At 62.9% G+C, this 55,916-nt stretch carries 49 protein-coding genes and 1 pseudogene (1 of these 50 running past the window's edge); 24 read left to right on the forward strand and 26 right to left on the reverse strand.

The window, feature by feature from the left end:
• Positions 1–167: 167 nt before the first annotated feature.
• From accC to ACM6IP_RS10400, 5 genes are all read right to left on the reverse strand, one after another.
• Positions 168–1,526: an acetyl-CoA carboxylase biotin carboxylase subunit gene (gene accC, locus ACM6IP_RS10380; RefSeq protein ID WP_095170173.1), complete on the reverse strand. Its 1,359-nt coding sequence runs from the start codon at positions 1,524–1,526 to the stop codon at positions 168–170.
• Between the two features lie 17 nt (positions 1,527–1,543).
• On the reverse strand, positions 1,544–2,005 hold the full coding sequence (gene accB, locus ACM6IP_RS10385) for an acetyl-CoA carboxylase biotin carboxyl carrier protein (protein WP_095170174.1): 462 nt from the start codon (positions 2,003–2,005) through the stop codon (positions 1,544–1,546).
• A 48-nt stretch (positions 2,006–2,053) separates the two neighbouring features.
• Positions 2,054–2,506, reverse strand: a complete 453-nt coding sequence (gene aroQ, locus ACM6IP_RS10390; protein ID WP_095170175.1) for a type II 3-dehydroquinate dehydratase — start codon at positions 2,504–2,506, stop codon at positions 2,054–2,056.
• A 206-nt stretch (positions 2,507–2,712) separates the two neighbouring features.
• The gene (locus tag ACM6IP_RS10395; RefSeq protein ID WP_414861442.1) at positions 2,713–4,674 is read right to left on the reverse strand and encodes a methyl-accepting chemotaxis protein; all 1,962 of its coding nucleotides are present in this window, start codon (positions 4,672–4,674) and stop codon (positions 2,713–2,715) included.
• A gap of 52 nt (positions 4,675–4,726) precedes the next feature.
• Positions 4,727–6,397, reverse strand: a complete 1,671-nt coding sequence (locus tag ACM6IP_RS10400) for a response regulator (protein ID WP_095170177.1) — start codon at positions 6,395–6,397, stop codon at positions 4,727–4,729.
• A 285-nt stretch (positions 6,398–6,682) separates the two neighbouring features.
• On the opposite strand from ACM6IP_RS10400, the gene ACM6IP_RS10405 reads away from it, so the two are divergent.
• From ACM6IP_RS10405 to ACM6IP_RS10430, 6 genes are all read left to right on the forward strand, one after another.
• Positions 6,683–7,750, forward strand: a complete 1,068-nt coding sequence (locus ACM6IP_RS10405) for a DUF2333 family protein (protein ID WP_095170178.1) — start codon at positions 6,683–6,685, stop codon at positions 7,748–7,750.
• A 3-nt stretch (positions 7,751–7,753) separates the two neighbouring features.
• Positions 7,754–8,311 carry an NUDIX hydrolase gene (locus ACM6IP_RS10410; protein ID WP_401130320.1) on the forward strand — a complete coding sequence of 186 codons (558 nt, stop codon included), beginning with the start codon at positions 7,754–7,756 and terminating at the stop codon, positions 8,309–8,311.
• A 293-nt stretch (positions 8,312–8,604) separates the two neighbouring features.
• Positions 8,605–8,976, forward strand: a complete 372-nt coding sequence (locus tag ACM6IP_RS10415; RefSeq protein WP_414861443.1) for a translation initiation factor Sui1 — start codon at positions 8,605–8,607, stop codon at positions 8,974–8,976.
• Positions 8,977–9,197: 221 nt separating this feature from the next.
• The gene (speA, locus tag ACM6IP_RS10420; protein WP_095170181.1) at positions 9,198–11,111 is read left to right on the forward strand and encodes an arginine decarboxylase; all 1,914 of its coding nucleotides are present in this window, start codon (positions 9,198–9,200) and stop codon (positions 11,109–11,111) included.
• Positions 11,112–11,344: 233 nt separating this feature from the next.
• Positions 11,345–12,892 carry a type VI secretion system Vgr family protein gene (locus ACM6IP_RS10425; RefSeq protein ID WP_414861444.1) on the forward strand — a complete coding sequence of 516 codons (1,548 nt, stop codon included), beginning with the start codon at positions 11,345–11,347 and terminating at the stop codon, positions 12,890–12,892.
• Complete coding sequence (locus tag ACM6IP_RS10430; RefSeq protein WP_095170183.1) at positions 12,889–13,674, forward strand: DUF4123 domain-containing protein; 786 nt, start codon at positions 12,889–12,891, stop codon at positions 13,672–13,674. The genes ACM6IP_RS10425 and ACM6IP_RS10430 overlap by 4 nt, the downstream gene beginning before the upstream one ends.
• Positions 13,675–13,701: 27 nt before the next feature.
• Here the strand turns inward: ACM6IP_RS10430 and ACM6IP_RS10435 are convergent, their stop codons facing one another.
• Positions 13,702–15,051 (reverse strand): MATE family efflux transporter, encoded by a 1,350-nt coding sequence (locus ACM6IP_RS10435; protein WP_414861445.1) that lies wholly within the window; start codon positions 15,049–15,051, stop codon positions 13,702–13,704.
• Positions 15,052–15,229: 178 nt separating this feature from the next.
• Between ACM6IP_RS10435 and ACM6IP_RS10440 the strand changes: the two genes are divergently transcribed.
• Complete coding sequence (locus tag ACM6IP_RS10440; protein ID WP_414861446.1) at positions 15,230–20,131, forward strand: alpha-2-macroglobulin family protein; 4,902 nt, start codon at positions 15,230–15,232, stop codon at positions 20,129–20,131.
• Positions 20,132–20,165: 34 nt separating this feature from the next.
• Here ACM6IP_RS10440 and ACM6IP_RS10445 read toward each other — a convergent pair whose 3' ends face one another.
• Positions 20,166–20,459, reverse strand: coding sequence for a hypothetical protein (locus tag ACM6IP_RS10445; RefSeq protein WP_095170186.1), 294 nt, complete (start codon positions 20,457–20,459; stop codon positions 20,166–20,168).
• Positions 20,460–20,585: 126 nt separating this feature from the next.
• On the opposite strand from ACM6IP_RS10445, the gene pbpC reads away from it, so the two are divergent.
• From pbpC to ACM6IP_RS10475, 6 genes are all read left to right on the forward strand, one after another.
• Positions 20,586–22,922, forward strand: a complete 2,337-nt coding sequence (gene pbpC / locus ACM6IP_RS10450) for a peptidoglycan glycosyltransferase PbpC (RefSeq protein WP_414861465.1) — start codon at positions 20,586–20,588, stop codon at positions 22,920–22,922.
• A 249-nt stretch (positions 22,923–23,171) separates the two neighbouring features.
• Positions 23,172–23,474: a MazG-like family protein gene (locus tag ACM6IP_RS10455; RefSeq protein WP_095170187.1), complete on the forward strand. Its 303-nt coding sequence runs from the start codon at positions 23,172–23,174 to the stop codon at positions 23,472–23,474.
• Positions 23,474–24,223: a methyltransferase gene (locus ACM6IP_RS10460; protein ID WP_095170188.1), complete on the forward strand. Its 750-nt coding sequence runs from the start codon at positions 23,474–23,476 to the stop codon at positions 24,221–24,223. Before ACM6IP_RS10455 ends, ACM6IP_RS10460 begins: the two co-directional genes overlap by 1 nt.
• A 23-nt stretch (positions 24,224–24,246) precedes the next feature.
• Positions 24,247–24,867, forward strand: coding sequence for a DUF4136 domain-containing protein (locus ACM6IP_RS10465; RefSeq protein WP_095170189.1), 621 nt, complete (start codon positions 24,247–24,249; stop codon positions 24,865–24,867).
• Between the two features lie 40 nt (positions 24,868–24,907).
• Positions 24,908–25,465 carry a DUF4136 domain-containing protein gene (locus ACM6IP_RS10470; RefSeq protein ID WP_095170190.1) on the forward strand — a complete coding sequence of 186 codons (558 nt, stop codon included), beginning with the start codon at positions 24,908–24,910 and terminating at the stop codon, positions 25,463–25,465.
• 104 nt (positions 25,466–25,569) lie between these two features.
• Entirely contained in the window at positions 25,570–27,522 is a 1,953-nt protein-coding gene (locus tag ACM6IP_RS10475) for a pilus assembly protein TadG-related protein (protein WP_414861447.1), read from the forward strand.
• Here the strand turns inward: ACM6IP_RS10475 and ACM6IP_RS10480 are convergent.
• Positions 27,519–30,263 carry an ATP-binding protein gene (locus ACM6IP_RS10480; RefSeq protein WP_414861448.1) on the reverse strand — a complete coding sequence of 915 codons (2,745 nt, stop codon included), beginning with the start codon at positions 30,261–30,263 and terminating at the stop codon, positions 27,519–27,521. The genes ACM6IP_RS10475 and ACM6IP_RS10480 overlap by 4 nt on opposite strands.
• Positions 30,260–30,706: a TadE/TadG family type IV pilus assembly protein gene (locus ACM6IP_RS10485; protein WP_320333558.1), complete on the reverse strand. Its 447-nt coding sequence runs from the start codon at positions 30,704–30,706 to the stop codon at positions 30,260–30,262. Before ACM6IP_RS10485 ends, ACM6IP_RS10480 begins: the two co-directional genes overlap by 4 nt.
• Before the next feature lie 75 nt (positions 30,707–30,781).
• Here ACM6IP_RS10485 and ACM6IP_RS10490 point away from each other — a divergent pair, with 75 nt between their 5' ends.
• Together ACM6IP_RS10490 and ACM6IP_RS10495 are read left to right on the forward strand one after the other, a co-directional pair.
• Positions 30,782–31,252, forward strand: a complete 471-nt coding sequence (locus ACM6IP_RS10490) for a prepilin peptidase (RefSeq protein WP_159993561.1) — start codon at positions 30,782–30,784, stop codon at positions 31,250–31,252.
• A 125-nt stretch (positions 31,253–31,377) separates the two neighbouring features.
• Positions 31,378–32,169, forward strand: a complete 792-nt coding sequence (locus ACM6IP_RS10495; protein ID WP_414861449.1) for a response regulator — start codon at positions 31,378–31,380, stop codon at positions 32,167–32,169.
• Between the two features lie 18 nt (positions 32,170–32,187).
• On the opposite strand, the gene ACM6IP_RS10500 is transcribed toward ACM6IP_RS10495, so the two are convergent.
• From ACM6IP_RS10500 to cpaB, 8 genes are read right to left on the reverse strand one after another with little or no spacing between them, the layout of a single operon-like run.
• Positions 32,188–32,457 (reverse strand): DUF3613 domain-containing protein, encoded by a 270-nt coding sequence (locus tag ACM6IP_RS10500; RefSeq protein WP_095170194.1) that lies wholly within the window; start codon positions 32,455–32,457, stop codon positions 32,188–32,190.
• Between the two features lie 18 nt (positions 32,458–32,475).
• Positions 32,476–33,195: a tetratricopeptide repeat protein gene (locus tag ACM6IP_RS10505; RefSeq protein WP_095170195.1), complete on the reverse strand. Its 720-nt coding sequence runs from the start codon at positions 33,193–33,195 to the stop codon at positions 32,476–32,478.
• 10 nt (positions 33,196–33,205) lie between these two features.
• On the reverse strand, positions 33,206–34,090 hold the full coding sequence (locus ACM6IP_RS10510) for a type II secretion system F family protein (protein ID WP_401130300.1): 885 nt from the start codon (positions 34,088–34,090) through the stop codon (positions 33,206–33,208).
• Between the two features lies 1 nt (position 34,091).
• Positions 34,092–34,976: a type II secretion system F family protein gene (locus ACM6IP_RS10515; protein ID WP_095170197.1), complete on the reverse strand. Its 885-nt coding sequence runs from the start codon at positions 34,974–34,976 to the stop codon at positions 34,092–34,094.
• 18 nt (positions 34,977–34,994) lie between these two features.
• Positions 34,995–36,269: a CpaF family protein gene (locus ACM6IP_RS10520; protein WP_414861450.1), complete on the reverse strand. Its 1,275-nt coding sequence runs from the start codon at positions 36,267–36,269 to the stop codon at positions 34,995–34,997.
• Entirely contained in the window at positions 36,266–37,462 is a 1,197-nt protein-coding gene (locus tag ACM6IP_RS10525) for an AAA family ATPase (protein ID WP_414861451.1), read from the reverse strand. Before ACM6IP_RS10525 ends, ACM6IP_RS10520 begins: the two co-directional genes overlap by 4 nt.
• Positions 37,459–38,682, reverse strand: coding sequence for a type II and III secretion system protein family protein (locus ACM6IP_RS10530; protein WP_414861452.1), 1,224 nt, complete (start codon positions 38,680–38,682; stop codon positions 37,459–37,461). Before ACM6IP_RS10530 ends, ACM6IP_RS10525 begins: the two co-directional genes overlap by 4 nt.
• 20 nt (positions 38,683–38,702) lie before the next feature.
• Complete coding sequence (gene cpaB, locus ACM6IP_RS10535) at positions 38,703–39,662, reverse strand: Flp pilus assembly protein CpaB (protein WP_414861453.1); 960 nt, start codon at positions 39,660–39,662, stop codon at positions 38,703–38,705.
• A gap of 329 nt (positions 39,663–39,991) precedes the next feature.
• Between cpaB and ACM6IP_RS10540 the strand changes: the two genes are divergently transcribed.
• The 3 genes from ACM6IP_RS10540 (at position 39,992) to ACM6IP_RS10550 (ending at position 41,239) form a co-directional block, all read left to right on the forward strand.
• Positions 39,992–40,204, forward strand: coding sequence for a Flp family type IVb pilin (locus tag ACM6IP_RS10540; protein ID WP_414861454.1), 213 nt, complete (start codon positions 39,992–39,994; stop codon positions 40,202–40,204).
• 64 nt (positions 40,205–40,268) lie between these two features.
• Positions 40,269–40,688 (forward strand): response regulator, encoded by a 420-nt coding sequence (locus ACM6IP_RS10545; RefSeq protein WP_414861455.1) that lies wholly within the window; start codon positions 40,269–40,271, stop codon positions 40,686–40,688.
• A gap of 101 nt (positions 40,689–40,789) precedes the next feature.
• A complete protein-coding gene (locus ACM6IP_RS10550; protein WP_095170204.1) occupies positions 40,790–41,239 on the forward strand; it encodes a DMT family transporter in 450 nt (149 codons plus the stop codon).
• Positions 41,240–41,243: 4 nt separating this feature from the next.
• On the opposite strand, the gene ACM6IP_RS10555 is transcribed toward ACM6IP_RS10550, so the two are convergent.
• Both ACM6IP_RS10555 and ACM6IP_RS10560 read right to left on the reverse strand, forming a co-directional pair.
• Entirely contained in the window at positions 41,244–42,098 is an 855-nt protein-coding gene (locus tag ACM6IP_RS10555; RefSeq protein ID WP_414861456.1) for a MaoC family dehydratase, read from the reverse strand.
• A 2-nt stretch (positions 42,099–42,100) separates the two neighbouring features.
• Positions 42,101–43,453, reverse strand: coding sequence for a 3-oxoacyl-ACP reductase (locus ACM6IP_RS10560; protein WP_414861457.1), 1,353 nt, complete (start codon positions 43,451–43,453; stop codon positions 42,101–42,103).
• 118 nt (positions 43,454–43,571) lie between these two features.
• Here ACM6IP_RS10560 and ACM6IP_RS10565 point away from each other — a divergent pair, with 118 nt between their 5' ends.
• The gene (locus tag ACM6IP_RS10565) at positions 43,572–44,849 is read left to right on the forward strand and encodes an acetyl-CoA C-acetyltransferase (RefSeq protein WP_414861458.1); all 1,278 of its coding nucleotides are present in this window, start codon (positions 43,572–43,574) and stop codon (positions 44,847–44,849) included.
• Between the two features lie 18 nt (positions 44,850–44,867).
• On the opposite strand, the gene ACM6IP_RS10570 is transcribed toward ACM6IP_RS10565, so the two are convergent.
• Both ACM6IP_RS10570 and ACM6IP_RS10575 read right to left on the reverse strand, forming a co-directional pair.
• On the reverse strand, positions 44,868–45,635 hold the full coding sequence (locus ACM6IP_RS10570; RefSeq protein WP_371917605.1) for a methyl-accepting chemotaxis protein: 768 nt from the start codon (positions 45,633–45,635) through the stop codon (positions 44,868–44,870).
• A gap of 90 nt (positions 45,636–45,725) precedes the next feature.
• A pseudogene (locus ACM6IP_RS10575) lies at positions 45,726–46,814 on the reverse strand (cache domain-containing protein); the annotation flags it as partial.
• 346 nt (positions 46,815–47,160) lie between these two features.
• Between ACM6IP_RS10575 and ACM6IP_RS10580 the strand changes: the two are divergent.
• Positions 47,161–48,054 carry a PA4780 family RIO1-like protein kinase gene (locus ACM6IP_RS10580; protein ID WP_095170209.1) on the forward strand — a complete coding sequence of 298 codons (894 nt, stop codon included), beginning with the start codon at positions 47,161–47,163 and terminating at the stop codon, positions 48,052–48,054.
• 54 nt (positions 48,055–48,108) lie between these two features.
• Here the strand turns inward: ACM6IP_RS10580 and cueR are convergent, their stop codons facing one another.
• The 3 genes from cueR to ACM6IP_RS10595 all read right to left on the reverse strand — a co-directional run bounded on the left by cueR (position 48,109) and on the right by ACM6IP_RS10595 (position 51,401).
• Positions 48,109–48,522 (reverse strand): Cu(I)-responsive transcriptional regulator, encoded by a 414-nt coding sequence (gene cueR, locus ACM6IP_RS10585; RefSeq protein WP_095170210.1) that lies wholly within the window; start codon positions 48,520–48,522, stop codon positions 48,109–48,111.
• On the reverse strand, positions 48,519–50,915 hold the full coding sequence (locus ACM6IP_RS10590) for a heavy metal translocating P-type ATPase (RefSeq protein ID WP_320333572.1): 2,397 nt from the start codon (positions 50,913–50,915) through the stop codon (positions 48,519–48,521). Before ACM6IP_RS10590 ends, cueR begins: the two co-directional genes overlap by 4 nt.
• A 108-nt stretch (positions 50,916–51,023) precedes the next feature.
• Positions 51,024–51,401, reverse strand: coding sequence for a hypothetical protein (locus tag ACM6IP_RS10595; RefSeq protein ID WP_159993597.1), 378 nt, complete (start codon positions 51,399–51,401; stop codon positions 51,024–51,026).
• 146 nt (positions 51,402–51,547) lie between these two features.
• Here ACM6IP_RS10595 and ACM6IP_RS10600 point away from each other — a divergent pair, with 146 nt between their 5' ends.
• Together ACM6IP_RS10600 and ACM6IP_RS10605 are read left to right on the forward strand one after the other, a co-directional pair.
• Positions 51,548–51,748 (forward strand): heavy-metal-associated domain-containing protein, encoded by a 201-nt coding sequence (locus tag ACM6IP_RS10600; RefSeq protein ID WP_095170213.1) that lies wholly within the window; start codon positions 51,548–51,550, stop codon positions 51,746–51,748.
• A 90-nt stretch (positions 51,749–51,838) separates the two neighbouring features.
• Positions 51,839–53,032 (forward strand): Bcr/CflA family multidrug efflux MFS transporter, encoded by a 1,194-nt coding sequence (locus ACM6IP_RS10605; RefSeq protein WP_095170214.1) that lies wholly within the window; start codon positions 51,839–51,841, stop codon positions 53,030–53,032.
• Between the two features lies 1 nt (position 53,033).
• On the opposite strand, the gene ACM6IP_RS10610 is transcribed toward ACM6IP_RS10605, so the two are convergent.
• Positions 53,034–53,204 carry a hypothetical protein gene (locus tag ACM6IP_RS10610; RefSeq protein WP_174244562.1) on the reverse strand — a complete coding sequence of 57 codons (171 nt, stop codon included), beginning with the start codon at positions 53,202–53,204 and terminating at the stop codon, positions 53,034–53,036.
• Between the two features lie 146 nt (positions 53,205–53,350).
• Positions 53,351–54,364, reverse strand: a complete 1,014-nt coding sequence (locus ACM6IP_RS10615; protein WP_414861459.1) for a zinc-binding alcohol dehydrogenase family protein — start codon at positions 54,362–54,364, stop codon at positions 53,351–53,353.
• A 117-nt stretch (positions 54,365–54,481) separates the two neighbouring features.
• Between ACM6IP_RS10615 and ACM6IP_RS10620 the strand changes: the two genes are divergently transcribed.
• Both ACM6IP_RS10620 and ACM6IP_RS10625 read left to right on the forward strand, forming a co-directional pair.
• Positions 54,482–55,411 carry a LysR family transcriptional regulator gene (locus ACM6IP_RS10620; protein WP_159993603.1) on the forward strand — a complete coding sequence of 310 codons (930 nt, stop codon included), beginning with the start codon at positions 54,482–54,484 and terminating at the stop codon, positions 55,409–55,411.
• 306 nt (positions 55,412–55,717) lie between these two features.
• Positions 55,718–55,916 carry the 5' end (the start) of an ArsR/SmtB family transcription factor gene (locus ACM6IP_RS10625; protein ID WP_095170217.1) on the forward strand. 536 nt of this gene lie beyond the right edge of the window, so 199 of the gene's 735 nt are visible here — the first part of the coding sequence; its start codon is at positions 55,718–55,720; its stop codon lies off the right edge, out of view.

A 55,916-nucleotide genomic window follows, 5' to 3' on the forward strand; every position in this document is an offset into this window, starting at 1 on the left:
AATCCAACACCCCAGAGGCCCACAGGTGCAACGTCGCACCACAGTTGTGTAGATACCTATGCCCTGCGCGGGCAAGCGGAGCGCCGCCCGGCCCGCTCCCACAAGGTGGATGGTGCAGAAACAACAAAGCCGCCCGAAGGCGGCTTTGTCAGGTGCAGCTTCGAAGCTTAGTGCTTCTCGCCCGCCAGCTTGTGCTCGAGGTAGTGAATGTTCACGCCCCCTTTGCAGAAGCCTTCATCGCGGACCAGGTCGCGGTGCAGCGGGATGTTGGTCTTGATCCCGTCAACCACGATTTCGTCCAGCGCATTGCGCATGCGCGCCATGGCTTCGTCACGGGTTGCCCCGTAAGTGATCAGCTTGCCAATCAGCGAGTCGTAGTTCGGCGGAACGGCATAACCACTGTACAGGTGCGAATCGACGCGAACGCCGTTGCCGCCTGGCGCGTGGAAATGCTTGACCGTGCCCGGGCTCGGCATGAAGGTTTTCGGGTCTTCAGCGTTGATCCGGCACTCCAGCGCGTGACCGCGGATGACCACGTCATCCTGGGTGAACGACAGCTTGTTGCCAGCGGCGATGCTCAGCATCTCCTTGACGATGTCGATACCGGTGACCATTTCCGAAACCGGGTGCTCAACCTGAACGCGGGTGTTCATTTCGATGAAATAGAACGCGCCATTCTCGTACAGGAACTCGAAGGTGCCGGCGCCACGGTAGCCGATGTCGATGCACGCCTTGACGCAGCGGGCGAAGACTTCCTGGCGAGCCTTCTCGTCGATGCCCGGTGCCGGCGCTTCTTCGAGAACTTTCTGGTGGCGACGTTGCAGCGAGCAATCGCGGTCACCCAGGTGGATGGCGTGGCCCTGGCCATCGGAAAGCACCTGGACTTCCACGTGACGTGGGTTGGTCAGGAATTTTTCCAGATAGACCATCGGGTTGCCGAACGCCGCGCCTGCTTCGGAGCGGGTCAGTTGTGCCGAGGAGATCAGGTCTTCTTCTTTATGCACCACGCGCATGCCGCGACCACCGCCGCCGCCAGCGGCCTTGATGATCACCGGGTAGCCCACTTCGCGACCGATGCGCAGAGCGGTTTCTTCGTCTTCGGGCAGCGGGCCGTCGGAGCCTGGAACGGTGGGTACGCCGGCAGCGATCATGGCGTGCTTGGCCGAAACCTTGTCGCCCATCAGGCGGATGGTTTCAGCTTTCGGGCCGATGAAGGCAAAACCGGAGTTCTCCACCTGTTCGGCGAAGTCAGCGTTTTCCGCGAGGAACCCGTAGCCTGGGTGAATGGCGGTAGCGCCGGTCACTTCGGCTGCGGCGATGATTGCCGGGATGTGCAGGTAAGAGTGCGCGGCCGATGCCGGACCGATGCAAACGGATTCGTCTGCCAGGCCCAGGTGCATCAGCTCCTTGTCGGCCTTGGAGTAAACGGCGACGGTCTTGATACCCATCTCTTTGCAGGCGCGCAGGATCCGCAGGGCAATTTCACCGCGGTTGGCGATCAGGACTTTTTCCAACTTCGCAGTCATCAAAGGCACTCCGCGGTTCAAACGATGGTGAACAGCGGTTGGTCGTACTCAACCGGCTGGCCGTCTTCAACGAGGATGGATTCGATCACACCGCTGGTTTCAGCTTCGATGTGGTTCATCATCTTCATGGCTTCGACGATGCACAGGGTGTCGCCTTTCTTCACGCTTTGGCCTACTTCAACGAAGGACGGCGAAGTCGGCGAAGACTTGCGATAGAAGGTACCTACCATTGGCGAGCGGGCCACGGTGCCGTTGAGCACGGGTGCGGCCGGAGCGGCAGGTGCAGCGGCAGCAGCAGGCGCTGCAGCAACCGGGGCGGCAACAGGTGCAGCCATTGGCGCCGGAGCGTAGTACTGCTGGGCTGGAGTTTTGCTGTGGCGGCTGATACGTACGGACTCTTCGCCTTCCTTGATCTCGAGCTCGTCGATGCCGGACTCTTCCAGCAGTTCGATCAGTTTCTTAACTTTACGGATATCCATGAATCATCAACTCCCAAGGGTCGGTCAGGGGCGTTTAACGCTTGTTGTTCAAGCCGTTGCCGGTCTTTCAAGCTGTTCCAGGGCGGCCTCCAGGGCCAGTCGATAACCGCTGGCGCCAAGGCCGCAGATCACTCCCACCGCTACGTCGGAGAAGTAAGAGTGATGGCGGAAAGGTTCGCGTTTGTGCACGTTAGACAAATGCACTTCGATGAATGGGATGCTCACCGCCAGCAGCGCGTCACGTAATGCGACACTTGTATGCGTAAAAGCTGCTGGATTGATCAGGATGAAGTCCACGCCCTCGACACGAGCTGCGTGAATACGATCGATCAATTCATACTCGGCGTTGCTTTGCAGGTAGAGCAAATGATGGCCGGCGTTACGTGCCCGCTGTTCCAGGTCCTGATTGATCTGGGCCAGGGTGATAGCCCCGTAGACGCCCGGTTCGCGGGTGCCGAGCAGGTTCAGGTTGGGGCCGTGCAGCACCAGTAGGGTCGCCATCTGCTGTTCCTTGTGATCTATGCGTAGTTATCAGAACCCGGCGACTATGCCGCAAAGCAAATGTGACTGTCCAGTTCTCTGCAATAGCCAGCACGATTACCGATGATTGCGCGAAGTATATGACCAACTGATTAAATCTGGTCAATCAAGTTGGCTGCACGTTCGGCGAAGTCCCGGCGACAGGCGAAGCGCCTGCAACAGGTCGCTCAAACACGAAAGGCCTGCACTGCCGTATGCAGTTGCCCGCCCAGCACCAACAGGTTCTCGCCCTGGCTGCGCCCTTGGCCAATGCGCAGCAGATTGTCCCCGCCCAGTTGATGAATGCGTTCGCTGTGATCACGGATTTCGCTGACCGCGCCACTTTGCTGGGCCGTGACATCGGCGATGCGCACGGCGGTGTCGGCGATGGTCTGGATCGCATCGACGATTTTATCCAGGGCGCCGTCAGCCGCCTGCGCCTGGCTGGCGGTGGCCTCGGCGTGCTCGACCTGGGCGCGCATGCCGTCCACCGACAAGCGCGCCGCCTGTTGCAAGCCGGCAATCAGGGTCTGGATTTCGGCGGTGGCGCCGGCGGTGCGTTGGGCCAGGGAGCGAACTTCCTCGGCGACCACTGCAAAACCACGGCCCATTTCCCCGGCGCGGGCGGCTTCGATGGCGGCGTTCAGGGCCAGCAGGTTGGTCTGGTCGGCAATCGAGCGAATTACTGTCAGCACGCCGCCGATGGTCGCTGACTCCTCGGCCAGGTGCTCGATCATCTGGGCATTGCCCTGGACCTCGTCGACCAGCGCGTGTAGCCCGGTCAGGCTCATGCCGATCACCTGCTGCCCGTGGGCGACTGCCAGGCCCGCATGGCGACTGGCGTCGGCCGCCTGGCTGGCATCGCCGGCCACTTGCACGATAGTGGCTTCCAGCTCGCCCAGGGAGTCGCGGATCAGCGCGGTGTCGCCAGCCTGATGCTCGGCACCGCTGTGCAGTTCGTTGCTCAGTTCGGCCAGCACACGGCTGCTGCCGGCGACTTGTTCGGCGTTGCGCCGGATGGTGCCCACCAGATCCACCAGGTAGGCGCGCAGGCGATTGAGCGATTCTTCGATGTCGTGCAGTTCACGGTTGGTCGCCCCCAAGTGGATGTCGGCGCTGAAATCCCCTTCGGCCCAGGTCGACAAGGCCGGTGCCAGGTTGCTCAGGACCCGTGCCAGGCGTCTTTGCAGAGTGTCGATCAGCAGGGCGATCAACAGAATCAGGCCGATCATCGCGCCCTGGATCAAGCGCACTTCGCCTTGAATCTGCCCATGCTGAGCGCGCACCACGGGCTCCAGCCCGGCGATGGCCTGCTGCACGGCGTCGATTTTCAGGTGGGTGGCGGCGCTCAGTTCGCTGCGTTGGCGGATCTGTTCGCGGGTTCGGGCCAGTTCAGCCGGGTAGCGGGCGAGCAGGCTGGCCAATTCGCGCTTGTAGCCGGTGCCGGCATCTTCGGCGACCGTTTGTTCGTTGCCTTGCAGGCCCATCATCGAGGCGAAGTCGTCGCTGTTCGACGCCTGGCTGCTCGCCACGCCGAGCAATGGCAAGGCGTCGATCAGCTCGGCCTGGCTGCGGATGTTGGTCACTTCACGCTCGACATCGACCGCCAACTCACTGCGGCCACTGCTCACCAATTTGTCCCGGGCCAGGGACAGCTTGCTCAGGTGTTGGGCCGCCGCCAGCAACGCCGGCAAGTAAGCGGCGGATTCCGGGCCGGGGCTGGCGGTGGCGTACTGGCCGAGTTGCTCCAGGCTGGCCCCCAGTTCGCGTTCCGCTTGCAGCAGCAGCGCTTGTGGATCGCCAGCCAGCTTGCCCGCCGCCAGCAGTTCGGTGCTGCTGAACACCTCGAGGCTGGCCAGGCTTGGGCGCAGGCTTTGCGCCAGCTCGGGGGGCATTTCATCCAGGCCTTGTTGCAGCGTGGTAATCGCCTGGGTGGCGCTGCTCAGGCGCAAGGCGTCGCCGCTTTGCAGGTAGTCTTCGATCTTGCGTGCCACTTGGTTCTGGAACTGCTGGGAGAGTCCCAGGTAACGCTCCATCAGCAGATAAGGACGTTCCAGGGCTTTTTGCGACCACCACAAAGTGGTGCCGAGTGCGAGGCACACCGCCACTAACAGCAGGGTATTGAGATTGGTCAGCCACTTCAGGCGCATCAGGTTTCTACCGACGACAGAATGGTAAGCGCCCGAAGTTATTGCGTTCGTATTACAGCGTTATGACCAAATCGGTGGTTTCCGTGGAAAAAGTGGCACTTTGCCTTGATTGCTGCGCAGCCTGCACCCGATTGCGACCTGCCGCCTTGGCGCGATACAGGGCTTCGTCTGCCTGGCTGGCCATCATCAGGCTGTCGCTGTCTTCACTCAGGTCGACCACGCCGGCGCTAAAGGTGCACCACAGGTCTTGCGGTTGGGCTGGGTAGTGAATCTCGGCAAAGCGTCGACGGATCTGCTCGAGTACTTTGTAGGCCGATTCGATATCGGTGTCGGGCATGACGATGGCGAACTCTTCGCCGCCATAACGACCAATGAAGTCGGTCTTGCGCAGGCGTTGCTTGAGAAACAGCGCCAGGCTCTTGATCACCCGGTCGCCCATGGGGTGGCCGTGGCTGTCGTTGACCCGCTTGAAGTGGTCGATGTCGAGCATGGCAAAACTCAAGGGCTTGTTCTCGCGGCGGGCGCGGAAGCTGCAGTCTTCGAGCAGTTGCAGGATATGGGTGTGGTTATACAGGCCAGTCAGGCTGTCGCGGACCATGCGCGCCTTGAGGTTGCGGGCCCGGGCCGCGCGATTGCGCACGGTGGTGATCAGGTGGCGCGGCTTGATCGGCTTGGTCAGGAAGTCGTCGCCCCCTTCGCTCATGGCGTCCAGTTGCTTGTCCAGGTCATCCTCGGCCGACAGGTAGATGATCGGCACGCTGACATAACGGTCGTTGTGTCGGATCACCTTGGCCAGTTCGGTACCGGTGCAGGCCGGCATGTACATGTCGAGAATGATCAGGTCGGGCTGGAAGTCCGCCAACTCGGCCATGGCCTGGATCGGCTCGATCAAGGTGCGGGTAATGATCCCGGCACTGTTGAGCAGGCGCTCGGTGTACATGGCCTGGGCGCGGGAGTCGTCGATGATCAGCACTTTGTAGGGTTCGTACTGGGCGATGCAGGTCAGCACTTCGATCTTTTCCAGCAGGCTCGAGGCCTCGAGGGTGCCGGTGAGGAACTCCTGGCCGCCGGCCCGGACCGCGGCCAGGCGCGTCGGCGTGTCGGTTTCCAGCAGGCTGAAAAACAACAGCGGCAGCTTGTGCTCCAGGCCTTCCTGGGCTTGGGCCGCCAGTTGCAGGCCCAAGCCCGGGCCCTCGAAATCGACGTCCATGACAATCGCACTCGGCAGGCGCTCGACCATCGCCGCGCGAAACGCCGCCACGCTGTCCAGGGACTGGGCACTCAGGCCAAAAAACTCCAGCTGCTTGGCCAGGCGTTCGGCACGGTCGTGATCCTGCAGCAACACGTACACCGGCTTGCGCAAGGGTGGCAGATAGGTTTGCTCGAGCTGGTCGCCCTGGCGCAGGCCGGTGCGCGACAAGCGTTGCATCAAGCGGTTGAGGTCGCTGATCAGGCCACTGCTCAAGCGTCCACGATTGGCGTCGACGGCCTGCAGGGACTGGTTGATGCCGTGGGCCAACTGGGTATGTTCGGGCTGTTCGAAGCGCTCGGCGAAACGTAGCAGGCGCAGGTTGGCTTCGCTGAGCTCCGCCAGGTCGGTTGTCGACCACTCACTGCCTTGCAGGCGCTGCCAAATCTCAAGAATCTGACGTGCCTGATGAATTACCCGCTGGGCAAAGTGCTGCTTGAGGCGCTCACGGCTGGGGTCTTCTGGCTCGGTCATATCCTGACTACTAGTGAGGGTGCATGCTGAGGTCGAGTGGTGGCTCTATGCTAGCACCACTTTCCAGTTGCATGAGTGTCGCTAGTCAATATTGTGCAAAGCGACTCCATTCAGTTTATGACCGACTGGTCTCGTAGGCTCGTGGCTCTGCTTCATCTATAGTGCTCGCTCGACCGCCACACATGCGGCGCCGTGCCAGGGCAGGATTAATCCGCTGCTGGCGAGGCACGATGGAGTAGGGTTGTGGTCGAACCGATGAACTCAAGTGATTGAAAGGATATCGCCATGCTGGACTGGAAGAACCGTGCAGGCAGCGCGCCCGAGCGCGCCGCCGAACCCAAGTCGGACACCCGCAGCTATTTGGGTGGCCTGCTGTTCAGCCGTGCGCTGGCTACGCTGATCGGTCTGTATCTGCTGGTGACCATCGGCCTGGGCTGGTACTGGAGCGAGGAGCCTGCGCTGTTCCCGGTCCAGCAGAACGCCCAGATCGCTGCCGAGAAAGACGGCAAGCAGATGGTCGTCGGCTACACCACGGTGGAAACCCTGAAGTCGGTGGCCGGTACCTTGCTGAACAAGCCAGGCGGCTACATTTCCAACGACCGGTTCCCGCCGGGCCTGTGGATGGACAACATGCCGAGCTGGGAATACGGAGTGCTGGTACAGGTCCGCGACCTGACCCGGGCCCTGCGCAAAGACTTTGCCCGCTCGCAATCGCAGTCGGCTGAAGACGCCGACCTGGCCAAGGCCGAGCCGCGCTTCAACTTCGACAACAAGAGCTGGGTGCTGCCTTCCAGTGAGTCGGAATACCAGGAAGGCATCAACTCCCTGACCCGCTATCAGGCGCGCCTGTCGGACCCTTCGCAAAAGAACGCGCTGTTCTATGCCCGCGCCGACAACCTGAACAACTGGCTGGGCGATGTCGGCACCCGCCTGGGTTCGCTGTCGCAACGCCTGTCGGCCAGTGTCGGCCGGGTCAAGCTGAACACCTCGCTGAAAACCGAAGTCGTGGCCCCAGGCCAGGTGCCGCAGGTCGACGAGGAAGTGGTGGAAACCCCGTGGATGCAGATCGACAACGTGTTCTATGAGGCGCGCGGCCAGGCGTGGGCCCTGTCGCACTTGCTGCGGGCGATCGAAGTCGACTTTGCCGATGTCCTGGCCAAGAAGAACGCCACCGTCAGCGTGCGCCAGATCATTCGTGAGCTGGAAGCCTCGCAGGAGCCAGTCTGGAGCCCGATGATCCTCAACGGCAGCGGTTTTGGTCCATTGGCCAACCACTCGCTGGTCATGGCCAACTACATTTCGCGGGCCAACGCAGCGGTGATCGACCTGCGTCAGCTGCTCAACCAGGGCTGAGTCATGGTTGATCAAGCCCGGGAGGCCGCGCACCGTGCGGCCTCGGATGCCGAGCAGATCGCCTGGGTCGACGAGCAGGACCACCTGCTCGGCTCACTGGTGCGCTCAGAGTTGCGCGAGCGCGGGCTGATCGGGCGCGGCACCTACATCATGCTGTTCAACTCCAGCGGTGAGTTGTGCGTGCATCAGCGCACCTTCAGCAAGGCGCTCTATCCCGGATTCTGGGATGTGGCGGCCGGCGGCATGGTCGGTGTCGATGAAAGCTACGCCGAGTCGGCGGCCCGGGAGCTTGCGGAGGAATTGGGGGTGAGCGGGGTGGAACTGACCGCCCACGACCATTTTTTCTTTGAGGACACCGACAGCCGCCTGTGGTGTGCGGCGTTTTCGGCGGTCTGGGACGGGCCCTTGATACTGCAGCCGGAAGAGGTGCTGCAGGCGCGTTTTATCCCCCTTGCCCAGGTCATGCAGGAAATCAGCGAAAAGCCTTACTGCCCGGACTCTTTGGCGGCTTTGAAACGCTATCTGCGGGCGCGCGGCATCGACGTCGCAAAAGATGCATAAATTGGCGCCGATTGGCTCTTAGCAAGTGAGCTTTTTGTCGTTACACTGCGCGACCTTTTGTAGGAGCGAGTGCCCGCTTGCGAGTGCCCGCTTGCGGCCTGCTCGCGAAAAATGCATGGACGACACGTGCTGCCTGATGCCGCGCGTTATCGTTGACGTCCATCGCGAGCAAGCTCGCTCCTACAGGGTTGTACCGTTCCAGTAGCGCTGCCCCTGCCTGAGTGGGGCTTCGCGGTCGATAGCCCGTGCCAACGTGGCTGCGACCAGTCTTTGTCCTCCCAAGAGGATTGCCGGTGGCCAAAAAAGCCGCATCCTTCGCCGCCCTTGGTGGCCTGGTATTTTCCACCGACGCAGGTCGACATTGCCCGGACTGTAGCCAGCCCGTGGCAGCCTGCATCTGCCAACAAACCGTTATCCCGGCCGGTGATGGCGTCGCGCGCGTGCGCCGCGAAAGCAAGGGCCGTGGCGGCAAGACGGTGACCACCATCAGCGGCGTACCGCTGGCCGAAGACGCGCTCAAGGACCTGGCCACGACGTTGAAGAAACGCTGTGGCACCGGCGGTGCGTTGAAGGACGGGGTCATCGAAATCCAGGGTGATCATGTCGAGCTACTCTTGGCAGAGCTGATCAAACACGGTTTCAAAGCGAAGAAATCCGGCGGCTAGCAGCCTCTGTGAAGACCACCCGACTTGACGCAGGCCTGATCCCGATCAGCGTCGGCGGCGTCTCCAAGGTTTTCACAGAGCCTGTTCTGACCGGTTTCTAAACTCAGGGCTGCATTCGAGGTCTATCCCCTCGTTGCAGGCTAATCGTCATTTTCATTCTTTAAGCTGCGCCAGCCCTCAACCCGGGTGGCGCTCTTTGACTTCATTTATAGGGGACTTCGATGTCCGTACGACGCACACGCAAAGACGATGGCAGCCAATGGACAGTTGCGGACAGCCGCAGTGTTTACGGGATTCGCCATTGGGGGGCCGGGTATTTCGCGATCAATGACGCCGGTCGCGTCGAAGTTCGTCCGAACGGTCCGAACAGCTCGCCTATCGACCTGTTCGAGCAAGTCGACCAGTTGCGCAAAAGTGGCCTGTCCTTGCCGTTGCTGGTCCGTTTCCCGGACATTCTGCAAGACCGCGTGCGTCAGTTGACCGGCGCCTTCGATGCGAACATCGAGCGCCTGGAATACCAGAGCAAATACACCGCCCTGTACCCGATCAAGGTTAACCAGCAAGAAGCGGTGATCGAGAACATCATCGCCACCCAGGATGTGTCCATCGGCCTTGAAGCCGGTTCCAAGCCTGAACTGCTGGCCGTGCTGGCCCTGGCGCCGAAGGGCGGCACCATCGTCTGCAACGGTTACAAGGACCGTGAGTTCATCCGCCTGGCGCTGATGGGCCAGAAGCTTGGCCACAATGTATTCATCGTGATCGAGAAAGAATCCGAAGTCGGCCTGGTGATCGAAGAAGCCGCCTCGCTCAAGGTCAAGCCACAGGTCGGCCTGCGGGTACGCCTGTCGTCCCTGGCTTCGTCCAAGTGGGCGGACACCGGTGGTGAGAAATCCAAGTTCGGCCTGTCGGCGGCGCAACTGCTGTCGGTGGTCGAGCGCTTCCGCGCCGCTGGCCTGGACCAGGGCATCCGCCTGCTGCACTTCCACATGGGTTCGCAGATCGCCAACCTGGCGGACTACCAGCACGGTTTCAAGGAAGCAATCCGTTACTACGGCGAGTTGCGCAACCTCGGCCTGCCGGTCGACCACATCGACGTCGGCGGCGGCCTGGGTGTGGACTACGACGGTACGCACTCGCGTAATGCCAGTTCGATCAACTACGACATGGACGATTACGCCGGTGTCGTGGTCGGGATGCTCAAGGAATTCTGCGACGCGCAGAGCCTGCCACACCCGAACATCTTCTCCGAAAGCGGCCGTTCCCTGACCGCCCACCACGCCATGCTGGTGGTGCAGGTGACCGACGTCGAGAAACACAACGACGACGTACCGCAGATCGAGAACAAGGAAGCACTGCCGGAAACCGTGCAATGGCTGGTGGACCTGCTGGGTCCGACCGACATCGAGATGGTCACCGAAACCTACTGGCGCGCCACTCACTACATGAGCGACGTGGCGGCCCAGTACGCCGATGGCAAGCTGACCCTGGCCGAGAAAGCCCTGGCCGAGCAATGCTACTTCGCCGTCTGCCGTCGCCTGCACAACTCGTTGAAGGCCCGTCAGCGCTCGCACCGCCAGGTGCTCGACGAACTCAACGACAAGCTGGCCGACAAGTACATCTGCAACTTCTCGGTATTCCAGAGCCTGCCAGATACCTGGGCCATTGGCCAGGTCCTGCCGATCCTGCCGCTGCACCGTCTCGACGAAGAGCCGCTGCGCCGCGCCGTGCTGCAAGACCTGACCTGCGACTCCGACGGCAAGATCAAGCAGTACGTCGACGAGCAGAGCATCGAGACCAGCCTGCCGGTGCATGCCCTCAAGGACGGTGAAGACTACCTGCTGGGGATCTTCCTGGTGGGCGCCTACCAGGAAATCCTCGGCGATATGCACAACCTGTTTGGTGACACCGACTCGGTGAACATCTACCAGAATGCCGACGGTAGTGTTTATCACGCTGGGATCGAGACCCACGACACCATCGAGGACATGCTGCGCTACGTGCACTTGTCGCCGGAAGAGCTGATGACTCACTACCGCGACAAAGTCGCCAGCGCGCGGATCACCGCTGCCGAGCGTACCCAGTTCCTCGACGCACTGCGCCTGGGCCTGACTCGTTCTTCGTACCTGTCTTCCTGAGGTAACGAACCGCTGAAACCAGGCTGTCTGAAAATGTTCCGCGTCTTACGGAAAATTCGGATGGTCTGGTAAGGCGATTCCTAGTTTTTTCAGCGATTTTTAATGGTGTAGCACTATCAACGATGGTGCTTCCTCATTTCATGTAGTCCATTTCCCAAGTTGTATTTCGGCACTCTACTCGGCCATGTCTCTCAGCGAGAATCCCCGGCCGCCCCTCCTGTAGAGAAAAGCCGATGTTCGATCCCCTTTACGAGCCGTCATTTCGTCTGGAGATAGCGGGTCAACCCCAGCCCCTGGTCGTGGTCGCGTTAAGCGGCAGCGAAGCCATCAGCCAACCCTTTGAGTTCCTGCTGGACTTGCACCTGGACGAGCGCCAGTTGGACCTGTCCAGCCTGATGTTTCGCGCGGCCTATCTGTGTTTCGGCACGGCGGTCAGCGGCATTCATGGACAGATCCAGGGCCTGGTGCCGCTTCACGATGAAGCACAACCTGGCCTCTGGCGTGTGACCCTGGGCCCGCGACTGGCCTGTCTGGCACGTCGCTTCACCCAGCGTGTATTCAGCGGATTGTCGGTGCCGCAGATCCTCGCCCAGGTGTTGAGTGAGCACGGCATTGACGGGCAGGCTTGCCGATTCGAATTGCGCGGTGAGTATCCGGCACTGGAGTTCTGCACTCAGTACCGTGAATCCGACCTGGCGTTTGTCCAGCGCCTGTGTGGCCAGCAGTCGATTGACTACCACTTCCGGCACCGCCGAGCAGGCCATTGCCTGGTGTTTAGCGATTGCGGGCAGCACCACTGCGTGGCCGAGACGCTTAGCTTCGGGGTTGAAGGTGCCTCCGGTGTCAGGCGATTTGCAGTGCATGCGCAAGCGGACGGCATCCATGTGCAGGCAGCAACCGAGCGGCCCACAGTGCGCGCGGGGCGGCTTTTATCCTGCTCCGGACACCCCAGCACCGAGGGCACTGGCCAGTGGTTGATCACCCGGGTCGAACATTGCGCGAGCCAGCACGACGTGCCGCACTATCACAATCGACTGCGGGCCATTCCGTGGGGCGTGCCGTACGTGCCAGCCGAATCGCCGGCGAAACCGCGCATGAGCAGCCTGCAACTCGGCTGGGTGGTGAACGTGGACGGCCAACACCGTGATGCGCAGCAGCGGATCGCGGTGCAACTGGAGTGGTTGTACCAGGGCGAGGGCGGTCGCCCTAGTCATTGCTGGTTGCCGGTGGCTGCGCATTTATCTGTCCAGGCGATAAATGGACTCAGGGCAGGTGCGGAGGTGTACGTCAGCTATACCGAGGGTGATCCGGATCAGCCCTTGATCTGCGGCGTGCTCGTCACGCCACTGCAGACCGGGGATAACCTGGCTGCTACCGGCTCGCCTGCGACACGCTTGCAACTGCAGATCAGTGCGGCAGCATTCATGGGGAGCGAGCAACAGCTGCAAGTGTCGCCCGGGCCGGCACAGGCCGTTGGCCCCAGCGTTGAACGGCAGTTCAAGGTCGGTTGCAGCGAAGTGAGTTTCGACGGTGAAACCTTGCGCCTGTCCAGCCCGAACATTCACCTCAAGGCCATGGAACCGCCCACGGTCGAGACCCCGAGTGCAACCATGGAGGAAGTGCCCGCGATCGCGGCCCAGGACTTGCTGACCCTGCTGCGCACCAGTCAGCCGCTGGTGTTGCTGTGCCTGCTGCCCGGTGGTGGCAGCTACAGCCATTGCCGCCAGTTCATCTGCGTGTGTCGCACGGCGACAGGTGATGGCCTGAGTGGTGCAGCATGAGCCTGACCCGCACAGCGCAATGGCTGTTGCTCGACATACCCGCCGCACCGCAGGCCTGCAGCCGGTTGCAGCACGGCTTTGCCGGCGCGGTGCGGCACGCGTTGTTTGCCAACACCGACCTGCATGGGTTGCGCGAGCAGGGGCCGCAGGTGATCGAATTGGCGAGCCACGCGAGGCTGGCCGATTGCGTCCATGATCAGCCGGAAGACTGGCCTGGGCTACTGTTGCAGACCTCGGTGTCGGCAGGTCCGTTGCTCGAGCACTTGCGGCGCATGCTCACGGTGACCTTCGGCCTGCATCACAAGGGCCTGTTGAGCTACTACAACCCTTGGACCGCCAGCTACTTCTTCGATGCCCGCGACGCCAGTGAGTTAAGCCGCTGGTTGGGGCCGATCGACCGGTTGTACTGGTACGGCGGCACCTGGGCGGATCGGGCCATGGGCAGCCTGGGGTGGCAGCAGATGGTCAATCCGCGCCGGGCTGTAAGTGAGCTGGCGATCGAAGACAACCTCAGCCAGCACCAGCAGGATAAGTTGCAGACGTGTTTGCTGGAGCGCCATGCCTGGTCGTGGTGCCGGGCCACTGGGCATGATTATGGGGTGATCTGGTGCTGCCTCGAGGAAGGCTTGGAACAGGGCTTCACCGAGCACGCGGTGCTGGACGGCTGGTTGCGCCTGCGCCTGCAATACCCATCCGCCACGCTGCAGGTGGTTCTGCCGGGAGGCACTCAGCAGGAGCGTCTGGACAGCCTGCGTCAGCACTGGCGCAACGATCCGACTTGAAGCCGGCGTCTGCGCCAGTACGGTGGTTCACTGCGTGTGGCCGGTGAACCATTGGTCCTTGTTGCGCAGGTGCCAGGCGAATACGCCCAGGGTCAGGCTGCGCAGCAACATGAACAGCAGGAATGTCAGCCACAGGCCATGGTTGCCCAGGCCTTGCAGGGCCCAGGCGAACGGCAGGACGATGACCACGGTCAACAGCATGCCGTTGCGCATTTCCCGCGCACGGGTGGCGCCGATGAACAGGCCGTCGAGCAGGTAGCTCCAGACCGCAATCAGGGGCAGGGCGGCCAGGTAAGGCAAGTAGCTGAAAGCGGTGTCGCGCACGCTCTGGATATCCGTCTGCATTTCAATGAACAGGTGCCCGGCACACAGAAACAACAGGGCGAAGCCGGTGCTGGCGATCAACGACCAACCGCAAGCCACCACCAGCGAGCGGCGCAGGGCCTGGCGATCACGGGCGCCGATGGCGTGGCCGCACAGCGCCTCCACGGCATGCGCCAGGCCATCGAGGGCGTGGGCCGTCAACAGCAGGCCGTTGAGCAACAGGGCATTGGCTGCCACCGTCGCATCACCGAGTCGGGCGCCCTGCACCGTGATCATGAAAAATACCGACTGCAGCGCCAGGCTGCGGATGAAGATATCCCGGTTGACCGCCAGCAGCGGCCGCCAGCTCTGCCAGATGGCCAGTGCCGCCCAGGCCATATGCCCGGGAAAAGCGCGCAGGGCGCTGCGGGTCATGGCCAGGCCGAGCAGGGCGCCAGTCCATTCGGCGATCACCGACGCCCGGGCCGAGCCGACCACGCCCCACTCCAGGCCAATGACGAACCACAGGTTGAGGGCAATGTTCACCAGGTTGGTGGTCAGCAGGATCGCCAGTGGCGCGCGGGCGTTCTGGGTGCCGAGGAACCAGCCGACCAGCGCATAGCTGGCCAGGGCCGCAGGCAAGCCAAACAGCCGGGTGTGGAAAAACTCCCGAGTCAGGTGTTCGAGCTCCGCCGACGGCTGCATGAAGTGCAGCGCCACGCCACTCAGTGGCACGCCCAGGCTGCCCAGCAGCACGGCCAGCCCCAGCGCCAGCAGCAGGCCCTGCAGCAAGATCTGGCGCAAGGCCGCGCCGTCCCCGCGTCCGGCGGCCTGGGCCGCGAACCCGGTGGAGCCCATGCGCAGGAAACCCATGGCCCAGGCCAGGAAGGTGTACAGGCTGGCACCGACCGCCACGGCGCCCAGTTGGTGGGCGTGGGGCAGGTGGCCGATCACGGTACTGTCGACCAGCGCCACCAACGGCACCGAGAGGTTGGAGAGAATCATCGGCGCGGCGAGCGCCCAGACACGGCGGTGGGTCGGGCGGTCGCGCCAGTCGTTGATCAGGGTGGACATGCAGGCTCCTTGGGCGAGCGGCATTGTAGCGGCAGATCCGCAGGGGCGGTGGTTCGGGATCAGCGGCGATCTGCTCCCGGGCGGAGAACCAAACACCCAACCGTCGGTCAATCACTCCAGCCCGGCAAGCGCTTGGGCTATAGTTCAACCCTTCGATACTCCTGCCCACGAGTGCCCCATGCTTAACAAAGGATTGTTTCTGGCCGCTGCGCTGACCTTGCTCAGTGCCTGCGATTCATCGACGCCCGGCCAACCCCCGGCCAGCTCCGCACCGGCGGCCACGGTCAGCGCCGCCAAGACGCACACCGGGCAAGACCTGGCGGCGCTGAAGCAGCGCTACGCCGGCCGTGAGTTGAGCGTGGTGGATGTCTCGGAAATCCAGCTCGACGGTGCCAGCACCCTGTCGGTGAGCTTTTCGGTGCCGCTGGACCCCCAGCAGAAATTCGCCGACAAGCTGCACCTGGTCGACAGCAAAAGCGGCAAGGTCGATGGTGCCTGGGAGCTTTCCGACAACCTGATGGAGCTGCGCCTGCGTCACCTTGAGCCGCAGCGCAAGCTGGTGCTGACGGTGGATGCCGGATTGCTGGCGGTCAACGACGCCAAGCTGACCGGCGAATATGTCAGCCGCCTGGAAACCCGCGACCTGCAACCGACCGTAGGGTTTGCCAGCCGTGGCAGTCTGCTGCCGACGCGCCTGGCCGAAGGCCTGCCGGTGATTGCCCTGAATGTCGACAAGGTCGACGTCGAATTTTTCCGGATCAAATCCGAATCGCTGCCAGCGTTCCTCGCCCAATGGGGTCGCAACAACAGCCTGCAAAGCTATGAATCCCGTGAACTGCTGCCCATGGCCGAGTTGGTGTATGGCGGCCGCTTTGACCTGAACCCGGCGCGCAACACCCGTGAAACCCTGCTGTTGCCGATCGCCGGCCTCAAGCCGCTGCAGCAACCGGGCGTCTACCTGGCGGTCATGCGCGCCTCGGGCACGTACAACTATTCGCAACCGGCGACCCTGTTTACCCTCAGTGACATCGGGCTTTCGGTGCACCGCTACCAGAACCGCCTGGACGTGTTCACCCAAGCCCTGGAGGGCGGCAAGGCGCTGGACGATGTCAGCCTGGAGTTGCTCGACAGCGACGGCCGCGTGGTCGGCCAGGGCAAGACCGGGCAGGGCGGCCACGCGCAGTTGCCGCTGCCGAAAAAAGCCGAAGTGCTCATCGCCCACCAGGGCCAGCAGACCAGCCTGCTGCGACTCAACAGTGCAGCGTTGGACCTGGCCGAGTTCAACATCGGCGGCCCCCAGTCCCATCCATTGCAGTTCTTCGTGTTCGGCCCGCGGGATCTCTACCGCCCCGGCGAAACCGTGCTGCTCAACGCCCTGCTGCGCGATACCGACGGCAACGCGGTCAAGTCGCAGCCGGTGAGTGTCGAAGTGCGGCGCCCGGATGAGCAGGTCAGCCGCAAGTTCGTCTGGGACGCCGATGCCTCCGGTCTGTATCAGTATCAGTTGCAGCTGGCCGGCGAAGCGCCGACCGGGCGTTGGCAGTTGGTGTTCGACCTGGGCGACGGCAAGCCACAACTCTACGAGTTTCTCGTCGAAGACTTCCTGCCCGAACGCCTGGCCCTCGAACTCAAGGGCAGCGAGCAACCGATCAAACCGGGCGACACCGCGCAAATCAGCGTCAATGGTCGTTATCTCTACGGCGCGCCGGCCGCCGGCAATCGCTTGAGTGGCCAAGTTTACGTGCGACCGCTGCGTGAGGCGGTCAAGAGCCTGCCGGGTTATCAATTCGGCTCGGTGACCGAAGAGGAGCTGAGCCAGGACCTGGAGCTGGAGGAAACCGCGCTGGACGAAGACGGCGAAGTGCTGATCTCCCTCGACAGCAAATGGGCCGAAGCCAAGTCACCGCTGCAACTGATCGTCCAGGCCAGCCTGCAGGAGTCCGGTGGCCGGCCGATTACCCGGCGCGTGGTGCAACCGGTGTGGCCGGCCGAGCGCATGCCGGGGCTGCGCGCCTTGTTCGATGGCGAGGAAACCGACGGCGATGGTCCGGTCGAGTTCGAACTGTTGATGGCCAACAACCAGGGCCAGAAGCTGGCCGCCGACAACCTCAAGGTGCGCTTGATTCGCGAGCGCCGTGACTATTACTGGAACTACTCGGACAACGATGGCTGGAGCTATCACTTCAACGAGAAGTTCCTCAACCTTGCCGAAGAGACCCTGAGCATCAAGGCCGGTGACACGGCCAAGGTCAGCTTCCCGGTGGAGTGGGGCCCTTATCGGGTGGAAGTCGAAGACCCACAGACCGGGGTGACCAGCAGCCTGCGCTTCTGGGCCGGCTACCGTGCCCAGGACAACGCCGAAGGCGGGGCAGTGCGTCCGGACCAAGTGAAACTGGCGCTGGATAAACCGGCCTATGCCGATGGCGACACGGCCACGGTCACGGTAACGCCACCGGCGGCCGGCAAAGGCTATCTGCTGGTGGAATCGGCCGATGGCCCGCTGTGGTGGCAGGAAATCGAAGTGCCGGCCGAGGGCAAGAGTTTTGCCGTGAAGCTCGATCCGAAATGGTCGCGGCACGATCTGTATGTCAGCGCGCTGGTGATTCGTCCCGGTGAGCGCAAGGCCAACGTCACCCCCAAACGTGCGGTCGGCGTGCTGCACTTGCCGCTGGATCGGACCCAGCGCAAGCTTGGCCTGAGCCTGAGTGCACCGGAAAAAATGCGCCCCAAACAGCCGCTGAGCGTGAAGATCCAGGCCAGGAATGCCGACGGCAGCGTGCCAAAACAGGTGCACGTGCTGTTGGCTGCAGTCGATGTCGGCATCCTCAATATCACCGAGTACCCGACCCCGGATCCCTACTCCAGCCTGTTTGGACGCAAGGCCTACGGCGCTGACCAATTGGACGTCTACGGGCAATTGATCGAAGCCGGCCAAGGCCGTCTGGCCAGCCTGGCCTTTGGTGGTGATGCGGCGCTGGCCAAGGGCGGCAAACGCCCGGACACCAGCGTGACCATCGTCGCCCTGCAGAGTGCGCCGGTTACCCTCAACGAGCAGGGTGAAGGTCAGGTCAGTGTCGATATTCCGGACTTCAACGGTGAACTGCGCTTGATGGCCCAGGCCTGGACCGACGATCGCTACGGCATGGCCGAAGCCAAGACGGTGATCGCCGCGCCTTTGATCGCCGAACTATCGGCGCCACGCTTCCTCGCTGGCGGCGACCAGACCAGCCTGGCGCTGGACCTGTCGAACCTCTCGGGCAAGGCGCAGACGCTGCAGGTGCAACTGAGCACCGAGGGCCAACTGGCCCTGGTGGACACGGCGGCCCACAGTGTGGCGTTGACCCCGGGCCAGCGCACCACCTTGCGCATTCCCCTGCGCGCCCTCGGTGGTTTTGGCCAGGGCAAGGTCAAGGTGCTGGTCAACGGCCTCGACTTACCGGGCGAGAGCCTGCCGCCGTTTACCCGGGAGTGGACCCTGGGCGTGCGGCCGGCCTATCCGGCGCTGCTCAAGCACTATCGCGCGGTACTCAAGGAGCAACCCTGGAGCCTGCCTGACAGTGAACTGGCACTGTTCGAACCGGCCGGGCGCGAAGCCTTGCTCAGCCTGTCGAGCCGGCCACCGCTGAACCTGGGCGAGCAGATCCGTGCACTCAAAGCCTACCCCTATGGTTGTTCCGAACAAACCACCAGCGGCCTGTACCCGTCGCTGTATGCCGACGCGGCGAGCCTGAAACGCCTGGGCCTGGAAGGCGAGCCGGAAGCTGCGCGCAAGCGCAAGATCGAACTGGGCATCGAACGTTTGCTGGGCATGCAGCGTTACAACGGTAGCTTCGGCCTGTGGGGTGCCGACGGGGAAGAGGAGTACTGGCTGACAGCCTACGTCACCGACTTCCTGCTGCGCGCCCGCGACCAGGGTTTCGGCGTGCCGGCCGATGCCCTGAAAAAAGCCAACGAGCGCCTGCTGCGTTACCTGCAGGAGCGCAACCTGATCGAAGTCGACTATAGCGAAAACGCCGAGCACACGCGGTTTGCGGTGCAGGCCTATGCCGGCCTGGTATTGGCCCGCAGCCAACAGGCACCTTTGGGCGCGCTGCGCAGTCTGTTCGAGCGGCGCAGCGATGCCCGTTCCGGGTTGCCACTGGTGCAGTTGTCGGTGGCCCTGCAGCTCATGGGCGATCAACCACGTGCCGGCCAGGCTCTGGTCGCCGGGCTTGCGGCGACACGCAAGGCCAACGACTGGCTGGCCGACTACGGCAGCCCGCTGCGGGACCAGGCGCTGATTCTGGCGTTGCTGCAGGAATATGACCTGGACAAGGGCAAGCGCGAAGAGCGCTTGTTCGAGCTGTCCGACCAGTTGGCTGCCAGCCCGTACCTGTCGACCCAGGAGCGCAACTCGCTGTTCCTCGCCGGCCGTAGTTTGCTGGGCAAGCCTGAAGCCAACTGGACTGCGCAGTTGAGCAGTGGCACGCAAACCCGTGAGCTGAACAACGCCCAGCCTGGGCTCAAGTTGCAAGGGCCGTTGCTGGCCTCGCCGCTGACGCTGAGCAATGCCGGCAGCGAGCCGGTCTATCAACAGCTGACCATCTCCGGTTATCCACTGCAGGCGCCGGCACCGGGTGGCGAGAACCTGAACATCCGCCGTGAGTACCTGGGCATGAACGGCCAGCCGCTGGACCTCAAGGCGTTGGCCAGCGGCGACCTGGTACTGGTGCATATCGCCGTCAGCGCCAAGCAGCGCGTGCCGGATGCCTTGGTGGTGGACTTGTTGCCGGCCGGCCTGGAGCTGGAAAACCAGAACCTGGCCCAAAGCGCCGCAAGCCTGGAAAACGCCAGCAGCAAGGTCAAGGAGTGGCGTGAGTCGATGCAGAACGCCAGCCTCAAGCACCAGGAGTTCCGTGACGATCGTTACGTCGCAGCGTTGAACCTCGACGGCTATGGCACCACGCACCTGCTGTATCTGGCGCGGGCGGTTACGCCCGGCACCTATCGTGTACCGCCGCCGCAGGTGGAGTCGATGTACCGGCCGAACTGGCAGGCGGTGGGTGAGACGGTGCCAGAGATGGTAATCAAGGGCCGTTGAATGCTGCGGCTTTATCTACGAGGGGTTGGGTGGTTCAGTGAATCACCCAACTCAACACCCACAACCCCAATACCAGCCAGATGATCCCGCCGATGATCGAGGCGCGCATGAAGGCGCGGATGGCCGAGTACAGCAGCAACAGGCCGACCACCAGCGCAAGGATGCTGACGATCGAAGTGTCCATGCCCAGCGCCTGTGACAGCCCTTCGACAAAGTTGCCGCCAGCGTGGCTCAAGGTGTTGAACAACCCGCTGAGTATGTCGACGATGAAGCGGATGACCGACCCCAGCGCCTGGCCGAGCCATTCGAAAAAGCTTTCTACCTGCATGTGTGCATCCTGATGAAAGAGTGGGCGTGGGTGCCAGAGCTGAGTCTTTGGCTGTTGAATCTGTGGGTGAGTTCCCTTGAAGCATAGAGGTTTGCGGGTTTGATTTTTCCAATACTAACGCGGCGCCTGGGTTCGTGGTGCAAGCGGGCGTGGCGTTGGCTGCTGGGCAGCGTGGTGCTGCTGGTGGCCCTGGTGTGGCTGGCCGACCGGCTCTGGCCGTTGCCCCTGCCCAAGGACGATCTGGCGCGGGTGGTGCTGGCCGAAGACGGCACGCCGCTGTGGCGCTTCGCCGATGCCAACGGCGTGTGGCGTTACCCGGTGCAGACGAGCGAAGTCTCGCCCTATTACCTCCAGGCACTGCTGACTTACGAAGACCGTTGGTTCTACCAGCATCCCGGGGTCAACCCGCTGGCGCTGGGCCGCGCGGCGTGGCAGAACCTGAGCGGCGGTCGGGTGTTGTCCGGCGGTAGCACGCTGTCGATGCAGGTGGCGCGTCTGCTCGATCCCCATCCGCGGACGCTGCTGGGCAAGTCGCGGCAACTGTGGCGTACGGCCCAGCTGGAATGGCATTTGTCCAAGGAGCAGATTCTCAACCTGTACCTCAATCGCGCACCGTTCGGCGGCACCTTGCAAGGCGTGGCCGCCGCCAGTTGGGCGTATCTGGGCAAGTCACCGCAGCACCTGACCCACGCCGAAGCGGCGTTGCTTGCGGTGTTGCCACAAGCGCCCAGTCGCTTGCGCCCTGACCGCCATCCGGCCCGCGCGCAAGTAGCGCGGGACAAGGTGCTGCGCCGGCTCGGTGAATTTGCCGTGTGGCCGCAGTCGGCGGTCGACGAGGCCCTGGAGGAACCCTTGTTGCTGGCGCCCCGCCTGGAGCCGAGCCTGGCGCCCTTGTTGGCGCGCCGCTTGAACCGCCCGCACAGCCCGCCGCTGATTCGCACCACCCTCGACGCCAATTTGCAGCGGCGTCTCGAGGACCTGTTGCTGGGCTGGCGCGCGCGCCTGCCTGAGCACACCTCGGCGGCGATTCTGGTGGTCGAGGCACAAAGCATGGCAGTGCGTGCCTACCTGGGCTCGGTGGACATCAACGACACCCGGCGCTTCGGCCATGTCGACATGATCAGCGCCCTGCGCTCGCCGGGGTCGACGCTCAAGCCGTTCCTCTATGGCATGGCCATGGACGCCGGGCTGATCCATTCCGAGTCGCTGCTGCAGGACGTGCCCCGGCGTTATGGCGATTACCGCCCGGGCAACTTCTCCATGGGCTTCAGCGGCCCGGTGCCGGCCAGCAGTGCGCTGTCGACTTCCCTGAACCTGCCGGCGGTGCAGTTGCTCGAAGCCTACGGTCCGAAACGCTTTGCCGCCGAAATGCGCATCGGCGGCATGCCATTGGCCTTGCCGCCCCTGGCCGAGCCCAACCTGTCGCTGATCCTCGGCGGTGCCGGGAGCCGGCTGGAGGACTTGGTCAGCGGCTACAGCGCCTTTGCCCGTGGCGGCAAGAGCGCCACTATCCGCTTGCAGCCCGACGACGAACTGCGCGAACGGCCGCTGCTGTCGCCGGGTTCGGCGTGGATCGTGCGGCGCATTCTCAGTGGGCAGGCGCGCCCCGACCGTGACCCGCGAGCCGAGTTGGTGCAGCGCCCGGTGCTGGCCTGGAAAACCGGCACCAGCTATGGTTTTCGTGATGCCTGGGCGATTGGCGTCGGCCCGCGTTACCTGATCGGCGTCTGGATCGGCCGCCCGGACGGCACCCCGGTGCCCGGGCAGTTTGGCCTGGCCTCGGCGGCACCGCTGATGCTGCAGGTACACGATGTGCTGATCAACCGTGACAGTCAGCGTGGCATCAGCGCCCCGGTGCAGCCGGTGCCCTTGAACGTCGGGGTGGCTGCGATCTGCTGGCCCCTGGGACAGCCCATGAGCCGTACCGACCCCAACTGCCGCCGCCAGCGCTTCGCCTGGACCCTGGACGGCACCACGCCGCCGACCTTGCAAGCCATGGACCAGCCCCTGGGCGTGGGCCTGGTGGAAAAAATCTGGGTTAACGAGCGTGGGCTGCGAGTCGACGCCAAGTGTCCGGGGGCGGTGGCCCGGGATATCGCCTTGTGGCCGGCACCGCTGGAGCCTTGGTTGCCGCGGGTCGAACGGCGCGAAGCGCGCTTGCCGGCCAACGATCCGGATTGCCCGGGTCCGCTGCTGGCGGCATCCTCACCGTTGTCGATCGTCGGCGTGCGCGAGGGTGATCAACTACGGCGCCCGGCCGCCAGCCAGGAGTTGCTGCGCCTGAAGTTGTCGGCATTGGGGGGCAGCGGTCGGCGTTGGTGGTTTGTCAACGGCGCACCGCTGGGTGACAGCGCAAACCAGGACAGCATCAACGCGACTTTCGAACAGCTTGGACGGGTTGAATTGAGCGTGCTGGATGAGGGCGGGCAGACGGCGCGGGTCGAGTTCAATGTCGTCGATTAGAGCGCCAGCGTGAGCAGACGGAGCTGTGCTGAATACGGTGGAGCCTGTGGGAGCGGGCTTGCCCGCGATGACGATCTGCGCCACACCACAGATCTCGGCAGCTGCTACGGGTTTGGACGGTGTATACAAAATTTGCAAGCTCCCACAGGGGCGAGTCGGCAGTGCTGCGTCTGCTCGCGATCTGTCGCGTAGCGACAGCTTGCTTCCTGCGGTCATCCGCCCGAAGCTATACGCCTTCAGGAGAGCCCGATGAACCTTGTTGAACTGACCGAACGCCTGCACAGCATCCGCGACCGCAATGACTGGCGGCAATTTCACAGCCCGAAAAACCTCGCCATGGCCGCCAGTGTGGAAATGGCCGAGCTGGTGGAAATATTCCAGTGGCTGAGCGAAGACCAGTCGCGCCAGTTGCCGCCCGACACCCTGGCCCACGCCGGGCAGGAAGTGGGGGACATCGTGCTTTATCTCCTGCTGCTGTGCAGCGAACTGGGGTTGGATATGGAGCAGGTGGTGCGCAGCAAGCTGGCCGACAGCGAACGGCGGTTCAGCTGATGAGCGACCGTCATTTCGATCAGTTGGCGACCCGTTTCGCGGAAAAAATCTACGGCGGTGCCAAAGGCGCGATCCGCCTCGCGGTGTTGCAGGCGGACCTGGCGGAAACCTTGCCGGACCGCCCGCTGCGGGTGCTGGACATCGGCGCGGGCCTGGGCCACATGTCGCTGTGGCTGGCCGAGCGCGGCCACCAGGTGACCCTGGCCGAGCCGGCCGCACCGATGCTCGAAGGGGCGCGCCAGCGTTTCGCCGAGGCCGGACAAACTGCGACCTTCATCCAGGCGCCCTGGCAGGAACTGCTCGGCCAACTCACCGAGCCCTATGACCTGGTGCTGTGCCATGCGGTGCTGGAGTGGCTGGCCGAACCCCATGCGATTCTGCCGGTGCTGCATCAACTGACCGCGCAGGGCGGTTGGTTGTCGCTGGCGTTCTACAACCGCGACGCATTGATTTACCGCAATCTGCTCAAGGGTCACTTCCGCAAAATGCGCAAGAACGACATGGCGGGCGAGAAGCAGAGCCTGACCCCACAGATGCCCCTGGATCCGCGTGAACTGGCGACGCAACTGCAGGGCCTGTGGACGGTCGAAACCCAGAGTGGAGTGCGGGTTTTCCATGACTACATGCCCGTGGAATTCCAGGCCCGTGCCGAACTGCTCGACTTGCTGGAGATGGAACTGGCGCACCGTCGGCACCCGACATTTGCCGGGCTGGGACGTTACCTGCACTGGATCTGCCGCCCGGCCTGACCCCAATACCCGTGGAGGGCATCATGAAACGCCGCCTTGGATTGATTGCCGTGTGCCTGGGGCTTGGCGCCTGCCAGGGCAGCAACCCGTATGTCGCCAGCTCCAGGCCCTTGCCACCGGCGCCGCCACAAGCGGCCCAGACGTTTGATCGCAGCGCCTACCCTGCGGCTCCGCGAGACTTCAGTCGCTACCGCAGTTGGGCCTGGCTCGACGGCCAGATGCCCAATGGCTCGGCCTGGGCGGACTCGGCTCAGATCGCCGAAACCGTGAGCAACGCCCTCGACCAGCGAGGCCTGCGCCCCTTGCATGACCAGCGCACGGCAGACCTGCTGGTGAGTGCCGACCTGCACCAGGAAACCCGCTTGCAGCAAGTGCAGGATGATTACGGCTATGGCGCCTACGGCGGTTACAACCGTTATGGCAACGGTTATGGCAGTGGCGTCGGCATGTACAACACGGTGCCCGTTGTGCGCACCTACCAGATCCAGGTGCTGGTGGTGCGGGTTGATCTGTACGACGCGGGCACCGGCCAACCGGTGTGGAGTGCCAGTGCTGAAACCAGCGTCGATGGAACGCAACGCGAACGCGGTGACGCATTAAGAGAAGCTGTTCAAAAGGCCGTAGCGGCGTATCCTCCTTCTTAATGACTCGCATTCGTGTGCGGGCCTGCACCGGAGAAAAACCATGTTCCGCCGTCTCGCATTCGTGGCATGTGCTGTGTTGCTCAGTGCTTGCCAGTCCAACCAGATCAATCACGACTTTGACGCCAGCCGCGACTTCGCTGCCTACCACAGTTGGACCTGGAAGGAGCCCGCCCTGCAATATCGCCCGGATGATCCACGGATCCAGAGCGACCTCACCGAGCAACGCATTCGCCAGTCGGTGGCCGATCAGCTCGACCAGCGCGGCTTGCGCCCGGCAGCCGGGAGCAGCAAGGGTGACCTTAATGTGCAGACCTACCTGATCATCGAAGAGCGCCAGCAACAGGTCACCACCAACTACGGCGGCGCCTGGGGCAACCCCTGGAACGGTTACTGGGGCGCACCGATGTACAACGAAACCCGCAATGTCAGCTACAAGGTCGCGACCATCCAGATCGACCTGCTGGACGGCAAGGACGGCAAGTTGGTATGGCGCGGCAGTGACGAACAGATGCTCAGCAGCTCCCCCAATCCCAGCGATCGCAGCAATGCGATTCGTGAAACCGTGACGCGGATCCTGAGTAACTATCCGCCAAGATAAGTACGCCTGACGGACTATCTGGCAGCGGCACTGGCAACTTGCCAGCGCTGCGCGCGTGCGTTGACTACACTGCGAGCACTACTGGAGGTAGCAAGGAGTGCTCGATGTCTCCTCGTTCATGCTTTCGCGGTCGAAGTCGCCAGCGTGGGGCCATCGGCCTGGTTGCGGCGATGACCCTGGGCCTGGCGCTATTGTTTGCGCTGTTGGTGGTCGACAGCGGTCGGCTGTATCTGGAGCAGCGCAAGTTGCAGCGGGTGGTCGACACCGCCGCGCTGGAAGCAGTGACCCGCGGTGGGCATTGTCAGGCGGGCAATACAGCACTGACCTACGCGACGCAAAGTGCAGCGCGCAACGGGTTCAGTGTCAACGCAGAGCAAACTCTTGCGATTGAATGCGGCACCCTCGCCACCGGTAGCGATAACCTGCGGCGGTTCAGCGTCGATCCCAGCAAGTCAGACGCCATTCGAGTCGTCGCTCATAATTCCGTGCCCAGGAGCATCGCTTCCGGGGTGGCGGCATTGTTTTCCAAGGGACCGCTGCCATTGCGCACCGGGCTGACCGCCACCGCCGTTGCCGCGTCACCCTCACCCCTGGCGATGCTGACTATCCGCACCATCCTGGGCACCATCGACAGCACCAAGTCGGACCTGCTCGATGCGCTGATCGGCGGCATGCTGGGGGGCAATCTGAAGCTGAGCGCCGTCGGTTGGGACGGGTTGGTCAAAACCGAGATCAAGCTGCTCAGCTACCTGGATCAGCTGGCGGTGGATTTGCTCCTGAACGCCGGTGACTACGAAACGCTGCTCAGTACGGCGGTGTCGCCTACGCAATTGATCAACGCGGCGATCAAGGTCCTGAGCAAAGGCGGCGCAACGGCCCAGGTTGCCGTGCAGGCGCTGCAGTCCATCAGCAACATTTCCAGCGCGGCGCAGACACTCAAGCTGGGGGAGGTGTTGAACGTGCAGACGGGGGCTTCCACGGCGGGTCTGGATTCCAATGTGCAGGTTTTCCAGCTGGTCCAGGCGGTCGCCCAACTGGCCAACAGTAAAAGTGCCGCTGCGGTCTCGACTGAGGTGAGTATTCCGTTGATCGGCAAAGTGGGGGTGAAGCTCAAGGTGATCGAGCCGCCACAGTTGTCGACGATCGGCAATCCGGCGCTGGCCAAGGCTGGCCTGGCCACCGGTAAGGACCAGATTTTTGTCCGGACGGCCCAGGTCAGGGCCCTGGTTTCCATCGAGTTGCCGATACTCAAGACCATTTCCCAGTTGGTATCGGCGCTTCCCGACCTGTTGACGCCGGTTTCGGGGGTCGTGAACAACCTGTTGCATCTTAATCTGGTGGGCGTGGTGAATTCGCTTTTATGCCTGGTCATAGCGCCTTGCGATAACACCGTCCTGTCGATTGCTTCCAGGCTGGATATCAGTCTGGAAGCCGGCAGTGCCGAAAGTTACCTTGCCGATTACAACTGCGCCAGCGAGGCCAGCAAGAGCGTGACGGTCCAGGCAACCACCTCCATCGCGAACCTGGGCATCGGCAAGATTGACCCGGTCCAGGCCTTTGCCTCATCCGCAGCCATCGCCGTTGAACCTGTGCGACTGATTGATATCGGCATCAGAACCTGCGCTGGAATTCTAGGCTGTGGCCCGGTCACGCTGGGTAAGGGCGGAGGACTGGGGCTCAAGGCGCAAACCACTATCGGCCAGCGCACACAAAGCCTGGTCTATCCGTTACCCCCCAATATCGGCCTGCCTGCGCAGTATCAAGCGATAGACTCGATCAACATCCTTACGAGTCTGGGCAACACGTTGAGCGGTCTGCAGGTGACCTCCTATGTTCCGCCCAGCGGCAATATCACCGGCAATGCACTGGCGCAGGTGGCGGGGTTGTTGAATCAAATCAGCGGCATACTGGTCAACGCCGTACGGGGATTCATCGGGCCGTTGCTGGACCCGCTCGTCAACACCTTGCTCAAGGCCCTGGGGGTCAGCCTGGGGAACGCGGAGATTGGTGCCAACCTCAGTTGTCATTCGGGCGGTGGAGCGCAATTGGCAATCTAACGCGCCCCGGCAATCGGCAACTCAATGCAGAAACATGCACCCTGCTCGGCATTGAGCACGCTCAACTGGCCGCCCATGTTCTGCACGATGCCATAGCTCACCGACAACCCCAGGCCGGTGCCGACACCCACCGGCTTGGTGGTGAAGAACGGTTCGAAGATGCGCTCCAGCAGGCGCGGGTCGATGCCGCCGCCGTTGTCTTCGACCCACAGGCGCACCACGCGCGCATCGGCTTCGGCGCGTAGGCTGATCCAGGGTTCGAATTCGCGCTGCACTTCACGCTTGCTCAACAGGGCATCGCGGGCATTGACCAGCAGGTTGATCAACACTTGCTCCAGTTGATCGACATGGCCGCGGACCTGTACCTCGAAGTCGAGGGAGGGGATGCGCAACTCCACGCCTTTGCCGCGCATGCCTTCGGCCAGCAGGGCCAAGGTGCCTTCCACTGCCTGCGCCGGATTGAACGGTTGCTGCTCGATCTCCGAACGCCGGCCAAACACCCGCATGTGATCGACCACCCGCGCCGCGCGCTGGACCTGGGTGTCGATCCGGCTGAGCTTGTCCTGCAGGTAGTCGACCGGTACCTCGCCGTTGCTCAAGCGCTTGAGCACATTGACGATGGCCATGCGCATGACGTTGAGTGGCTGGTTGATTTCATGAGCCAGGCCCGTGGCCATTTCCCCGAGGGTGGCCATTTTGGCGCTTTGCATCAGCTGTTGCTGCGAGCGCCGCACTTCAGTGTTGTCGCGGCCCACCGCCTGGACTTCCAGCAGTTGCCCCTGTTCATCGAACACGCCGCGGTCCGACCACACCCACCAGGCGTGTTCGCGACCCGGCAGTTGCAGGCTGATTTCTGCGGTGCTGACCGGGAACTCCGGCGTCAGTTGCTGGATGCGCAGCAGGAAGGCAACGCGCTGCTCGGCTGACAACCAACTGCCCAGGTCGACTCCCGGCAGTTGCTCCGGCGGGCATTCCAGGTACTTGGCCAGCGGACGGTTGGCGAAGGTCAGCGTCAAGTCGGGACGATAACGGCAGATCATCGCCGGCGAATCCTCCACCAGGATCCGGTAGCGCTCCTCGCTCTGGCGGACCTGCTCGGTGGCCAGGGTGGCTTCGGTATCGTCCAGCCACAGGCCGACCGCCTCGACTGGCAAACCCAGGTCATTGCGCAGCAACCGGGCCTCATCCAACAGCCAGTGGTAATCGCCGGCCCGGTCACGCATGCGGTAGCGTGCACGCACGTTGCCTTCGCGCAACAGCTGGCGGGTGCGGGCGAAATACAGGTCGCGATCGTCAGGGTGAATCCGCTCGATCAGGCTGGTTTCCGTCAGTTCGCTCAGTTGCCAGCCGAGCAGCGGCAGCAGGCTGTCACTGAAAAAGCATGGTTGCAGTGCACCTTCCTCATACCGCTGTACGTAGATCACCGCGGGCGAACTGGCGATCAGATTGTCCAGCCGGGCATGGGCGGCGGCGGCCTGTTGCTGCTGGTTCTTGATGTCGCTGATATCGAGCATGAACCCCACTGGCCGACGTTGCTCGCCCAACTGCAACAGCTGGCCTTGCAGGCGATACCAGATCGGCGCCTGGAACTCGTCGCGAGCTTGCAGGCGCACACTGAGTAGCAGCGGTCGGTCGCCCTGCAGCAGGTCCTGCAGGCGGCTCTGCAGCTCGGCACGGTCGACCGGATGGAACACCGCCAGCCATTCGCCGAGGGACAATCGCGCGTGTTCCAGGTGCAGGTTGCGGGCCAGTTGCGGGGCCAGTTGCACCCCCTCGTGCAGTTCCCACCAGCCGCTGCCGAGCAGCCCTTGCAGGGCATCGAGGCGTTGCAGTTGCTGCTGTTGTTGCTGCTCACGCAAGCGCCCCAGTAGCGGCGCGGCCAGGGCGGCGAGCAGCAGCAACCAGTCACGCTCACCGAGGGCTGGCGCAGGCTGCACTGCCGGATAAAAACCACAGAGCAGCCAGGCACCGATCCCGTGGGCGTCGCGATACGGCACCAACAAGCCTTCGGCATCGGCAAAAATGTCCCGCAGACGCGGCGCAAGACTGACACCTGCAGCATCATGCAACGCGTGGGGACGACTGCCGTCCAGGCTGTCCAGGGCGCTGCCCAGCGACTGATCGATGTGCCAGAGCCGGGGAGCATCATGGGCGTGGTAATGGCTGTGGATCCGCCAGTCCTGTTGCGCCTCATCGAGCAGGGCAATCGCCACACAGGGGATTCGCCACTGCTGGGCCAGGTCCTGCAATTGCTCACGCAGAACCTGTGGCAAGCGCGACAGGCTGCACAGGCGCAGGTGTTCACTGCAGCGTGCGGCAAGCGCCTGGCAGGTATCCCGGGCCTGGGCCTGTTGCCGCTCTTGCAGCAAATCACCGATGTCGAGCAGTTGCAGGAGCCAGCCATCCTCAGCCGGTTGTGCCCAGCCGCGCAGGTGCAGGGTGGTTGCACCAAGACCTGTGAAGTCCAGGTCCAGGCTGTGTCCGTGCCATTCGCTGGGCGGGCCTTCGACGGCCAGCCGGCTGCCGGGCAGGAGGTAGTCGCTCAGGTGCAGGGCGGTGCTGCCCGATAATCGATGGGCGAGCAAATGGCGCATGGGGCCGCTGATCTGTAGCACCCGGCCTTGCGAGTCCAGGTGCAATTGCAGCCCCACGCTGGGCATCACCGTGTGCGCAAGGGTGTCGAGTGGCAGGGTAGGGGAACGCTGCAACAGTCGTCCGAACAGCTTGCCGGCAGGACTCAAAATTGAATGCTCGACTGCGCACTCAGGCTGGTTGGCAGGCTGGGAACCGTGCCTACTCCCGGCAACACCAAAAACGGAATCACCTGGTTGAGCTTGCTGGTGGGGTAGCTCACGCTGGCGGTCAACTGGCCGGCGCTGTAGACCGCCTTGGCATCGCCGCCAGTGCCGTAGGTGAGGTTGAAGGCTTTGGGCACCCAGGACAGTTGTTGCTGCAGGACGGAGTTGGCGAGGTTGACCACCGCGGTTGGATAGTCGCTGGTATTGGGGTCCAGGGCGACGCTGCGCCGCACCGCCTCGGCCGTGGCTTCATTGAAGGACTGCATCAGCAACAGCGGCACGCTGTAACTGACGATGGCGTAGAACACCGCAAAAAAAATCACGAACACCAAGGCGAACTCAATGGCGACAGCGCCTTTTTGTTTGTGTGGCAGGTCTGTTTTCATGAGTGCGTCTACCCTGACTACTACGACGTGCCTTGAGCATAGAATCATTCCGCCCACATGGACGATTATTCCCTGATGCACAGTCTTGTCCTGATGATCTGGCTGGCGCTGTGCGCGGTCCAGGATGTCCAGCAACGCCACATTGGCAATCGCCTGACCTTGGGAGCGGGGGCTGCGGCATTGGCCTATTTGCTCTGGAGCGGCACCACCTGGCTGGGTGCACCGGCCGAGCAGGGGGGCTGGGCTTTCCTTCTGGCAGTGGCGTTCACTTTGCCCGGTTATGCGCTGGGACGGATGGGAGCCGGCGACGTGAAGATGATGGCGACGATCGGCTTGGCCACCGAGCCGGTCCATTTGCTGGGCAGTTTTATCGGTGCCGGGGTCCTGAGTGCCCTCTGGCTGTTATTGGCGCCAACGGTCTGGCCACTTATGGCTCAAGGACTTAGGAAGCGTGTTGTGTTTCTTGCACCTGAGCTGTCAAAAAACCCACCTTTTGCCCCGTTCGTTTTCCTCGGCATGTTTCTGACGATGGCCTGGATTCAATAGGCTCCGTGCAGCTATATCGCTATGTACATAGTCAGGAAGTACGTCTATTTTCAGATCACAAGTTGTACAGTTCCCGGCTGTAGGTACAGCAATCATCAACCTTCGGCCTGAGCATGGAGTGGCGCGTGAACAAGTCCCCATCGGCAGTAAAAGTATTAGTGGTCGACGATGAACCGTTGATTGTTGAAGAGCTCTGCGAATTCCTCGAAAACAGCGGTTACTCCTGCATTCCCTGTGAGTCCGGCCAACAGGCCATCGAGCTCTTTTGCCAGGACACCGATATCGGCCTGGTGCTCTGTGACTTGCGCATGCCAGACCTCGATGGCATCGAGTTGGTGCATGCGCTCCAGCGTGTGGCGGGCAAGCACCGAGCGTTCGAAGCGATCATGCTCACTGGGCGAGCCGACAAGCAGGATGTGATCAAGGCGCTGCGGGCCGGGATTGCGGACTACTACCAGAAACCGATCAACCTCAATGAACTGCTGGAGGGGCTGCAGCGCCAGGAAGCAGCCCTGCAGGAGCGGCAGAAGGAGTTGCAGCTGGGGCATTTGAACCAGAAGCTGCAGCACCTTTCCGAAACCATCAACGACCTCTACCAGGACATCGACAAAGCCCGCCGGGCACCGTCGGCCGACGCCTCGCATACCCTCGCAGCCGACGCCGCAAGTGCCGCAGGGCAAGCTCAGATCCCGGCCCTGTTCAACCAGCTTTCACCCCGTCAGCTGGACGTCGCGCGCCTGGTCGGCAAGGGCCAGACCAACTATCAGATCGCCTGTGAGCTGGGCATCACCGAGAACACGGTGAAGCTGTATGTGTCCCAGGTCCTGCGCTTGACCCACATGCATAACCGCACGCAGTTGGCGTTGGCGTTGTCGCCGAGCAATTCGGGAATGCGCCAGCAAGTGACCGCGCATTAGTCGAGGGCGGTCCGCCGTTCAGTTGCCGGACGACATCTCGCCGGCACTGTCCTGATCGTAGAAATCCGGAATGCTATAGCTGTACTTCTTCAGCCAACGCTGCAGAGCCAATTCGCGCTCGGTGGCGGTGGCGGTCTGGGGTGTGGCGGAGGCAGCCTGGTTGCTGCTTTGCAGCACCAGCCAGCCTTCGGTTTCCTGTTGTTGTGCCGAAGCTGGTCCCGATTCAATCGCCCCGGCGTTCAGGGGCAGGCCCAGCAGGACCAGGCAGCCAATAGTCGCTCGTTTCATCTGCGGTTCTCCTGCGGGTTATTTGAGGCTGATCGCTGTGGTGTCGGCCGCAGCCACCCGGTCGCTGGCTGTCGCCCTGACGGTGGCCGGTGCCTTGAGTCGTTCCGCGTGGGCCCGGGCGTCGGTGAATTGTTCCGGGCTCAGGCCGGCACTGCTGAGCACTTCGGCGGCTTGCTTCCAGTTGTCCTGATAGATCAGCAGCGTCACCAGATTGACCGCCGGCAAGGGGTCACTCTGCTTCAGTTCAATGGCGGTGAGAAATTCGAAACGGGCCTCGTCCAGGCGTAACTGGTTGAGGTAGACCACCCCCAGATCATTGCGGATTTTCTCGTTGGTAGGCGCCAGGCGCACAGCTCGTTGCAGGTGCGCCTGGGCCTGGCCGTTATCACCGCGAGCCGCATACAACTGGCCTAGGCCGTGTTCCGCTTCAGCCGACACACAGCTGCCGACCAGGCTGCGATACAGCGGCTCGGCTTCGCTGCGCCCCAGCAGGCGATAGGCCCGGGCTTTGCGCAAACGCACTTCGTTGAGGTTGTCGGGGAGCTTTTCCAGGTTGGCCAGGCTGGCGTGCAGCTTGCCGTCGCTGGCCATGTCGTCGGCCAGGTTCACCGCCAGTTCCTGCTCGGAATTGAGCCGGGCGCAACTGCCCGATGCCGTCAGCGCCGACCAGGGGGTTGGTCCCCCCGTAGCGCAACCCGTGAGCATCAACAGACTTGTTGCAAGCATCAATATTCTCATCAGCTTCTCCCTAAGAGCCGAACGCGCGGGCAATGGCGGTGAACCCTGGGCCACCCAGAACGATCAGCAAGGCCGGAAACAGAAACAGCATCATCACCACCGACATTTTCGCGGACATTTTCGAGATGTATTCCTGCTGGTGGGTCAGGCGTCGATCATCGAGCAGTTGCTTGAGCGCCAGCAGCGATTTCATTGCCCCGCCACCTTGCTGGATCAGTTGCTGGAGGATCACGCAGGTGTCGTTGAATTCATCCACGGCCAACACGTTTGCACTCTGGTTCAACTCCTGCCCCAGTTCCAGGCCCGAGTCGACCCGGGCCAGGACCAGGCGCAGTTCGCTGGTCAGTTCCGGCAGCAGTTTTTGCGCTTGCGTGCTCAACACCCGAAGGGCCTGTTCCACGGCCATGCCTGACTCGAAGAGGATGCGCAGCAAGGGGATGAAGGTAGAGATTTCTTTGGCAATGATCCGTTGCCGGCGTTTGGCCGCGAAAGCCAATACCCGTTTTGGCAGCAGGTAGCCAACCCCCATCAGCAACAGCGGCACTAACCAGGGATGACTGGCGGCGGGGAAAAAAACCTCGCGCAAAAATACCGCCAGCCCCAGCACCAGCAAGGGCGTGCCGACCTGGATCGCGGCAAACAACGAGCGGTCACTGGCGCGACGCCAACCCAGGCGGGCGAGCAAGGCCAGGGTCTCGTTGTCGGTGCTTACCGAGCGCTGGCTGAGCCTGTTGTCGCCCAGTACGCGCAGGTAACTGCTCAGACGGTTGTCGCGCACCATCTGGCCTTGCAGGCGTTGCGCTACCTGACGCTCGCGCCGTCGTTGCGCCAGTACGCTGCCCAGCGCCAGGAGTGCGGCGGCAAGCAACAAAAAGGCGCTGATCAGGATCACCATCTCAAATACTCCGCAACATGCGCCACAGCGCCAGGGAGCCGCAAATCTGCAGCAGTACCGCGCTGATCAACATGTGCTGGCCGCTGGGGTCGTGCCACATACCGAGCATGTAGTTGGGGTTGGTAATCAGGAAGTAGCATGCCAGGCCAATCGGCAGCAGCCCCAGGACCCAGGCGGTCAAGCGAGTTTCGCCAGTCATCGCGCGCAGTTGCCGTGCCCCCTGTTCGCGCTCGCGAATCAGCTTGATCAGGTTCTCCAACAGTTCACTGGCATTGCCGCCATAACGATGGTTGACCTTCAGCCCCAGGGCGAACATGCGGAGTACGTCCTGGTCGTAGAGTTCGGCAAAGTCGTGGACGGCATCGGGTAGATTTACCCCGAGTTGCACGTTGCGCTGCACGCGGCCCAAGGCGTTTTTCAGTGGGTCGGCGCTGGCTTCGATACTGCCCATTACCGCGTCCGCCAGGGTTCTTCCGGACTTGAGGCTGCGCACGGTATGGTCAAGCAGTTGCGGCAGTTGCTCGATCATCCGTCGCAAACGGCGTTGATAGCGCCAGGCGATGTACAGTCGTAGCACCAGCGGCGGCAGCAGCAACAATGCCAGCAGGCCCGACCAGCCAGCCACGGCGAAACCGATCAGCATCGACAGGCTCCAGAGCATCAGCCACAGGCCCAGGCGCTCGGTCGGGCGCCCCAGGCCTGCCCGCAGGAACGCGCGCTCCAGGCCACTCCAGCGGGTCTTTTGCAACTCAAGCTGAGGCTGCCCTTGGGCCAGGCGGTTCATCACACGCTCAATGCCGGTTTGGCGCACACCCTGAAAGAACAGGCGGATCGACAACCCGAGCAACAGCAGGCAAATCAGGCTCAGCAATAGCGGTGCAAGCATTGTGGTGGCCTCGCCGGGTCAGTTGAGTGTCAGACCTGCTTCCCGGCGCAGCTTGTCGCCAGCGGGATTGAGCGCCTCGCGCAGGAAGCCGAAGCCGGTGCGGCGGTCGAGGCGGAACAGGGTGTTGGTGACGTAGATGTCATCGCGAATGCCCACCACTTCCACCACCTCGCTGACGCAGCGTCGACCGTCGGGCATGCGCGTCAACTGGATCACCACATCGAGCGCGGCGCAGATCATCTGGCGCAGCGTGCGCTCGGCGATCTGGCGGCCGGTCAGGCCCACCAGGGTCTCCAGGCGCAACAAAGCGTCCTGGGCGTTGTTGGCGTGCACGGTGCTCATCGAACCGTCGTGGCCGGTGTTCATCGCGGTCAGCACGTCGAGCACTTCGACGCCGCGAATTTCCCCGAGGATGATGCGATCCGGGCGCATCCGCAGTGCGTTGCGGATCAGGTCGCTGGCCTTGACCTCACCATGGCCCTCGGCATTCGGCGGGCGGGTTTCCAGGCGCACCACATGGGGATGGCCCAGTTGCAGTTCGGCGATGTCTTCAATGGTGACCAGGCGTTCGTGGGGGTTGATCAACTGGCTGAGGATGTTCAGCAAGGTGGTCTTGCCGGTGCCGGTACCACCACTGATGAGGATGTTGCAGCGGCGGCCGACGGCTTCCTGGATGAATTCGAAGATAGCCTGGTCGATGGTTTGCATGGCCATCAGGTCGCTGCTCTTGAGCATGTCCTTGCGGAATTTGCGAATCGACAGGCAGGGGCCGTCCAGGGCAATCGGCGGGATGATCGCATTGACCCGGCTGCCGTCGGGCATGCGCGCATCGACCATCGGCGAGGACTCGTCCAGGCGCCGGCCCAAGGGTGCGAGAATGCGTTGCATGACCCGTTCGACATGGTGTGCATCGATGAAGCGCAGGTCACTCTGGTGCAGCACCCCATCGCGCTCGATGAACACCCGGTGCGGGCCGTTGACCAGGATCTCGGTCACGGCGGGGTCGCGCAGCAGCACTTCGAGGGGGCCGAAACCGGTCAGCTCATCGACGATTTCCTCGGCCAAGCGCTCCATTTCATAGCGGGAAACGGCCAGGTGCAGGCGGGCGATGTAGTCGGCGACCTTGTCGATGACAAACTGCGCCAGCAGTTGGCGCGAGCCTTCCAGGAGGTTTTTCCCGGACTCCTCGATGGCGTCGATGATGTAGCGGTGCAGGGCCAGTTTCAGACCTTCGTGGTCACTGTTGCCGACCGTTGGCCGGGCCGTGGCGCCAAACAGTTTTTCGCCGCTCATTTGCTGCCTCGCAGACGGTTCAGCCAGTTGGCCTTGGGTTTGTCCGGGTGTTCGGAGCGCCGGGCGAGCCGTTCTCCCAGGCTGCGCAAGGCTTGGGTCAGGCCTTCGCGGGGGGCCAGTTCGAACAGGGTTATTCCCTGGTTTTTCGCGTTGAGGCGTACCTCTGGGCTGAAGGCCAGCGTGGCCATGACTTCCAGGCCAAAGCTTTTACCCAGGGTTTGCGAGTCGGGGGCAACGTTGCGCAGGTAGCGATCCACCAGCAGTTGGGCATGTTCGAGCTTCATGCCTTTTTCACGCCACAGGTTGAGCACGGCCAGGTTGCGTCGACAGTCGAGCACGCTTTGGTCGGTGTACCACAGCAACTTGTCGCAGTGGCTGACGAAGGTGCGCACCGCTTCGCTGTCGGGCTGGCCGGTGAGGTTCACCACGATGTGCTGGAAGTGTTGGCGCAAGGCGCTGAGCAACATGTACAGCTCGGCGGCGCTGGTGTGCTCCAGCGGTTCGTCGTTGCTGGCGTAGGCGAGGATGCGCATGCCGCTGGGTGTGCAGGTAAAGGCGCTGTCGATCAAGGTTGCATCGATACGCCGCAGGTGGCGTAGCGCGTCACCGAAGTGGAACGAGCTTTCCAGACCGAGCAAGGCCAGGCTGTCGCCGCGGGGTAAGCCCAGGTCCAGCAGCAGGGTCTGCTGGCCACTCTTTTGCACGACCAGCGCCAGGTGACTGGATAACAGCGCACCGTCGGCGTCGCTTTGGGTGCCGAACAACACGCTCAACCCTCCCAGTTGGGTGTTTGGCACCACCGGCGGCAGTCGCTTGCTCAAGCGCCGAACCAGCCCGGCGACTTCGCTGGAGCGTGAGCCGTAGGCGACAAAATCCCGTGCTCCGGCGCGCATCGCGTTGAGCACCAGTTGATTGTCCATGCCGTCGCCCAGGGCGACGATCGCCAGCATCGGCTTGGCTTCCAGGGCGCCTTCGATCAGGGCGCTCTGGGCCACCACGTGTTCGCGGTCCAGGCCGACAAACACCAGGCTGGCGAAGGTCACGTCGACCAGTGCCAGCAACTCGTCAAGGCTGCCGACGCCAGCGCTGACTACCTGGCCCAGGGGCGCCAGTGCTCCTTGCAGCCACTCAAGGTCGGTGCTGTTGCGCGTGATGGCAACAAAGGTCTGGCTCAGGCTTTGGCTCTGGCTCATTGCGATAACCCGCTGCGCTTGTCGAAATTGCCGTTTTCGAGGAAGAACATGCGATAGAAGTTCGGGTCGTAGTTGCGCAGCTTTTCACCCGGCAGGGACGGCAGTTGGGCATCGGCAGCCAGCGGTTGAACCAGGTGCGGGGTGACGATCATCAGCAGCTCGCGCTCCTCGCGGTTGATGGTCGAGTCGCGAAAGAACGCGCCGAGGATCGGGATGTCCCCCAGCCCGGGAAACTTGTTGACCTGGGAACTGTTGCGGGTGCTGATCAGGCCGCTGATGACGAAGCTTTCACCGTCGGCCAGGGAGATGCTGGTGTCGGTACGCCGGATGGTCAGCGCTGGAACCAGGGTGCCGGCGATGTTCACGGCGTTGCTGAAATCCAGCTCGCTGACTTCCGGTGCCACCTTGAGGGAAATCCGATTGCGCCCGACGATGGTCGGGGTCAGGGTCAGGCGGATCCCGAACTCCTTGTACTCGATGGACACGTTGTCGCTGCCGGAACTGGGAACCGGAATCGGTACTTCGCCGCCAGCCAGGAAACTCGCGCTCTGGCCACTCAGCGCCACCAGGCTGGGGCGGGCCAAGGTGTAGGCAAACCCGCTGCCTTCCAGGGCATTGATCATCACCATGGTCTTGCCGCCGATCCAGGAGAAGTTGAACTGGTCGTTGTTCACCGGCAAGCGTCCCTGGACCACGCCATCGATGGTGGGCAGGGTTCTGGGGGAGCCGAACAGGAAGTTGCCACGGGTCCCGAAGATCGAGGCCGACGCTTCCTTGAGCTTGGTGCGGCTGACTTCCACAAAACGAATGTCGGTCTGTACCTGGCTGGGCAGCAGCGGGTCTTCGGTGGGCAGTTCGGCAGCGCGGGTCATGGCCGCCGTGGCCTTGCCCTGGACGAACACCATGCTTTGGCGCGGCGCAGTCGAACAGGCGGTCCAGACCATCAGGCTGGTGGCGCCAGGGGCCATCCCGGTGAGCAGGAAGGCATTGCTGCCGCTGGGGTGAACGTCGGCAATTTTCGGATCACCGATGGCCAGGCGAGTAATCGCCACGGGGGATTGCAGGACCTGTTGCAATCCTTCCCCCACTTCCAACACTGCGGGCAGTTGGTCCAGTGCACTGCAATTGCCCGACGTTGCCAGGGCGACATCGACCGGCATGCCCACCAGGAGCAGGGCACAGATCAAGCGGTGGGAGAGCAGCACGGAACGACTTTGCATAAAGATGCATCCTTGCTCGATCAGGGGTTTTGTTGGGTCACCTGGTTGCCACGGATGACCTCGATCGCGCGCCGAGGCATCGGCGTTTGTTTATTGCCGGCAGGGAGGTTTACCGGGGCTTCGCCCAGTGCCAGTTGGTTGAACTGGAATAGCTGGCGGTTGCTGGTCTGCAGGTTGGCGGCCGAATCGGTTTCGCCGGCCCAATACTTGGCCAAGCGCTGTTCTTCGTTGCTGCGTACGGCCAGGCGCAGGGTGCCGGCCTGCGTCGCCAGCATCAGGCGGCTCAGTAATTGTTCAGGGACCGCCAGCACAATTGTGCGTGCGCCAAGCCGACGTTGATCTTGCTTGAGCTTCTCCTCGGGGCTGGCGGCGGGGGTGGCAGGCTTGCCGTCATTGGTCAGGCCGAACTGTTCGCCGACACCCAGTACGCGCATCGCCGGTATTACGATCTGCGCTGTCTGTTGCGCGTTGCTCTGGTCCTGGCGCAGGTACAGCAGGACGTCGACATAGTCGCCAGGTAGCAGTTGCCCGGCAGCGCCGACTACTTCGTCCACGGCGACGGCCAGTGCACGTTCATCGGGGTGGATCATGCGCGCCAGCGGGCCGCCGGCCTCGAAGCTTTCCTGGTTCAACCAGGTGCCCGCACTCAAGGGGCGCCATGGGGTTCGGCCAATGGCCTGGTCGAGGCTGTTCAAGCTGCCAGCGGGAGCGCTGCGCAGTTGCTCTAGTGCGAGGTCGGCGGCAGTCAGCGCAGTGAACGGCGGCACATCGCGCACCAACACCACTACGGGGTGGCGAGTCTGCTCTTGGGCCTGGGCGACGGTTTTTTCCATGACGCTGGGTGTGGCGAGAGCTACGGCAGGACTGGCCGAGGGTGCAGCAGGGACAGATTGGCGACTCAAGACCAGCCCCCAATATCCGACGATGATGGCTGCGACCAAGAGAAGCCCAGCCAGGCCCATAGTGATACGACTGTTCATGACGGCTCTCCCTTTCCTGCTGCAATACCGGCTCGTTCAGGTCAACGAGATCACTTCGCAATCAGGCAGCTATGAACATTCAACGATTTGGCTATTTGAAGGTAGTGCAGCTAATCCAAAATGCCATTACGCATAACTAAATAGCCCATAAAATGAGGAAGTGCCTGTAAATACGGCCTTTTTTTTCCAACAAAGTTAGTGTTAATACTTTCTGATTAGTTGCTTCTTACACTTGTTGGGGTGGAGCTTGTTGACAATGCTCTGCTGGCAGAGAGCAATCATGTTGCAGCCCTGCTACATCAGCGCCCCGAGCGCCAAGGAGAAGTCTTATGTTCCTTCAGAAACTGATCGTTAAAACACGTCGTTTTTTTCGTAGAACCGAGGGGGCTTCAGCGATTGAGTACGCGCTGATTGTGGCGATGGTGGCGTTGGTGGTGATTGTGTTTGTACCGCAAATCAGTGGGTCGATTACTGGTACTTTTACTAAGGTTGCGGAGGGGCTCGCCGAGCAGCTTCCGGCAGCTCCGGCAGATCCTGATTAACCCTGATAGAGCCGCTCAACTGCAGTGTGTTTTTCAGTCATCAACACTGTCACAGGAATCACCCATGAGTGCGTCTTCTTCCCCGCGTCAACAGTTGCTTCTGGTGGACGATGAAGAGGATGCGCTCCTGGAGCTTGCCGAACTGCTGGAGCTCGAGGGTTTTTGTTGTTTCACCGCAACCACGGTCAAACTTGCCTTGCAGCAGCTCACTCGCCATCCCGATATCGCGCTGGTCATCACCGACTTGCGCATGCCCGACGAAAGCGGCCTGTCGCTGATCCGTCGCCTGCGCGAACACACTGCCCGTCAGCACCTGCCGGTGATCGTCATCTCGGGTCATGCCGACATGGCCGATGTCAGCGACCTGTTGCGCTTGCAAGTGCTGGATCTGTTCCGCAAACCGATCTATCACCAACGCCTGCTGGATACCCTGGACAATCTGTTCCCACAAGCGGCTCCTGCCGGCACAGCGCGCATTAGCTGAATCCGCCGCCAGAGTGCGACAGCCCCTTAACTGCCAGACACACTCAAGCCAGCTGTTTGGGGCGCTATACTGCGCACCTATTCGAGTCCTTGGAGATCTACATGCCGGCCCCCGTCTGGTGGTTACTTTGTCTGCCGTTAGTGGCAGGCGCCTTCCTGCCGCTGCAAGCCGGGATCAACGGCCAGTTGGCCAAGCAGGTTTCCAGTGTGCTGTCTGCCGCGTTGATTTCGTTTTTTGTCGGCACCATGGCGCTGTTGATGCTGGTGCTGATCCAGCGTGAAACCCCGACCCTGGCAGCGCTCAAGAGCCTGACCTGGTGGCATTGGAGCGGTGGTTTGCTGGGTGCGTTCTTCATTACCACTGCCGCGTTTGCCGGACCGCGCATCGGCGCGATGCTGTTCATGGCACTGGTCCTGGCCGGGCAACTGGGCATGGCGCTGGCGCTGGATCATTTTGGTTGGGCAGGGTTTCGCGAGGCCCCCATCAGCGCCGGCAAGATTGCCGGGCTGGTGTTGATTCTGGCGGGGGTGTTCCTGATTCGGCGCGGTTGAGCGCTCAGGCCAGCGGCTGCCAATGGCCGTGCATATGCTGCAGCGCGCCGTGGCCGTTCAGTTGCAAGTCGCCACTTGAGCCCGCCGCGCTGGCCAGCAGGATCACCTCGCTGGGCAGGCGCACCGGTTTGTTGAACTGCACCGCAATCTCCAGGTTCGAGCTGGGCAGATGCCCACTGAGCGCCGCCAGGGTGCGCGCCTTGATCCAGAGCCCGTGGGCGATCGCCTGGGGAAAACCGAAGAGCCGGGCACTCAGTGCGCTCAGGTGAATCGGGTTGTAGTCTCCCGAGACCTTGGCGTACTGCCGGCCAATTTCGGTCGGCGCCCACCAGCGGCTGACCTCGTCGATATCCTGGGTGTCCTGCGCGATGGGTTCCGGCAACTCGCCCGCAAGCTTCACGCCTTTGCACAGCATCCGGCTTTCGGCTTCCCACAGCGGCCCCAGGGCATCGTCCAGGCGGGTGATCAGGTCGAACGTCGCGCCCTTGGCGTGGGGTTGCAGGTTCTGCACGTGGACGCTGGCCCGGACTCGACTGAGCCCGCCCAGGGGTCGCAGCAGGCGAATGCGGTTGGCCAGGTGGACCAGTCCCAATAGCGGGAAGGGGAAGGCCTGGGCGGTGAGCAACTGCAATTGCAGACCGAACGCCAGCACATGGGGATAGGTCGGCGGCAGCAAGCCGTTCTCGGTAAATCCACAGACCTTGCGGTAGGCCGCCACTGCCTGGGGGTCGACGTTGAGCCAGGCGCGCAGACCGTCATCGGGCAGGACGCTGCCGGTGATCTTGCGTCGCGTCGCGGCCCGCCAATACAGCTCGGGCAGCTTTGGTGTGCCCGCTACAACCTGCCAGTTCGTCGTCATGCTCAGGCTCCCAGGACACTTTGGCCACAAACCCGCAGCGCTTGCCCGCTGACCGCGCCACTGCCGGGCTGGGCCAGCCAGGCCACGGCTTCGGCGACGTCCTGGGGCAGGCCACCCTGGCCCAGGGAACTCATGCGCCGCCCGGCTTCGCGCAGGGCGAAGGGGATGTGTGCGGTCATCTGGGTTTCGATGAACCCCGGCGCCACGGCGTTGATGCTGATCCCGCGCTCGCCGAGCAGCGGCGCCCAGGCCTGGGCCAGGCCGATCAGCCCGGCTTTGCTGGCGGCGTAGTTGGTTTGGCCACGGTTACCGGCGATGCCACTGATCGAGGCCAGCAGGATCACCCGGCCGTGGTCCTGCAGGGTGCCGCTGTCGAGCAGGGCCTGGGTCAGCACTTGCGGGGCATTGAGGTTGACGGCCAGCACCGCATCCCAGAATTCCGGGGTCATGTTGGCCAGGGTCTTGTCGCGGGTGATGCCTGCGTTGTGCACCACGATGTCGATGCCCTGGGGCAACTGTTCGATCAGGCGTGCAGCGGCATCTTCGGCACAGATGTCCAGGGTGATGCTGTTGCCTCCCAGGCGGGCGGCGAGGGCTTCGAGATCGCTCTTGGCTGGGGGCACGTCGAGCAGCACGACCTCGGCGCCATCGCGGGCCAGGGTTTCGGCAATCGCCGCGCCGATGCCGCGCGCGGCACCGGAGACCAGGGCCCGGCGTCCCGCCAGTGGCCGGGTCCAGTCCTGGACTTGGCTGGCGCAGGCGTTGAGCCGCACTACCTGGCCGCTGACGTAGGCACTTTTCGGCGAGAGGAAAAACCGCAGCGCGCCTTCGAGTTGTTCTTCGGCACCGCTGCCGACATAGAGCAATTGCAAGGTGCCGCCGCTGCGCAACTCTTTGGCGAGGGAGCGGCTGAAACCTTCCAGGGCCCGTTGCGCACTGGCGGCGAAGGGGTCGCTGAGGCTCTGCGGAGCACGCCCGAGGATCACCACGTGGGCGCTGTGGTCGAGGTTTTTCAGCAGTGGCTGGAAGAACTCGCGCAACTGCTTGAGCTGGCCGGTTTGCAGCAGGTCGCTGGCATCGAACAGCACGGCCTTGAGCTTGGGCCCATGCCCGGGAATCCATGCCTGGGCCACCAGCGGTTCGGCGCCGTAGCTGTAGATCTGCTCAGTCAGTTTGTTGGCGAAGGCCTGGACCCTGCTGGCCAGCGGGCCGCCGCCGATCAGCAGTGCGCCGTCCACCGGCCGCAGCCGACCGGCTTCCCAGCGTTCCAGGCGGACCGGCGACGGCAGGCCAAGGGCGCCGACCACGCGGTGGCCGAGGGACGAGTTGGCGAAGTCGATATAGCGGTCTGACATGGAACGCGCTCCAGCGGTTGGGGTTCAAAGTGTGGACCACGAATCGTCATCAGTCGTTCGATCCGCGAGATAAGGCCTACGCTTGTGGGTCATGGCTTTCACAGAATAGGAGCTTTTCATGACTCAGCTGCGCCGCGTCGCGATCATAGGCGCAAATCGCATCCCCTTCGCTCGCTCCAATGGCCCCTATGCCACCGCCAGCAACCAGGCGATGCTGACGGCCGCGCTCGAGGGTCTGATCGAGCGCTACAACCTGCACGGCCTGCGCCTGGGCGAAGTGGCGGCGGGGGCGGTGCTCAAGCATTCCCGGGACTTCAACCTGACCCGCGAGTGCGTACTCGGCTCACGGCTGTCGCCGACCACCCCGGCCTACGACATTCAGCAGGCCTGCGGCACGGGGCTGGAAGCGGCGTTGCTGGTGGCGAACAAGATAGCCCTGGGGCAGATCGATTGCGGTATTGCCGGCGGCGTCGACACTACGTCGGACGCGCCGATCGGGGTCAACGAAGGCTTGCGCAAGATTCTCCTGCAAGCCAATCGCGCCAAGACCACTGCCGATAAACTCAAGACCTTCCTGCAGTTGCGTCCCCGGCATTTGCTGCCCGAGCTGCCGCGCAACGGTGAACCGCGCACCGGCTTGTCCATGGGCCAGCACTGCGAGTTGATGGCGCAAACCTGGAATATTCCCCGGGCCGAACAGGATCAACTGGCGCTGGAAAGTCATCAGAAAATGGCCGCCGCCTATGCCGAAGGTTGGCACAACGACCTGATGACACCTTTCCTCGGCCTGACCCGTGACAACAACCTGCGTGCGGACCTGACCCTGGAAAAACTGGCGGCGCTCAAACCGGCTTTCGACAAGACTGGCAAGGGCACACTCACGGCGGGTAACTCGACGCCACTGACCGATGGCGCCTCCCTGGTGCTGCTGGGCAGTGAAGCCTGGGCGCAAGAGCGTGGCCTGCCAGTCCTGGCGTATCTGCGCGATGGCGAAGCGGCGGCGGTGGACTTCGTCAACGGCGCAGAGGGGCTGTTGATGGCCCCTGTGTATGCCGTACCGCGTCTGCTGGCGCGCAACGGCCTGACTCTGCAGGACTTCGACTACTACGAAATCCACGAAGCCTTCGCCGCGCAAGTGCTGTGCACCTTGAAGGCCTGGGAAGACGAGGACTACTGCAAGAGCCGCCTGGGAATTGACGGGGCATTGGGCTCGATCGACCGCAGCCGACTCAACGTCAAAGGCAGCTCCCTGGCCGCCGGCCATCCGTTTGCGGCGACGGGTGGGCGCATCGTCGCCAACCTGGCCAAGTTGCTGGACGTAGCGGGGCAGGGCCGCGGACTGATCTCGATCTGCGCCGCCGGGGGGCAGGGAGTGACGGCAATTATCGAGCGTTAGGCACCCCCAGCCCTTTGATCAGGTGCGGAACCTTCGCACCAAGCCATCCAGCTCATTGGACAACCCGGCCAGGCTCTGGGAGTCCAGGCGTGCCGAGTTCGCCAGTTCCGCCACCAGTTGCGCATCGCCATGGATCTGGCTGATGTGCCGGTTGATGTCTTCGGCGACCTGGTGTTGTTCCTCGGCGGCGGTGGCGATCTGGGTGTTCATGTCGCGGATCACGTCCACCGATTCGCGGATCTGCCCGAAGCTGTTGCGTGCCTCACCAATGCGGCTTACCGACTGCTGCGAGACTTGCAGGCTCGCGTGCATTTGCTGGGTCACCTGGCTGGTGCGTTTGGCCAGGTTGCCCAGCAGGCCGTCGATTTCCGCCGTGGAGTCGGCGGTGCGTTTGGCCAGGGCGCGGACTTCGTCGGCCACCACGGCAAAGCCGCGACCCTGTTCACCGGCGCGTGCCGCTTCGATGGCCGCGTTCAGGGCCAGCAGGTTGGTCTGCTCGGCGATGGAACGAATGGTGCCGAGAATCGACTGGATGTCATTGCTGTCGCGTTCCAGCTGTTGCATCGATAACGCCGACTGCTCGATTTCCTGGCTCAAACGGTCGACGCTGCTCACGGCGGCGTCGATCTGTTGCTGGCCTTCGTGGGCCTGGCGTTGACCGTTGTCCGCGGAATCGGCGGCCTGGCTGCACGAGCGGGCGACTTCGTTGGCGGTGGCGACCATTTCATGGAACGCCGTGGACACCATGTCCACCGCTTCGCGCTGGCGCCCAGCGGCTTCTGCCATCTCGCCGGACACTTGGGTGGCGTTGTGGGAGTTGGCGAGGATCTTGGTCGCGGCGCCGCCGATGTGCTGGATCAGGCTGCGAATCGCTGCCAGGAACTGGTTGAACCAACTGGCCAGTTGCGCGGTTTCGTCGCTGCCACGGACCTGCAGGTTCTGGGTCAGGTCGCCTTCGCCTTGCGCGATGCCTTCCAGGCCACTGGCGACACTGCGGATCGGCCGTACGATCAGGCTGGCGAAACTGGCCCCGACCACGGCGAAGATCGCCGCCAGGACTGCGGCGATGATTGCGATCAGCCAGGTCAACTGGGTGGCCTCGCTCATGACGTCGGCTTGCTTGATCAGGCCGATGAACGTCCAGCCCAGTTGCTCCGACGGCCAGACGTTGGCCATGTAGCGCTCGCCGTTCAGTTCGACTTCCACCAGGCCCTTGCCGGCCTTGGCCAGCTGCGCGTAACCCTCGCCCAGGGAGTTCAACGGCTTGAAGTTGTGTTCGGGCCGTTGCGGGTCGACCAGCACGGTGCCGTTGTTTTCCATCAGCATCAGGTAGCCGGTTTCGCCGAGCTTGATCTGTTTGACCAGTTCGGTGAGCTGGGTCAGCGTCACGTCGATACTGACCACGCCACCGTTAGGCCCCAACTGGTTATCGAGGGTGCGCACGGTGCTGACGTAGGTGGTGTTGTTATCGGTCCAGTAATAGGCCGCGGTGCGCAGCGGTTTGCCCGGGTTGGCCTGGGCGGCCTTGTACCAGGGACGCTGGCGCGGGTCGTAGTTGGTCAGTTGGGCGTCATCGGGCCAGGACACGTAGCCGCCGGCGCTGGTACCGACGATGGCATAGGCGTAGGCCGGGTGACTGTTGCCCAGGTTCTGCAGGAGGGCGAACACTTGCTTGTCCATCTCGCCCTGCGGGATGTCCGCCGCGTTGGCAGCCATGTAGGTCTTGAGGCTGGCGTCGGTGTTCTTGATCAGCGGTAGCGAGGCCAGGTAGTCGACGTTCTGGCTGATGCCGTCGAAAAACATTTGCATGGCGTTGCTGACCTGGCGGATCTCGCGACCGCTGCTGTCGACAAAGCTGTCCTTGGCATCACTGCGCAGGTTCATCACCACCAGTGTGGCAACCAGGACCACGGGCAAGCAGGCAATGATTGCAAATGCCCAGGTCAGTTTTTGTTTGATGTTCATCCGCGCTCCAGAATTGTTCTTATTGGCCGATTGTCAGACAAATCCTTTTGTCATGGATGACTTCGGCCGCTGGAGGGGGAAATTGAGGTTTTATTGGAAAAAAACCTACATGGTGCTGGCTCTTGGATTGCGCACTCTGTCGCAAATGCCTGCTAATCCGGCTGCTAACCTAAGTCAGAGTCTGAGCTATGATCTGCCCCGGTCCTCAGGATTGAGTGGATAAATCTGGCACATTGAGTGCATCCACAGGGTTCATAGGTCGGCAACCCCTCCCCGCCGTGAGTGGATTGCCGTATAACGAATGACTTTCGCGTGTTTGGTAATAAAGGACCCACAATAAAAGCTGATGAAGACTCCAAAACGCATTGAACCCCTGATCGAGGACGGTCTGGTCGACGAGGTGCTGCGCCCACTCATGAGTGGTAAAGAAGCAGCTGTTTATGTGGTGCGCTGCGGCAACGAATTACGTTGCGCCAAGGTTTACAAGGAGGCGAATAAACGCAGTTTCCGCCAGGCCGCCGAATACCAGGAAGGCCGCAAGGTGCGCAACAGCCGACAGGCCCGGGCCATGGCCAAGGGCTCCAAGTTCGGTAAAAAAGAAACCGAGGATGCCTGGCAGAACGCCGAAGTGGCGGCGTTGTTCCGCCTGGCCGGTGCCGGGGTTCGGGTGCCCAAGCCGTTCGACTTCCTGGAAGGCGTGCTGCTGATGGAGCTGGTGGCCGACGAGTTCGGCGATGCCGCTCCGCGCCTGAACGACGTGGTACTGGATGCCGATCAGGCGCGTGAATATCACGCCTTCCTGATTTCCCAGATCGTGCTGATGTTGTGTACCGGTCTGGTGCACGGTGACCTGTCGGAGTTCAACGTGCTGCTGACGCCGGACGGTCCGGTGATCATCGACCTGCCGCAAGCGGTGGATGCGGCGGGCAACAACCACGCCTTCAGCATGCTCGAGCGGGATGTGGGCAACATGGCCTCGTACTTCGGGCGCTTTGCCCCGGAGCTCAAGCGCACCCGCTACGCCAAGGAGATGTGGGCCCTGTACGAAGCCGGGACCTTGCACCCGGCCAGTATCCTGACCGGCGAGTTCGACGAGCCGGAAGAGCTGGCGGACGTCGGCGGCATCATGCGTGAGATCGAGGCCGCCCGCCTGGACGAGGAGCGCCGCCAGGCGATCCGCGCCGCAGACGACGCGCCACCGAGCAAAGCCGAAGAGCCGCCTCCGCCCTGGATGCAGTAACCGCGTGCAGCAAAAACCCGGCCTCGGCCGGGTTTTTTGTGGGTGCCTACAGGGTCAGCTATGAGCGGGTTTGGCGCAGCAGCCCGACGCCAGTTCCTTGAGGATCGGACAGTCCGGGCGGTGATCGCCCTGGCAGTGCTCCACCAGGTCCTGCAGGGTGTCGCGCAACTGGCCCAGCTCAAGGATTTTCTGGTTCAGTTCGTCGATGTGCTGGCGGGCCAGGGCCTTGACGTCGGCGCTGGCCCGTTGGCGATCCTGCCACAGGGCCAACAGCTTGCCGACTTCCTCCAGCGAGAAGCCCAGGTCACGGGAGCGCTTGATGAAGGCCAGGCTGTGCAGGTCCTGCTCGCCATACAGACGGTAGCCACTGTCGGTGCGGTGCGCCGGCTTGAGCAGGCCGATCGACTCGTAGTAACGAATCATCTTGGCGCTCAGGCCACTTTGCCGGGCGGCTTGGCCAATGTTCATTCCAGATCCTCCAGTTTTTTCGGCTTCCAGGTCTTGAGCAGCAGGGCGTTGCTGACCACGCTGACGCTGGACAGGGCCATCGCCGCACCGGCCATGACCGGGTTGAGCAAGCCGAATGCGGCCAGCGGGATCCCGATCAGGTTATAGACGAAGGCCCAGAACAGGTTCTGGCGGATCTTCGCATAGGTCTTGCGGCTGATCTCCAGCGCTGCCGGCACCAGCCGAGGGTCGCCGCGCATCAGGGTGATGCCGGCCGCGTGCATGGCCACGTCGGTGCCGCCGCCCATGGCTATGCCGATGTCTGCCGCCGCCAGTGCCGGAGCGTCGTTGATGCCGTCGCCGACCATCGCCACCACCCCGGTTTTCTTCAGTTCGGTGACGGTCGAGGCTTTTTCCGCGGGGAGCACTTCGGCGTGCACGTTGCTGATGCCCAGGGCTTGGGCGACCACCTTGGCGCTACCCCGGTTGTCGCCCGTCAGCAGGTGGCTGCCGATGTGCTGGCTGTTCAGTTCCTCAATGGCTTGCAGGGCGCCGGGCTTGAGGGTGTCGCCAAAGGCGAACAGGCCCAGTACCCGCAACTCGGGGCTTTGTTCGATCAGCCAGGACAGGGTCCGGCCTTCTGCTTCCCAGGCTGTGGCCGAGTCTGCCAGGGCCCCGGCGTTCAAGCCGCTTTCCTCGAGCATGCGGCGATTGCCCAAGGCCAATTGCCGGCCGTCCAGAGTGCCGGCAATGCCGCGACCGGTCAGAGACTGGCTGGCAGTGACGTCGGCCACGGCCAGCTCACGTTCGGCGCAGGCGTCCAGCACGGCCTTGGCCAGCGGGTGTTCACTGCCGCGCTGCAGGGCGCCGGCTTGTTGCAACAGCGTCGCTTCGTTGCCGTCGACGGCGCTGAAGTGGGCGATGCGCGGGGTGCCGGAGGTCAGCGTGCCGGTCTTGTCGAATACCACCACACTGACTTCGTGGGCGCGCTCCAGGGCTTCGGCGTCCTTGATCAGAATGCCGTGGCGGGCAGCGACGCCGGTACCGGCCATGATCGCGGTAGGTGTGGCCAGGCCCAGTGCACAAGGACAGGCGATCACCAGCACGGCCACTGCGTTGATGACTGCGGTTTCCAGAGGGGCACCGTACAACCACCAACCGATCAGGGTGGCCAGGGCCAGCAGTAGCACCACCGGCACGAACACCTGGCTGACCTTGTCCACCAGCTTTTGAATGGGCGCCTTGCCAGCCTGGGCGTCTTCGACCAGGCGGATGATCCGCGCCAGCACGGTTTCCGCCCCGAGGGCCAGGGTCCGTACCAGCAGGCGGCCTTCGCCGTTGATGGCGCCGCCGGTGACGCTGTCGCCGGGCTGCTTGGGCACCGGCAGGCTTTCACCGCTGATCAGGGCTTCGTCGGCGTGGCTCTGGCCTTCGACCACCTCACCGTCCACCGGGAACCGTTCGCCGGGCTTGACCAGCACCAGGTCACCGAGGCGCAAGGCACTGATGGCAACGTCCTGTTCGCGGCCGTCGATCACCTGGATCGCCCGCTCCGGACGCAAGGCTTCAAGGGCCCGAATGGCGCTGGCGGTCTGGCGTTTGGCGCGGCTTTCCAGGTACTTGCCGAGCAGGACCAGGGCGATCACTACGGCTGAGGCCTCGAAGTACAGGTGCGGTTCGGTGCCCGCGCTGGCGGTCGCCCACAGGTAGATGCTCAAGCCATACCCGGCGCTGGTGCCCAGGGCGACCAGCAAGTCCATGTTGCCGGCACCGGCGCGCACGGCTTTCCAGGCGGCGACATAAAAACGCGCACCGAAGATGAACTGCACCGGAGTGGCCAGGATGAACTGCACCCAGGCCGGGAGCATCCAGTGCAGGCCGAAGGGTTGCACCAGCATCGGCAGCACCAGTGGCAACGCCAGGAGCACGGCCAGCAGGACGCTCCAGCGCTCACGTTGCAGGCGCTGTTGCTGGTCGTCATTGGAGCGTTGCTCGGCTTGCCAGACGCTGGCGCTGTAACCGGCCTTGGTCACCGCATTGATCAGCACCTGCGGGTCGATCTGGCCGAGCAACTCCAGGTGTGCCCGCTCGCTGGCCAGGTTGACGCTGACGCTCTTGACCCCGGCCACCTTGTTCAACGCGCGCTCGACGCGACCGGCGCACGAGGCGCACGTCATGCCGCCGATGCTCAGTTCCAGGCTCTGGGCGGGAACGCTGTAGCCGGCTTGCTGCACGGCCTGCATCAAGGCCGGCAAGCTGTCGCGCGGGGCCTGGACACGCGCCTGTTCGGTCGCCAGGTTGACGCTGACAGAGGTGGCGCCCACGACTTTACTCAGCGCCCGCTCGACACGCCCGGCGCAACTGGCGCAGGTCATGCCGGCAATCGGCAGATCGAAGGTGGTGGAATCGGACATCGGTCTTACTCCCTGTAGAAATGACCTACAGGTTCAACCTTGCCATGCTGGCAAGGTCAAGCGCCATGTGCAAAACGCCACACCCCACAGGTCGGCGGGTAGCGGGAGTCAATAACCCAATGTCGCCGGCTTCAGGTACATGCCCTGGGCGTTCATGGCGACGCGGTACTTGTGGATATCTCCGGCGCGCAGGGTGATGTTCTGCGAACCGGGCGCGAGCATCCCGGGGTTGCAGCCGGGCACTTGGCCAGGCAGCAGTTTCAGGCGCAGGGAGAAGGTCCCGGGCGGCAGGTTGAACGAGGTGCTTTGCTCCTGGAACAGCCGCGCGGACAGCTGGTCCTGGATGTACACACCGATTTCGCACGAGGTCGCGACTTCCAGGCGCTCGCGCGAAATGATCAGTACCCCGTAGTCTTGCGCACTGGCCGGCGAGGCGGTGGCGCAAAGACTGAGCATGCCCAGTAGGCTGAAAGCGTGCCAGCGCATGGCTGAGTCTCCTGCTTGTATGTCATGGATGGCCAAGCTTGACCGAGCATGCGGTGCAATGCCAGCCCGGCCGTTCATCGCGGAACTTGACCTTGCCACGGTGGCAAGCTCAAGACTGCTGCCAACCCCATCAAAGGAGATGCCCCATGCAAGTATTCAACGTTCAAGGTATGTCGTGCGGTCACTGTGTCCGCACGATTACCCAGGCCCTGCAGGCCAAGGATCCGGCGGCCAGTGTGCGGGTCGACCTGGCGGCGAAGGAAGTGGGTGTGGAAAGCGGCTTGTCGGCCGAGCAGGTGATCAGTGCGATCAGCGAGGAAGGGTACGCGGTCAAACTGGCAGGATGAAAAATATTAGTTAGCGACCTATCGGAATGTTCAAGGCGTCCAAGCGCGGCTAGACTGTCGGGCTGCCGACTGATGTGAGCTGGACGCCTGATGAATTTCCGTACCATTCTGATTCTTGGCGCCTTGAGCGCTTTTGGGCCGCTGGCCATCGATTTCTACCTGCCCGCCTTTCCGGCCATGGCCGCCGCGTTCGGCACCGACGAAAAACACGTGCAGATGACTCTGGCCGCGTACTTCCTCGGCTTGTCGCTGGGACAGTTGGCCTATGGGCCGGTGGCCGATCGTTTCGGTCGACGTATTCCGCTGCTGGTGGGCGTGACCCTGTTCACCCTGGCTTCGCTGGCGTGTGCCTTCGCGCCGAGCCTGGATTGGTTGATCGCCGCACGTTTCGTGCAGGCCCTCGGCGGTTGCGCCGGGATGGTGATTTCCCGTGCGGTGGTCAGTGACAAGTGTGATGCGGTGGGCTCGGCGAAAGTCTTTTCGCAATTGATGCTGGTGATGGGCCTGGCCCCGATCCTCGCGCCGATGCTCGGGGGGCTGCTGGTCAACCTGCATGGCTGGCAGTCGATCTTCATCGCCTTGACCGCGTTCAGTGCCCTGTCAGCCCTGGCGGTGGCAATGGGCCTGCCGGAAAGTCTGCCGGCCAACCAACCACGCCAGCCATTGTCGGGCGCGCTGCGCCAGTACGGTCGGTTGCTCGCGGACAAGGTCTTCCTTGGGCACGCCCTGACCGGGGGCGTTGCGATCGCCGGGATGTTTGCCTACATCGCCGGCTCACCCTTCGTGTTCATCAAGCTGTACGGCGTACCGCCGGAGCATTTCGGTTGGCTGTTCGGCCTCAACGCGGCGGGTTTCATCCTGGTGGCGCAACTCAATGCACGCTTGCTGTCCAAGCGTGGGCCGGCGTTCCTGCTGGCGCGCGCGGTGTGGGTCTATCTGGCGGCGGGCCTGACCCTGCTGGCGGTCAGCACGCTGCACACCGAGCAGCTCTGGCCCTTGCTGATTCCGCTGTTCATTTGTATTGCCAGCCTTGGCTGCATCATTCCCAACGCCGCGGCCTGCGCCATGAACGGGCAGGGCGCGCGCGCCGGCAGTGCCTCGGCCATGCTCGGCTGCCTGCAGTTCAGTGTCGCCGCCGGGGCAGCGGCGTTGGTGGGGGTGTTGCACGACGGCACGGCCATGCCGATGGCGATGGTCATCAGCCTGTGCGGGATACTGGTGGTGAGCGTCGCGATGCTCACCCGTCGCCTGCAAGTCGTCCGGGCGGCGCAGGCCCAGGCTTGAGTCAGCCGGCCGCTCGTTGCTGGGGTTCAGGGAGGTAATGGGGGGCGTGCAAGCGGGCCTCGAGGGTCGAGGTAAAAGCCCGGGCTTCGGCTTCGGAGCGGAAGTTCACGGTCTGATTGTCCAGGCGTACTTGCCAGCGGGATTTTGCCAGTTCTTTTATCAGGATCTTCATTGCTGACCTCCGTGCGTAAAAGAGAGCATTGCGTGAGCTGTCGATTGTAGTCTCGAACTCACGCAAAATTGTGACACGGATCAACTCTCTGACTGACGGCGCCCCGCGCGCAAATTCGCGCGCGCGCGGGGCCCAGTCCTTCACATTCAGAAACCTTCGAGGACAATCTTGCCCTTGGCGGTGCCGCTCTCCAGCAACTCATGGGCCCGGCGCAGGTTGGCTGCATTGATGGTGCCGAAGTGCTCGCCGACGGTGGTCTGCAAGGTGCCGTCGTCGATCAACGCGGCGACCCGGTTGAGCAGCTTATGCTGCTCCAGCATGTCGGCGGTCTCGAACAGCGACCGGGTGTACATGAACTCCCAGTGCAGCGACAGGCTCTTGCGCTTGAGCTGGGTGATGTCCAGCGCCTTGGGGTCGTCGATCAGCGCGAGCTTGCCTTGGGGCGCCAGGGCCTCCACCAGTTGGGCGAAGTGCTGGTCAGTCTGGGTCAGGCTCGCCACATGCGTGACCTGGGGCTGGCCGACGCGCTTGAGTTCCTCGCTCAACGGCAGGCGGTGATCGATGACCAGGTCAGCGCCCAGGCTTTCTACCCAGGCGTGGGTTTGTGGGCGTGAGGCGGTGCCAATCACCTTCAGGGCCGTGAGTCGGCTGGCGAGTTGGGTAAGGATCGAACCTACGCCTCCGGCAGCTCCGACGATCAGCAGGCTTTGTCCTTCGGCTGTGTTGCCCTCGCGCACCTGCAGGCGTTCGAACAGCAGTTCCCAGGCGGTAATCGCCGTCAGCGGCAGCGCCGCAGCTTGGGCAAAACCCAGGGACTTGGGCATGTGCCCGACAATCCGTTCGTCGACCACGTGCAACTCGCTGTTGCCCCCGGCGCGGGCAATGGAGCCGGCGTAGTAGACCTTGTCACCGGGCTTGAACAGGCTCACGTCAGTGCCGACTGCCTTGACCACGCCGGCCACATCCCAGCCCAGGACTTTGGCGGCGCCGCCTTCAGGTGCGACGTTCTGGCGGACCTTGGTGTCCACTGGGTTGACGGAAATGGCTTTGACTTCCACCAGCAAGTCACGGGGACCGGCGACGGGTGCCGGCAGCTCGATGTCCTGCAGGGCGTTCGGGTCGCTGATGGGCAGGCTGTGGTAGTAGGCAATGGCTTTCATGGGCGGTAGGGCTCGGTGGTCTTGGGATGCAGCAGATGATTGGCTATTTATCTGCAAGATAAAACCCGCTAAAAGCACAGTCTCTTTCAATAGTTTTTTGATAATGCGAGGGCGCCGATGCTGCGTTTCGATGACTTGCTGCTGTTTGTACGGGCGGCTGACCTGGGCAGCCTGTCGGCGGCGGCGCGGGGTATGGACATGTCGCCGGCGGTGGCCAGCGCGGCGTTGAAGCGGATCGAGCAGCAACTGGGTGCGCGGCTGTTGGCGCGCTCCACCCGCAGCCTGCGCCTGACGGCAGAAGGCGAAGGGTTCCTGGTGTATGCCCGTGCGGCGTTGGGCCAGTTGGATGAAGGGCGGCGTTTGCTGGCGCGCGGCCAGGACCAGGTCAGCGGGGTCCTGCAACTGTCGGCCCCCTCGGACTTTGGACGCAATCTGTTGTTGCCGTGGCTGGACGAGTTCCAGCGTGAGCATCCTCTGCTCACGGTACGCCTGCTGCTGGGCGACCGGATCGCCGACCTGTTCCGCCAGCCAGTGGACATCGCCCTGCGTTATGGCGAGCCGGAAGACTCCAGCCTGGTGGCGCTGCCCATTGCCCCGGACAATCGCCGGGTGTTGTGTGCCGCCCCGCAATACCTGGCGAGGTGCGGCGTACCGCGCCAGTTGGAGCAACTGGCCCAGCACAATTGCCTGCTGTACATGCTGGGCAGCCGGGTACACGACCACTGGAGCTTTCACGATGGCAAACGGGACGTGAGCCTGACGGTCAGCGGCGATCGTTTCAGTGATGACGCCGATGTGGTGCGCCTGTGGGCGGTGGCGGGGGCCGGGATTGCCTACAAGTCCTGGCTGGACGTGGCCGCCGATGTGCTGGCCGGACGCTTGACGGTGTTGCTGCCGGAGCTGCAGGGAGAACGTGCACCGCTGAATTTGTTGTGCGCTCATCGCGCCCAATTGAGTAAGCCGGTGAACCTGCTAAAAGAAATGCTCAAGCGTCGATGTGAGCATTTGAGTGGTCAATTTTCGACAAGATTTGTCGTGAGCCATTAATCGCACTCACATAGCGAAATTTCACTCAGCAGCTATCAGCTTTGGCGGTTTCCCCGGGGCAGGAACCGTCGTTCATCACGCTTATACTAGCGCCCGCCTGGGGTCGCGAACCCAGGCAGCCTTGCTCGATCCCCCGGTTTGCGCAGCAGAAAATCACTGGGATGGATTGAGGATTTCGAAGAAGTTTGTCGCGTTAACTGATTTTTTAGCCCGGTTTTTGGCGGTTATCACGCCTTGGCCGGCATTCTATTACTGATCAAGATGTCCCCCGAGCAGTAGACAAATGATTCAACAGGGAGTGAATACATGGAACATGCACCTTGCATCAGTCAGATCGCCACACTACTGGCTGACCCGAAGCGTAGCGCGATGATGTGGGCCTTGATGGATGGGATTGCCCGGCAATCGGAGGAACTGGCATTGCTGGCCGGTTTGTCGCCGTCCTCGGCCAACGCCCATCTCGGGCGTTTGTTCAGCGGTGGACTGTTGAAGATCGAGGAGCGTG

The sequence above is a fragment of the Pseudomonas sp. IT-P176 genome, assembly GCF_949767245.1.
Classification (GTDB): Bacteria; Pseudomonadota; Gammaproteobacteria; order Pseudomonadales; family Pseudomonadaceae; genus Aquipseudomonas.

What these genes read in the sequence shown, in the direction of transcription:
- ACM6IP_RS10620 (WP_159993603.1), top strand. Translation starts at nt 54,482, where the DNA reads ATGCTGCGTTTCGATGACTTGCTGCTGTTTGTACGGGCGGCTGACCTG.
- ACM6IP_RS10440 (WP_414861446.1), top strand. Translation starts at nt 15,230, where the DNA reads ATGCTTAACAAAGGATTGTTTCTGGCCGCTGCGCTGACCTTGCTCAGT.
- ACM6IP_RS10500 (WP_095170194.1), bottom strand. Translation starts at nt 32,457, where the DNA reads ATGAAACGAGCGACTATTGGCTGCCTGGTCCTGCTGGGCCTGCCCCTG.
- ACM6IP_RS10510 (WP_401130300.1), bottom strand. Translation starts at nt 34,090, where the DNA reads ATGGTGATCCTGATCAGCGCCTTTTTGTTGCTTGCCGCCGCACTCCTG.
- ACM6IP_RS10560 (WP_414861457.1), bottom strand. Translation starts at nt 43,453, where the DNA reads ATGTCAGACCGCTATATCGACTTCGCCAACTCGTCCCTCGGCCACCGC.
- ACM6IP_RS10405 (WP_095170178.1), top strand. Translation starts at nt 6,683, where the DNA reads ATGCTGGACTGGAAGAACCGTGCAGGCAGCGCGCCCGAGCGCGCCGCC.
- ACM6IP_RS10475 (WP_414861447.1), top strand. Translation starts at nt 25,570, where the DNA reads ATGTCTCCTCGTTCATGCTTTCGCGGTCGAAGTCGCCAGCGTGGGGCC.
- ACM6IP_RS10515 (WP_095170197.1), bottom strand. Translation starts at nt 34,976, where the DNA reads ATGCTTGCACCGCTATTGCTGAGCCTGATTTGCCTGCTGTTGCTCGGG.
- ACM6IP_RS10505 (WP_095170195.1), bottom strand. Translation starts at nt 33,195, where the DNA reads ATGAGAATATTGATGCTTGCAACAAGTCTGTTGATGCTCACGGGTTGC.
- ACM6IP_RS10540 (WP_414861454.1), top strand. Translation starts at nt 39,992, where the DNA reads ATGTTCCTTCAGAAACTGATCGTTAAAACACGTCGTTTTTTTCGTAGA.
- ACM6IP_RS10610 (WP_174244562.1), bottom strand. Translation starts at nt 53,204, where the DNA reads ATGAAGATCCTGATAAAAGAACTGGCAAAATCCCGCTGGCAAGTACGC.
- ACM6IP_RS10465 (WP_095170189.1), top strand. Translation starts at nt 24,247, where the DNA reads ATGAAACGCCGCCTTGGATTGATTGCCGTGTGCCTGGGGCTTGGCGCC.
- ACM6IP_RS10615 (WP_414861459.1), bottom strand. Translation starts at nt 54,364, where the DNA reads ATGAAAGCCATTGCCTACTACCACAGCCTGCCCATCAGCGACCCGAAC.
- ACM6IP_RS10525 (WP_414861451.1), bottom strand. Translation starts at nt 37,462, where the DNA reads ATGAGCCAGAGCCAAAGCCTGAGCCAGACCTTTGTTGCCATCACGCGC.
- ACM6IP_RS10470 (WP_095170190.1), top strand. Translation starts at nt 24,908, where the DNA reads ATGTTCCGCCGTCTCGCATTCGTGGCATGTGCTGTGTTGCTCAGTGCT.
- ACM6IP_RS10490 (WP_159993561.1), top strand. Translation starts at nt 30,782, where the DNA reads ATGCACAGTCTTGTCCTGATGATCTGGCTGGCGCTGTGCGCGGTCCAG.
- ACM6IP_RS10530 (WP_414861452.1), bottom strand. Translation starts at nt 38,682, where the DNA reads ATGCAAAGTCGTTCCGTGCTGCTCTCCCACCGCTTGATCTGTGCCCTG.
- ACM6IP_RS10400 (WP_095170177.1), bottom strand. Translation starts at nt 6,397, where the DNA reads ATGACCGAGCCAGAAGACCCCAGCCGTGAGCGCCTCAAGCAGCACTTT.
- ACM6IP_RS10600 (WP_095170213.1), top strand. Translation starts at nt 51,548, where the DNA reads ATGCAAGTATTCAACGTTCAAGGTATGTCGTGCGGTCACTGTGTCCGC.
- ACM6IP_RS10410 (WP_401130320.1), top strand. Translation starts at nt 7,754, where the DNA reads ATGGTTGATCAAGCCCGGGAGGCCGCGCACCGTGCGGCCTCGGATGCC.
- cpaB (WP_414861453.1), bottom strand. Translation starts at nt 39,662, where the DNA reads ATGAACAGTCGTATCACTATGGGCCTGGCTGGGCTTCTCTTGGTCGCA.
- ACM6IP_RS10520 (WP_414861450.1), bottom strand. Translation starts at nt 36,269, where the DNA reads ATGAGCGGCGAAAAACTGTTTGGCGCCACGGCCCGGCCAACGGTCGGC.
- accB (WP_095170174.1), bottom strand. Translation starts at nt 2,005, where the DNA reads ATGGATATCCGTAAAGTTAAGAAACTGATCGAACTGCTGGAAGAGTCC.
- ACM6IP_RS10565 (WP_414861458.1), top strand. Translation starts at nt 43,572, where the DNA reads ATGACTCAGCTGCGCCGCGTCGCGATCATAGGCGCAAATCGCATCCCC.
- ACM6IP_RS10445 (WP_095170186.1), bottom strand. Translation starts at nt 20,459, where the DNA reads ATGCAGGTAGAAAGCTTTTTCGAATGGCTCGGCCAGGCGCTGGGGTCG.
- speA (WP_095170181.1), top strand. Translation starts at nt 9,198, where the DNA reads ATGTCCGTACGACGCACACGCAAAGACGATGGCAGCCAATGGACAGTT.
- ACM6IP_RS10460 (WP_095170188.1), top strand. Translation starts at nt 23,474, where the DNA reads ATGAGCGACCGTCATTTCGATCAGTTGGCGACCCGTTTCGCGGAAAAA.
- ACM6IP_RS10395 (WP_414861442.1), bottom strand. Translation starts at nt 4,674, where the DNA reads ATGCGCCTGAAGTGGCTGACCAATCTCAATACCCTGCTGTTAGTGGCG.
- ACM6IP_RS10425 (WP_414861444.1), top strand. Translation starts at nt 11,345, where the DNA reads ATGTTCGATCCCCTTTACGAGCCGTCATTTCGTCTGGAGATAGCGGGT.
- ACM6IP_RS10550 (WP_095170204.1), top strand. Translation starts at nt 40,790, where the DNA reads ATGCCGGCCCCCGTCTGGTGGTTACTTTGTCTGCCGTTAGTGGCAGGC.
- ACM6IP_RS10570 (WP_371917605.1), bottom strand. Translation starts at nt 45,635, where the DNA reads ATGGCAGAAGCCGCTGGGCGCCAGCGCGAAGCGGTGGACATGGTGTCC.
- ACM6IP_RS10485 (WP_320333558.1), bottom strand. Translation starts at nt 30,706, where the DNA reads ATGAAAACAGACCTGCCACACAAACAAAAAGGCGCTGTCGCCATTGAG.
- accC (WP_095170173.1), bottom strand. Translation starts at nt 1,526, where the DNA reads ATGACTGCGAAGTTGGAAAAAGTCCTGATCGCCAACCGCGGTGAAATT.
- ACM6IP_RS10605 (WP_095170214.1), top strand. Translation starts at nt 51,839, where the DNA reads ATGAATTTCCGTACCATTCTGATTCTTGGCGCCTTGAGCGCTTTTGGG.
- ACM6IP_RS10545 (WP_414861455.1), top strand. Translation starts at nt 40,269, where the DNA reads ATGAGTGCGTCTTCTTCCCCGCGTCAACAGTTGCTTCTGGTGGACGAT.
- ACM6IP_RS10580 (WP_095170209.1), top strand. Translation starts at nt 47,161, where the DNA reads ATGAAGACTCCAAAACGCATTGAACCCCTGATCGAGGACGGTCTGGTC.
- cueR (WP_095170210.1), bottom strand. Translation starts at nt 48,522, where the DNA reads ATGAACATTGGCCAAGCCGCCCGGCAAAGTGGCCTGAGCGCCAAGATG.
- ACM6IP_RS10455 (WP_095170187.1), top strand. Translation starts at nt 23,172, where the DNA reads ATGAACCTTGTTGAACTGACCGAACGCCTGCACAGCATCCGCGACCGC.
- ACM6IP_RS10590 (WP_320333572.1), bottom strand. Translation starts at nt 50,915, where the DNA reads ATGTCCGATTCCACCACCTTCGATCTGCCGATTGCCGGCATGACCTGC.
- aroQ (WP_095170175.1), bottom strand. Translation starts at nt 2,506, where the DNA reads ATGGCGACCCTACTGGTGCTGCACGGCCCCAACCTGAACCTGCTCGGC.
- ACM6IP_RS10430 (WP_095170183.1), top strand. Translation starts at nt 12,889, where the DNA reads ATGAGCCTGACCCGCACAGCGCAATGGCTGTTGCTCGACATACCCGCC.
- ACM6IP_RS10555 (WP_414861456.1), bottom strand. Translation starts at nt 42,098, where the DNA reads ATGACGACGAACTGGCAGGTTGTAGCGGGCACACCAAAGCTGCCCGAG.
- ACM6IP_RS10435 (WP_414861445.1), bottom strand. Translation starts at nt 15,051, where the DNA reads ATGTCCACCCTGATCAACGACTGGCGCGACCGCCCGACCCACCGCCGT.
- ACM6IP_RS10595 (WP_159993597.1), bottom strand. Translation starts at nt 51,401, where the DNA reads ATGCGCTGGCACGCTTTCAGCCTACTGGGCATGCTCAGTCTTTGCGCC.